Annotated in this window: 35 protein-coding genes and 1 pseudogene; 14 read left to right on the forward strand and 22 right to left on the reverse strand. The window is 69.9% G+C overall.

Translation table 11 applies throughout. The features are described 5' to 3' along the window. On the reverse strand, positions 1-271 hold a 271-nt coding region (locus tag D7V97_RS05920; protein WP_255424752.1), incomplete at its 3' end, for a MaoC/PaaZ C-terminal domain-containing protein. Positions 272-327: 56 nt separating this feature from the next. On the opposite strand from D7V97_RS05920, the gene D7V97_RS05925 reads away from it, so the two are divergent. Both D7V97_RS05925 and D7V97_RS05930 read left to right on the forward strand, forming a co-directional pair. Then, positions 328-1,095, forward strand: coding sequence for a 1-acyl-sn-glycerol-3-phosphate acyltransferase (locus D7V97_RS05925; RefSeq protein ID WP_233582537.1), 768 nt, complete (start codon positions 328-330; stop codon positions 1,093-1,095). Between the two features lie 73 nt (positions 1,096-1,168). Continuing rightward, positions 1,169-2,566, forward strand: coding sequence for a BamA/TamA family outer membrane protein (locus tag D7V97_RS05930; protein ID WP_120609613.1), 1,398 nt, complete (start codon positions 1,169-1,171; stop codon positions 2,564-2,566). A 16-nt stretch (positions 2,567-2,582) separates the two neighbouring features. On the opposite strand, the gene D7V97_RS05935 is transcribed toward D7V97_RS05930, so the two are convergent. Beyond that, positions 2,583-2,897 carry a hypothetical protein gene (locus D7V97_RS05935; RefSeq protein WP_120609614.1) on the reverse strand — a complete coding sequence of 105 codons (315 nt, stop codon included), beginning with the start codon at positions 2,895-2,897 and terminating at the stop codon, positions 2,583-2,585. A 130-nt stretch (positions 2,898-3,027) separates the two neighbouring features. Between D7V97_RS05935 and D7V97_RS05940 the strand changes: the two genes are divergently transcribed. Further along, positions 3,028-7,386 carry a carbohydrate binding domain-containing protein gene (locus tag D7V97_RS05940; RefSeq protein WP_120609615.1) on the forward strand — a complete coding sequence of 1,453 codons (4,359 nt, stop codon included), beginning with the start codon at positions 3,028-3,030 and terminating at the stop codon, positions 7,384-7,386. A 62-nt stretch (positions 7,387-7,448) separates the two neighbouring features. Here D7V97_RS05940 and D7V97_RS05945 read toward each other — a convergent pair whose 3' ends face one another. Further along, entirely contained in the window at positions 7,449-8,084 is a 636-nt protein-coding gene (locus D7V97_RS05945) for a DUF4476 domain-containing protein (RefSeq protein WP_120609616.1), read from the reverse strand. Between the two features lie 140 nt (positions 8,085-8,224). Here D7V97_RS05945 and D7V97_RS05950 point away from each other — a divergent pair, with 140 nt between their 5' ends. Further along, entirely contained in the window at positions 8,225-8,908 is a 684-nt protein-coding gene (locus D7V97_RS05950; protein WP_120609617.1) for a DNA-binding protein, read from the forward strand. A 210-nt stretch (positions 8,909-9,118) separates the two neighbouring features. Then, the gene (locus tag D7V97_RS05955) at positions 9,119-11,599 is read left to right on the forward strand and encodes a transglycosylase SLT domain-containing protein (protein WP_120609618.1); all 2,481 of its coding nucleotides are present in this window, start codon (positions 9,119-9,121) and stop codon (positions 11,597-11,599) included. A gap of 82 nt (positions 11,600-11,681) precedes the next feature. On the opposite strand, the gene D7V97_RS05960 is transcribed toward D7V97_RS05955, so the two are convergent. Continuing rightward, positions 11,682-12,494: a hypothetical protein gene (locus D7V97_RS05960; protein ID WP_233582538.1), complete on the reverse strand. Its 813-nt coding sequence runs from the start codon at positions 12,492-12,494 to the stop codon at positions 11,682-11,684. A 296-nt stretch (positions 12,495-12,790) separates the two neighbouring features. On the opposite strand from D7V97_RS05960, the gene D7V97_RS05965 reads away from it, so the two are divergent. Both D7V97_RS05965 and D7V97_RS05970 read left to right on the forward strand, forming a co-directional pair. After that, the gene (locus tag D7V97_RS05965) at positions 12,791-14,167 is read left to right on the forward strand and encodes a M28 family metallopeptidase (RefSeq protein WP_120609619.1); all 1,377 of its coding nucleotides are present in this window, start codon (positions 12,791-12,793) and stop codon (positions 14,165-14,167) included. 13 nt (positions 14,168-14,180) lie between these two features. Beyond that, entirely contained in the window at positions 14,181-14,831 is a 651-nt protein-coding gene (locus tag D7V97_RS05970) for a macro domain-containing protein (RefSeq protein WP_120609620.1), read from the forward strand. A gap of 17 nt (positions 14,832-14,848) precedes the next feature. Here the strand turns inward: D7V97_RS05970 and D7V97_RS05975 are convergent, their stop codons facing one another. Further along, positions 14,849-15,727: a fatty acid desaturase gene (locus D7V97_RS05975; protein WP_120609621.1), complete on the reverse strand. Its 879-nt coding sequence runs from the start codon at positions 15,725-15,727 to the stop codon at positions 14,849-14,851. Between the two features lie 340 nt (positions 15,728-16,067). On the opposite strand from D7V97_RS05975, the gene D7V97_RS05980 reads away from it, so the two are divergent. The 3 genes from D7V97_RS05980 (at position 16,068) to D7V97_RS05990 (ending at position 18,556) form a co-directional block, all read left to right on the forward strand. Then, a complete protein-coding gene (locus D7V97_RS05980) occupies positions 16,068-16,730 on the forward strand; it encodes a TenA family transcriptional regulator (RefSeq protein ID WP_120609622.1) in 663 nt (220 codons plus the stop codon). Between the two features lie 172 nt (positions 16,731-16,902). Next, on the forward strand, positions 16,903-17,529 hold the full coding sequence (locus tag D7V97_RS05985) for a DUF47 domain-containing protein (protein ID WP_120609623.1): 627 nt from the start codon (positions 16,903-16,905) through the stop codon (positions 17,527-17,529). A 1-nt stretch (position 17,530) separates the two neighbouring features. Continuing rightward, on the forward strand, positions 17,531-18,556 hold the full coding sequence (locus D7V97_RS05990) for an inorganic phosphate transporter (protein ID WP_120609624.1): 1,026 nt from the start codon (positions 17,531-17,533) through the stop codon (positions 18,554-18,556). Between the two features lie 87 nt (positions 18,557-18,643). Here D7V97_RS05990 and D7V97_RS05995 read toward each other — a convergent pair whose 3' ends face one another. Next, positions 18,644-20,428: a hypothetical protein gene (locus D7V97_RS05995; RefSeq protein WP_147444706.1), complete on the reverse strand. Its 1,785-nt coding sequence runs from the start codon at positions 20,426-20,428 to the stop codon at positions 18,644-18,646. A gap of 218 nt (positions 20,429-20,646) precedes the next feature. On the opposite strand from D7V97_RS05995, the gene D7V97_RS06000 reads away from it, so the two are divergent. Beyond that, positions 20,647-22,062: a radical SAM protein gene (locus tag D7V97_RS06000; protein ID WP_120609626.1), complete on the forward strand. Its 1,416-nt coding sequence runs from the start codon at positions 20,647-20,649 to the stop codon at positions 22,060-22,062. A 27-nt stretch (positions 22,063-22,089) separates the two neighbouring features. Here the strand turns inward: D7V97_RS06000 and D7V97_RS06005 are convergent, their stop codons facing one another. The 4 genes from D7V97_RS06005 to D7V97_RS06020 all read right to left on the reverse strand — a co-directional run bounded on the left by D7V97_RS06005 (position 22,090) and on the right by D7V97_RS06020 (position 28,353). Continuing rightward, positions 22,090-22,905 carry an acyl-CoA desaturase gene (locus tag D7V97_RS06005; protein ID WP_120609627.1) on the reverse strand — a complete coding sequence of 272 codons (816 nt, stop codon included), beginning with the start codon at positions 22,903-22,905 and terminating at the stop codon, positions 22,090-22,092. A 90-nt stretch (positions 22,906-22,995) separates the two neighbouring features. Further along, positions 22,996-27,303, reverse strand: a complete 4,308-nt coding sequence (locus D7V97_RS06010) for an AAA family ATPase (protein ID WP_120609628.1) — start codon at positions 27,301-27,303, stop codon at positions 22,996-22,998. Positions 27,304-27,318: 15 nt separating this feature from the next. After that, positions 27,319-27,783 (reverse strand): hypothetical protein, encoded by a 465-nt coding sequence (locus D7V97_RS06015; RefSeq protein WP_368668882.1) that lies wholly within the window; start codon positions 27,781-27,783, stop codon positions 27,319-27,321. A gap of 39 nt (positions 27,784-27,822) precedes the next feature. Continuing rightward, complete coding sequence (locus D7V97_RS06020) at positions 27,823-28,353, reverse strand: molybdenum cofactor carrier protein (RefSeq protein ID WP_120609629.1); 531 nt, start codon at positions 28,351-28,353, stop codon at positions 27,823-27,825. A 241-nt stretch (positions 28,354-28,594) separates the two neighbouring features. On the opposite strand from D7V97_RS06020, the gene D7V97_RS06025 reads away from it, so the two are divergent. Further along, positions 28,595-28,900 carry a hypothetical protein gene (locus tag D7V97_RS06025; RefSeq protein WP_120609630.1) on the forward strand — a complete coding sequence of 102 codons (306 nt, stop codon included), beginning with the start codon at positions 28,595-28,597 and terminating at the stop codon, positions 28,898-28,900. Positions 28,901-28,984: 84 nt separating this feature from the next. Here D7V97_RS06025 and D7V97_RS06030 read toward each other — a convergent pair whose 3' ends face one another. Then, positions 28,985-30,070, reverse strand: a complete 1,086-nt coding sequence (locus tag D7V97_RS06030; protein ID WP_120609631.1) for a hypothetical protein — start codon at positions 30,068-30,070, stop codon at positions 28,985-28,987. Between the two features lie 3 nt (positions 30,071-30,073). Next, a complete protein-coding gene (locus tag D7V97_RS06035) occupies positions 30,074-31,999 on the reverse strand; it encodes a cytochrome c3 family protein (RefSeq protein WP_120609646.1) in 1,926 nt (641 codons plus the stop codon). Positions 32,000-32,130: 131 nt separating this feature from the next. Here D7V97_RS06035 and D7V97_RS06040 point away from each other — a divergent pair, with 131 nt between their 5' ends. Beyond that, positions 32,131-32,583, forward strand: coding sequence for a hypothetical protein (locus D7V97_RS06040; protein WP_120609632.1), 453 nt, complete (start codon positions 32,131-32,133; stop codon positions 32,581-32,583). 54 nt (positions 32,584-32,637) lie between these two features. After that, entirely contained in the window at positions 32,638-34,380 is a 1,743-nt protein-coding gene (locus tag D7V97_RS06045) for a fatty acyl-AMP ligase (protein ID WP_120609633.1), read from the forward strand. 44 nt (positions 34,381-34,424) lie between these two features. On the opposite strand, the gene D7V97_RS44555 is transcribed toward D7V97_RS06045, so the two are convergent. The 10 genes and pseudogenes from D7V97_RS44555 to D7V97_RS06090 all read right to left on the reverse strand — a co-directional run. After that, positions 34,425-36,416, reverse strand: coding sequence for a DUF1302 family protein (locus tag D7V97_RS44555; RefSeq protein ID WP_158623290.1), 1,992 nt, complete (start codon positions 36,414-36,416; stop codon positions 34,425-34,427). Then, positions 36,413-37,231 carry an outer membrane lipoprotein-sorting protein gene (locus tag D7V97_RS06050; protein ID WP_120609634.1) on the reverse strand — a complete coding sequence of 273 codons (819 nt, stop codon included), beginning with the start codon at positions 37,229-37,231 and terminating at the stop codon, positions 36,413-36,415. Before D7V97_RS06050 ends, D7V97_RS44555 begins: the two co-directional genes overlap by 4 nt. 91 nt (positions 37,232-37,322) lie before the next feature. Beyond that, on the reverse strand, positions 37,323-39,722 hold the full coding sequence (locus D7V97_RS06055; RefSeq protein WP_120609635.1) for an RND family transporter: 2,400 nt from the start codon (positions 39,720-39,722) through the stop codon (positions 37,323-37,325). Between the two features lie 48 nt (positions 39,723-39,770). Then, positions 39,771-40,973: a cytochrome c gene (locus D7V97_RS06060; protein WP_233582539.1), complete on the reverse strand. Its 1,203-nt coding sequence runs from the start codon at positions 40,971-40,973 to the stop codon at positions 39,771-39,773. Positions 40,974-41,030: 57 nt separating this feature from the next. Further along, entirely contained in the window at positions 41,031-41,435 is a 405-nt protein-coding gene (locus tag D7V97_RS06065) for a nuclear transport factor 2 family protein (RefSeq protein WP_120609637.1), read from the reverse strand. Then, positions 41,432-43,483, reverse strand: coding sequence for an aminotransferase class I/II-fold pyridoxal phosphate-dependent enzyme (locus D7V97_RS06070; RefSeq protein WP_147444707.1), 2,052 nt, complete (start codon positions 43,481-43,483; stop codon positions 41,432-41,434). Before D7V97_RS06070 ends, D7V97_RS06065 begins: the two co-directional genes overlap by 4 nt. Before the next feature lie 61 nt (positions 43,484-43,544). Further along, the gene (locus tag D7V97_RS06075) at positions 43,545-45,290 is read right to left on the reverse strand and encodes an acyl-CoA dehydrogenase family protein (protein WP_120609639.1); all 1,746 of its coding nucleotides are present in this window, start codon (positions 45,288-45,290) and stop codon (positions 43,545-43,547) included. 50 nt (positions 45,291-45,340) lie between these two features. Next, entirely contained in the window at positions 45,341-46,870 is a 1,530-nt protein-coding gene (locus tag D7V97_RS06080) for an AMP-binding protein (RefSeq protein ID WP_120609640.1), read from the reverse strand. 40 nt (positions 46,871-46,910) lie between these two features. Beyond that, the gene (locus tag D7V97_RS06085) at positions 46,911-47,486 is read right to left on the reverse strand and encodes a cupin domain-containing protein (RefSeq protein WP_120609641.1); all 576 of its coding nucleotides are present in this window, start codon (positions 47,484-47,486) and stop codon (positions 46,911-46,913) included. Between the two features lie 127 nt (positions 47,487-47,613). After that, positions 47,614-48,262: pseudogene (locus D7V97_RS06090) on the reverse strand (serine/threonine protein kinase); the annotation flags it as partial.

Here is a 48,262-nt window from a genome sequence, read left to right on the forward strand (position 1 = left end):
CCCCGACGATGCCGCCCTTGAAGGGCAGCCCGCCCTGCACGTTGAGCTTCATCGTGACGGCCGCCGTGTGCCAGCCGCTGGCCGCGAGCCCCTCGAACAGCGTGCCCTTCGCGACCGCGTCGTCCAGGTGGAACCCCTGCGGATCGAACTCGCGGGCGAACGCGAGGATCTGCGCTTCATCCACGGCGTGCGTGCCGCTGACGAACCGCTGCCCCACCTGGAGGTCGTCCAGGAACAACGCCCCGCGCTCACCCGGCTGTGACATGGCCATGACAATGCTCCCTCACGCTGCGTGCGTCGCGCGATGATAGTGCTCACTCTCCGTGGGTGGATCCGCCAATCCATGACAGACTGGGGCCTATCCGAATCCTCTTCTCGATTGCCTTCTGGGCCTTCTTCGCGCTGTCCAGCACGGCGCTCTTCATTGGAGCCGTCCTGCTGTGGGCCGTCACGCGTCCGTTCGACGCGGATGGGCGCGTGCTCCACCTCTACTCATGCTTCTGGGCACAGCTGTACTTCTACGTGAACCCGCTGTGGCACCTGCGGGTGGAGGGCCGCGAACGGCTGCCGTGGAGGGGCGCGGCGGTGCTCGTCGCCAACCACGAGTCGCTGGGGGACATCCTCGTCCTCTTCGGCCTCTACCGGCCCTTCAAGTGGGTCTCCAAGGCGGAGAACTTCAAGCTGCCGCTCATCGGTTGGAACATGCACCTCAACCGCTACGTGCCGCTGGTGCGTGGAGACCGCGCGAGCATCATCCAGATGATGGCCGGGTGTGAGCGCTGGCTGTCGCGCGGCATCCCCATCCTGATGTTCCCCGAAGGCACCCGCTCCAAGGACGGCGAGGTGAAGCCCTTCAAGGACGGCGCCTTCACGCTGTCCATCCAGCAGCGCTGCCCCATCATCCCCGTCGTCCTCACCGGCACCGCACGGACCATGCCCAAGCACGGGCTGGTGTTCCGGCAGTCGGTCCATGCCCGGGTGCGCGTGCTGGAGCCCATCGACCCGGCGGGCTTCGGCGGGGACGTGCAGGCCCTGCGTGACCACGTGCGCGACGTCATTGTTCGCGAAAAGGCGCGCATGGAAGCCGAACGTTGAACATCACGCGCCCGCGCCGGCCGTCATGAGATGAAACCGTCGGCCCGCGAGCGCCTCGGGGTATGAGCACCGCGTGCTTGTCGCCCTGCCTCCCCACCGCGTCGTCCCCCTCCTCGCCGTCCTCCTCCTGGCGCTCGCGGCCCCCCGTGCCCGCGCCGAGGACACCCCACCGTCCATTTCCGGACGCTCGGAGGTGGCGGAGGTCGTGGTGGACAGCCCGGGCAAGACGAAGCCGGGGACGGTCAGCTCCTACGCGCAGCTGGGCGTGGGAGACCCCGTCGACGACGAGGAGCTGAAGAAGGTGGAGCGGCGCCTGCTGTCCACGGGCCTGTTCCAGGACGTGCATGTCCGCACGGAGCCCCTGCCCGACGGCCGCGTGCGGCTGATGCTGGAGGTGAAGGACAAGGCGTCGTGGGTGGTGGCCCCCACGGTGACGCTGTCCTCCGGCAACACCGGTGGCGGCGTGCTCTACGCGGAGAACAACCTGGCGGGCCGCGCGAAGAAGTTCGCCACCGGCGTCCAGGTGAGCACCGGCGAGAGCGGCCTCTTCGTGGGCTACCTGGATCCGCTCGTCTTCGGGTTCCCGCAGCTCAAGTTCAGCCTGGAGGGACTGCTGCGCAGCGACCGCGTGGACGAGTACCTCCCGGACGCCAGCCAGGACGACCCCGCCGTCGTCCGGCGGACGCGCCTCAACTCGGCGTCCGGCGCCGGCGAGCTGGGCTTCATCCTCTTCGAGCGGGTGCGCGCGGCGGCGAAGTACCGCCTGTCCAGCATCGACGCGCAGGCCCCCGACCCCGAGAAGCCGGTGACGGAACAGGCCTTCTCCACCGGCCCGTCCCTGCTCGACACGTCCGTGCGCTTCATGGTGGGCCTGGACTCGCGGCAGACGCTGCACGCGGTGACGGAGGGCATCAACGTGGAGGGCTCCTACGAGGTGTCCGCGCCGGGCGTGGGGAGCGAGTTCCACTACCGCAAGTTCGGCGTCCTCTACCGCCACGGCGTGCGCTTCTTCAAGGAGCACAACCTCATGCTGCGAGGCGAGCTGTCCGTGGGAAAGGACCTGCCCTTCCACCAGGAGCTGGTGATGGGAGGCAACACCCTGCGCGGCTTCCAGTACCGCCAGTTCCGGGGCGACACGCGGCTCACCTTCACGGCCGAGTACCACTTCCCGCTCTTCACCATCAAATCCCTCGCCTTCCGGGGCGTGGGCTTCTCCGACACGGGCGTCATCGCCTTCCGCGAGCTGCCCGAAGACGGGCAACTGCGCGATGCCAACGGCCGCGTCATCCGCGGCTACCTGCCCGAGTCGAAGTCCGGCCTCGAGAACGCCACCGTGGCCCAGGGTGTGGGCGCGGGCCTGCGCCTGTACCTGAGCAACGTCGTGCTGCCCCTGCTCGGAGTGGACGTGGCCTACGGCGTCAACTCCGGGCAGGTGCGCGTCTACCTCGTCGCGGGCGTCACGCCTTCGTGACGGCAGACGCCCGGACCTACTGCGGCGCCACCGCGCAGACGAACTTCCAGGTGGTCGAGTAGCTGGACACCACACCCCAGTTGGTCAGGGGCGTCGCGCTCGAACAACCCGACTCGCGGATGCCCACCAGCGTCGTCCTGGTCGCGTCGCTGTAGTAGTTCACGTGCGTCCCGTAGGTGTTTCCACCGCCGCCAACGGGGGTCAGCTGGGTCTTGTCATCCGCGACCGGCGTGGAGGGTGACTGGGATTCGTCCGCCTCCACTCCACCGCCACACCCCGCCAGCTGGAGCGCGAGGACCGCCAGGGAAGAAATCAGCAGACGCTTCATCATGTATCTCTCCTGTTTTGCGTGGAGGGCAATCCTATCGAGGAAGCGCCTGGGAAATCCATGGCTCGCGAGATCGACTAGGGTAACCCGAGAATTCGGTGTTTTTCCTACCGAATCCAGACAGGGCTCCCCCATGCGTGGATTGAAGACCGTCGCGTTGCTCGCGGCGGTGACGTCCGTGTTGTCCCCCGGGTTGTCGCGCGCGCAGTCGATTGCGGCGGCGCACGTGTATCACAACCACATGCCCAACTTCTGGCCGTACTACGACGTCTCGCAGTACGCGACGACGCCCGTGGGCGGCCCCATCCGCTACGCCTACGACGCGCAGGTCATCCAGCTCAAGCAGTCCCCGCCGGCGAACTACACGTACTTCCTGCCGTCGGGCGCGCCCATGCCGCACGACGACCTGGTGACGTACTACTCGCACAACGCGAAGACGGGCGCGTACCTGTACTGGCCGCCGGACGTCGCGCAGGACATGCGCACCAACGCGGCCACCGGCCAGGTGCACGTGACGATGTCCGGCGCGGTGGTGAACAACGTCAACGACCTGTCCACGCGCAAGAACGTCGCGGGCTACGACAACGCTGCGTGGGGTTCGCCGTGGAAGGCGAAGTACGACGCGCTGCGCACCCCCGCCGGCAAGCGCTCGTTGGACCTCATCCACTTCACCGGGCACCACAGCATGGGGCCGCTGGTGGGGCCGGACTACTTCCTCAAGGACCTCGTCTACCAGAGCGCCACGCTCGCGCAGCCGTACTTCCTGGGCGGCAGCTTCCAGTCGTCGCCGGGCTTCTTCCCGACGGAGCTGGGGTTCTCCGAGCGGCTGGTGCCCACGCTGGCGAAGCTGGGCATCCAGTGGTCCGTCATCGGGGACAACCACTTCTCGCGCACGCTGAAGGACTACCCGTTCCTCAACGACCCGGGCGCGGACACGCTGGTGTCCCCGCCCAACCGCGCGGACCTGCAGAACACGAGCGGCGTGGGCAGCTGGGTGAGCGCGCAGATGGCGCACGAGCAGCAGACCATCCGCAACAAGTACCCCTTCGCCTCCACGCCGCACTGGGTGCGCTACGTGGACCCCGCCACGGGCGCCGAGTCCCGCGTCGTGGGCATCCCGGTGAACCAGAACGGCTCCTGGCTGGAGGGCTGGGAGGGCTCCGCGACGGTGGACGTCGTGAACCTCCAGAGCTTCGAGGGGCTGGTGCCGCAGCGGCAGTTCTTCGTGCTCGCCCATGACGGCGACAACAGCGGCGGCCGGGCCGGCTCCGCGGACACCTGGTACAACGGCCGCACGGCCACCTGCGCCGCGGGCGTGCAGTGCGTGGGCATCAGCGAGTACCTCACGGCCCACACGCCCGTCGCGAGCGACGTCGTGCACGTGCAGGACGGCTCGTGGGTGGACACCCGCGACTCGTCGTCGGATCCGCAGTGGCACCACTGGCGCCTGCCCATGGGCATCTGGAAGGGCCAGTTCCCCGCCTTCAACACGGCCACCGGCCTCAACCTGGCGCCGAAGACGAACCTGAGCGGCCTCCAGGAAGGGATGACGGTCTCCTTCGAGCACGGCTGGCACTACCTGGAGCGCAACTTCGCCCAGCTCCAGGCCGCGCTCGACTACGCGAGGACGGCCGAGCAGATCTGGCTGGATGCGCACCCCAACCACTGGAAGCCCACCACGGCGCTCGACAGCCAGGTGACGCACGCGGGCAACCAGCTCAACCCGTGGATGTACGCGTTCCCCGTGAAGGGAGACGCGGCCAATGACTGGGCCGGCGGCGCGAACCCGGCGGAGCTGGCCTGGTACTTCCTGCTGCCCGCGATGGACTCCGGCTTCGGCTACTACGACGAGAACGTGGACGACATCGTCAAGCCGACGCTGTCCTTCAACCAGTCGCTCTACTTCTCCAAGCCCTACGTGCAGGACCGGCTCACGCAGGACCGCACGGGCCCTGCCGTGTGGTGGGCCCAGCGCTGGCCGTACAACCCCGGCAGCGCCAACACGGACAAGTCCGAGGGCTGGACGCTGCACCACTTCAACAACGTGTTCGGCCTCTACACGTATGCCCATGACGTGAGCGGCATCGCCAGCATCAAGGCGCGCGTGCGCGTGCACACGGCGAAGGTCATCGACCCCACGGACAACACGCACAAGGTCTATGACCCGGCGGCGCTGAAGGCGGCGGGCGTCCCGAACATCGACCCCGCGCGCGTGGGCGCCTGGGTGGACCTCCCGCTCAAGCGCAGGGACCTGCGCCCGTCGATGAACGGCGTGTCCTGGCAGCCCGCGCACCTGGCGGTGATGGCGAAGGTGCCGGCACAGGAGACCGGAGACCTCTACTACGTGACGACGGGCAGCTACCGCGACCAGCTGCTCGACTACTACATCGAGGCCACCGACACGCGCGGCAACGTCACCCGCGGTGAGATCCAATCCGTCTACGTGGGCGCGGGCCGCTACACGCTGACGGGCGGCAAGTACGTGGAGGATGTGAATGGCGCCGTGACGGGCACGTCGCCCTTCCTGGTGGTGGACACCACCGCGCCCTCCGCGCCCACGGGCCTCGCGGCGGCCACGCGCACGGACCGCTCGGTGAAGCTCGCGTGGACAGCCTCCACGGACGACGTGGGCGTGGCGGACTACCTCGTCTTCCGCGCGGGCACGCAGGTGGGCACCAGCGCCACGCCGTCCTTCACGGACACGGGCCTGACGCCGAACACGACCTACAGCTACACGGTGAAGGCGCGCGACGCGGCGGGCAACCTCTCCGGCGCGAGCAGCGCGCTCTCCGTCACCACGCAGGCCCCGGACACGGTGGCACCGTCGGTGCCCACGGGGCTTTCGTCATCCACGGTGACGAGCTCGTCGGTGGCGCTGTCCTGGACGGCCTCCACGGATGATCAGGGCGTCGCCGGCTACCTCGTGCTGCGCGAGGGCGTGCAGGTGGCGGCCGTCGCCGGGACGACCTACACGGACACGGGCCTCTCCTCCTCCACCACGTACCGCTACACCGTGAAGGCCCAGGACGCGGCGGGCAACACGTCCGCGGCGAGCACCGCGCTCCCGGTGACGACGGGCACGGGCTACACCACCACGGTCTATTACAAGAAGGGCTTCGCCACGCCCTACCTCCACTTCCGCCCGGCGGGCGGGACGTGGACGACGGCCCCGGGCCAGGCCATGCCCGACGCGGAGGTCGCGGGCTACGCGAAGCTCACCGTCAACCTGGGCGCGGTAGACAAGCTGGAGGCCGTCTTCAACAACGGCAGCGGCACGTGGGACAACAACAACGGGCTGAACTACCTGTTCCCCGCGGGCACCTCCACGTTCAACGCCGGCACCATCACGCCGGGAGGGCCGGTGGTGGACACCACTGCGCCGTCCACGCCGACGGGCCTCGCGGCGCCGTCAAGGACAGACACCTCCGTGTCCCTGTCCTGGACGGCCTCCACGGACAACGTGGGCGTCACGGGCTACCTCGTGTTCCGCAATGGCACGCAGGTGGGCACGCCCACGGGCACCAGCTTCACCGACACCGGGCTCTCCAGCGGCGTCGCGTATGGCTACACGGTGAAGGCGAAGGACGCGGCGGGAAACCTCTCCGCGACGAGCACCACCCTGTCCGTCACCACCAGCACGGGTAGCACCGCGACCGTGTATTACAAGAAGGGCTTCGCCACGCCCTACATGCACTACCGCCCGGCGGGTGGAACGTGGACGACGGCCCCGGGCCAGGCCATGCCCGACGCGGAGGTGGCCGGCTACGCGAAGCTCACCGTCAGCCTGGGCAGCGCGACGCAGCTCGAGGCGGTGTTCAACAACGGCAGCGGCACGTGGGACAACAACGGCGGGCTCAACTACTTCCTGCCGGAGGGCACCTCCACGTTCACCGCGGGCGTCATCACGGCCGGCGCGCCCTCCACCGACACCACGGCGCCGAGCGTCCCCACGGGCCTCGCATCTCCGTCCAAGACCGCCACGACGGTGAGCCTGACGTGGACGGCCTCCACGGACGCCAGCGGCATCGCGGGCTACGACGTGTACCGGGCGGGGACGCTCGTGGGTTCGCCCACGGCCACGGCCTACACGGACACCGGGCTCACGCTGGGCACGGCCTACAGCTACACGGTGCGCGCCCGGGACAACGCCGGGAACGCGTCCGCGCGCAGCGGTGCCCTGAGCGTCACCACCGCGACGTCCGGCGCCTCCGTCACCTTCCGCGAGACGGCGAGCACCGTGCAGGGGCAGAACATCTTCGTCGTGGGCAGCCTGCCCGCGCTGGGGAGCTGGAGCCCGGCGGCGGCCATCGCGCTCTCGCCGGCCAACTACCCGACGTGGGACGCGACGGTGGGCCTGCCCGGCTCCACGGCGTTTGAATACAAGTACATCAAGAAGGACGGCGGCGGGAACGTCGTCTGGGAGGGCGGCACCAACCGCGCCTCGACCACACCGGCCAGTGGAACCGTGACGCTCAACGACACCTGGAAGTAACGCGTCGTCGCAGCCGGAGCCCCCGCGTGCTCACCCTGGGCGCGGGGGCTCTTCACCAGCGACTACTGCTCCGTGATGAGGTCGGTGTACTCGCTGCCGCTGATGGAGTTGTTCCACTTGGTGGAGAAGCCCAGCGCGTGCTGCGGATCCACCACGTGGGGCGCGGCCACCTTCGCCACGTCCAGGCGGGTGATCTCATTGTTGAAGAGGTCCAGCACCATGCCGAACTGCACCGCGGTGAGGTAGACGCGCTTGAGCATCTTGCCCGCCTTCTCCTCGCGGACGATCTCGTTGCTCTCGCTCTTGAGCGACTGGTAGAAGCCGCGCCAGGTGCTGGCGTCCATGGGGAACTGCCCGTCGCGCCGCGTGGTGCAGCCCTCGTCCGAACGCGTGCCACAGTCGCGGAACGAGGGCTCGCTCTGGACCTCGCGGACCTGCACCGTCTCCCCGTGGCCACGGCCCGAGTGCGTCGTCGTCCGCGTCTCCGTCCGGGTCTCCGTCGTCGTCGTGGTGCCACCCCGCACGCGCACCGAGGCGCTGCCCTCCCCATCCGTCCCCGACGTCCGGATCTGGATGCGGGCCGCGGGCATGTCCTGGGTGTCGGCGTCCACCTGCATGTCCATCTCCACCTCCTGGGCGAAGGAGACGGAGGACACGAACAGGGACGAAGCAAGCACTGCGCGAACGAACGGGGTCATGGGGTCTTCCTGGAGGGTCGAGAGGCGCGGGGAGGCCCGCGCCGTGGGCGGTGCACCGCCGCGACCTCCGTACGAAGGATGGGTGGATTTATTCACCCGGAGTCAGTCCTTCCTGGCAGGTGGCTGATATGGACCGACCCATGAACCGAGCCCCACTCCCTTCCCTGCTCCCCCGGTCCTTCCTGGCGCTCGTTGGCGTCCTCGCGCTCGTGGTCAGCGCGTGCGGCGAATCCGTCACACCCATCGCCGAGGCGCGAGCGCTCGAGACGGGTGCAACGGTGACGGTGGAGGGCTACGTCTCCGTGCAGCCGGGCGCGTTTGTCTCCGCCCTGGGTGACGAAGGCTTCGCCGTGCAGGACGGGACCGGCGGCGTCTACGTCAAGATGGACGCGAAGCAGACCTTCGGGCGGGGGGCGCACGTGCGCGTCACCGGCACGCTGGACGAGCAGAACCAGCTGCGCATCCTCAAGGCCGCTCCCGAGGACGTCGAGCTGCGCTCCGGAACGCAGGAGGTGTCCCCGAAGGCGGTGAGCACCGGTGACGTGAACGAGTCCGTGGAGGGCCAGCTCATCACCGTCGCGGGCGCCGTCACCCAGCCGTTCCAGGACGACTCGCCCTACGGCTACAAGCTCTACATCAACGACGGCTCCGGTGAGGTACAGGTGTTCGTGCACGTCTCCGCCGGCTTCGACAAGGCGACGCTGCAGGCGCTCTCCGTCGGTGATTCCATCAGCGTGACGGGACTCGCCGCGCAGTACGAAGCCACCTACGAGGTGGCCCCGCGCCAGCCGGACGATCTGCGGCGCGTGGCCCCGAGGCCGTAAAGACCCCCCTCATCATGCCGGGGCCGCTGGCATACCGCGTGCCAGTTTCGGGCTGGCTGGAGCGTCGGATTCCATGCACTCCACCGGCCCGTTCCCCAGTTGGCGTATCCACTCGACAACGCGTGCCTGGAGACCGGACGAGCGGGCAGGTTCCATCCGTACCAGCAGTGCCAATCCATCGGGGTCCCAGGCGGACGAACGAGGGCTGGCATGGACGGACTTCGAGGAACAGCGGTGGTCTTGTTCGCATGTGCGAGCGTGCTCGGGCCGGGCGTTGCGTGGGCGCAGGCGCCTGGCGAGGACGACTCCGGCGACGTGATGTCGGAAGAGAAGCTGGAGGCGCTGCTGGACACGCCGACGGCGCAGCCTTCCCAGGACGAGCTGACGGCGGAGGCGTTCGGACCGGAGAAGCTCACCTCCTACTTCGCGGAGGGACTGCTGGCCAAGGCGCGGGCGGAATTCAACCGGGGCCGGTACAAGTCGGCGCGGGCCCTGCTCGCCACCGAAACGCCCCCTTCCCTTCCGGGCCGCTACCTCCAGGCGCAGAGCGCGTTCCTCGCGCGGGACTTCACCACCGCGGCCGCGGAGTTCACGGCGCTCGCGGAGGACTACACCTCGCTGCGCGACCACTGCCTGATGAAGGCCGCGGAGTCCCATGAGCGCCTGCACAAGCCCCTCCGCGCGGCCGAGCAGTACGGCGCCGTGAGCCCGGGCTCCCCGCGCTACCCGGACGCGCGCTTCGCGATGGCGCGCGTGCTCAAGCGTCAGCTGCGCATCACGGAGGCGATGACGGCGCTGCAGGAGTTCATCGACAGCCGGCAGGCGCGCGGACCGGATCCGCTCCGGATGAAGGCGCTGCTGGCGTACTGCGACCTGGCCCGTGCGGCGGGCCAGTACAACGCCGAGCACCGCGCGCTCCTGGAGGTCTGGGCCACCGCGCCGATGTCGCGTGAGGCGGACCGCGCGCGGGCGATGCTGCGCGACCTGCCCCTGCCCATGAAGTGGCGGGTGCGCCGCGCCGAAGCGCTGGTGGAGCTGCACCAGAACAACGCGGCCATGACGATGCTGACCCGTTCGGGTCCTCGCACGGAGCTGCCGGATGAGCTCGCGTGCCGCGCGCAGCTCACGATGGGCCGCGCGCTGCGCAAGGAGCGGCTGCACCGCCGCGCCATCCAGGTGCTGGAGCCGGTGGCGCGCGAGTGCATGTCCCCCGAGCAGCGCCCGCAGGCGCTCTACCTCCTGGGCTATTCGCAGTCGGTGGTCCAGCCGGAGGCGGCCATCGAGACGTACGCCACGCTGGCCAAGGACTACCCGGAGCACGGCTACGCCGACGACGCGCTCTTCTTCGAGGCGTGGACCCTCCAGCGCGTGGGCCGCACGGACGAAGCGCTGTCGCGCTACATGGAGCTGGCGACGCGCTACGCCTCCGGCAACTTCGCCGCCGAGGGCCTCTTCCGCGCCTTCTGGCTGCACTCGCGCAAGGGCGACACCACCGCCGCGCTGGCGTCGCTCACGGCGGTGGAGCAGCTTCCGGAGGCCGCTCGCACGGACGAAGCGCTGTGGCGCGCGAAGTACTGGCAGGCGCGCATCCAGGAGTCCGGCGGCGCGCTGGACTCCGCGCTCGCGCGCTATGAGCTCATCGCCACGGAGCGCCCCGCGGCCTGGTACGGCCTGCTCTCAAGGGCGCGGCTGGCCCAGCACGCTCCGGAGCGGCTGACGCGACTGATGCAGATGTCCGCCGCGACCGCGGTGACGACCGTGAGCACCACCGCGCCCGCCGCCGTGCCGGCTTCCGCGCCGGGCGCCGCTCCGGGGTCCGACGAGGTCTGGCCCCTGCCTCCCGGCCCGCTCCAGAAGGATCCGCGCTTCGCCGCGGGCGTGGAGCTGCTACGCCTGGGACAGCCGGGCGTGGTGGAGGAGCTGCTCGCGGTGGACACGCGTGGACTGGCGGAGGCGCCCTCGCGGCTGCTCTACCAGACCATCCGCCGCACGGGCCGAGGTCGCGCCACGCGGCAGGTGGCCCGCATGTCGCTGCGCCAGGAGGCCTCCGGGCCGCTGAGCGCCGCGTCGCGGCCGGTGTGGGAGGCCACGTGGCCGCTCGCGTTCCGTCCGCTCATCCAGAGCTACTCCCGCTCGGCGCGCGTGGATCCGGACCTGTTGCAGGGACTCATCCGCGAGGAGAGCCGGTTCAACCCGCGCGCGCGCTCCTCCACGGGGGCGCTGGGGCTCGCGCAGCTGATGCCCGCGACGGCGCGGCAGGTGGCGGACTCGCTGAAGATGGCGGTGGATGAGGCATCGCTGCTGCAACCCGCGCCGAACATCCGGCTGGGCGCGGCGTACCTGGGCCAGCTCCTCAAGCACTTCGACGGCAATCCCGCCTACGCGGTGGCCGCCTACAACGCCGGCCCGGCCGCGGTGGAGCGCTGGCGCAAGGCCCTGCCCCAGGCGGAGCTGGACGAGTGGGTGGAGCACATCGCCTTCGAGGAGACCCGCGACTACGTCAAGCGCGTGCTCAGCAGCTACAGCGCCTACAAGCTGCTCTACGCGAACCAGGTCCCCACGACCTTCCAGCCCGCCCGCAAGGCGCCGCTGGAGGCCGCGCGCACACCGTCCGTGAGCCCCGCGACGGGCACGGGTGGCAGCGGCAGGAACGTGGCGACGCCGACGTCCTCCGTGTCCGCAGGGCGTTAGGCCGCATCCCAAGGCCCGACGCACAACGCCGGACGGACCCCAGGGGAGACCCGGGGCCCGGCCGGCGCCAGAAGGACGCGTGCTACTTCGCGCCTTCGGGCAGCGTGATGGACTCGGAACGGATGGTGAACTGGCTGGCCACCGCGTTCACGTCGATGCCCGTGAAGTGACGGTACGGATAGGCGCCGTCCGCGATGGTCTCGACGAACGCCACCTCGTCACCGACGATGGACTTGCCGTCCACCGTCGCCGTGAAGGTGGTGTTCTCCGCGCGCACGCGCCACACGCAGGCGCCCACGTCCGCCGCCGCCGTCCGCGAGTGCATGTCGATGTCGAAGTCGTTCAGGAACCAGGCGTGCATCTCCGCCCAGCGGAGGAAGTCCCGCCAGTTGGTGAAGGTGATCATCATCCCGGCCGGCTGGGGGCTGGACGTGACGAGCACGCCCCCGCGATAGATGTTCATCGTGTAGCGCGAACCGCCCGGCGTGCCCGTGAAGGTGGGCGCCATGTTGACCGTGTTCGCCTCGCGACCCGGGGTGATCCTCAGCGTGCTGACGACCTGATCCGCGTCACGCGCGGCGAGCTGGAGCCCGCCCGTCTGGCCCAGGCTCACCGCGGTGCGCTGCTCCCACTTCACGGCCTTCGGGAACGTGCTGGCGACGCCGTCCGTCTTGGCGAGCAGCCCGGAGACCGCCAGGCCTTCCTTCACCGTCGCGAGCTTCGCCTGGCCCAGCGCACAGCTCGTGATGCCGTCGAACTGGTTGAGACACTGCTGCGCCGCGGACTCCTGCGTGTGGAGCGAATCAGAGGTCTGGGTGTCGTCGGCGCCGCCGGCACAGCCCGTCATGCTCAGGAGCATGGAAGCCAGCAGGGTGCCCGTCATCTTCAGGTGCATGCACTACCTCGTCGTGGGGTGGACTGCGCAGCCCACCCCTGCACCCCTTGCGCCAACACCTCCCGTCTGTCTGTTTTCACTCACGTTTGTCATGGATTGAGAAAACAGATGTAACGGCAAACGTCACATGAAACAGCGTATTTGTAGCAAGGCAGGTCACAGGGGGCCGGAGGCCACCCCGTGGCGATGACGCAGGCTTGAAACCTGGATTCATGGAATGTGCCGCGGCGCACAACTTGTGACCGGCCCGGTCGGATAATCTGGGGAGCGCGGTTCCTCCCCCGGACTCCCCCACCATGGCCACGAAGATCAACGACAGCTCGCGCCCCCTTGCCTCCGTCTCGCGGACGTCCGCGCAGGACGCGCGGGCTTCGGAGGCGAAGTCCCGGAACCGCCCGCTCGCGTGGAAGGACGGCTTCGAGTCGTCCGGTGCGCGCCCGCCGCTGCCCCGCCTGCCGGCGCCGCCCCCGGTGCTGTCGCTGCCGCCGCCCGTGACGACGACGCCCGTGCCGCCGGAGGAGCCCACCGAGCCGCCCGTCGCGGACGACTCGGATCCGATGAAGCACATCGAGTACCTCGCCTCCGACGCGTTGAAGGGGCGCAACAGCCCCTCGGAGGGCCTGGACGCGGCATCCGCCTACGTGCAGGAGCACGTGCAGAAGTACGGCCTCGTGGGCCCGAACTCCAACAACCCGGAGAACCCCTTCCAGCAGAAGTTCAACGTCTTCTCCTTCGCCGGCTCGGCCGCGGCGGAGCAGGGCGCGACCCACGCGCCGCACAAGGACTTCGGGCACAAGACGTTCGAAGAGGGCTTCTACCTGGACGACAAGATGCCCAGGGAGACGCTGGCCCTGCTCAACCGCCAGTACGAGAGCACGATGAAGGCGGCCGGCAAGCCGCTGGTGCCGGCGCGGGCGGGGACGCAGCGCAGCGTGGAGGAGCTGCGGCAGGTGGCCACGGCGACGGGCCAGGCCGTGAACACGATGGCGATGCTGCCCGGCACCGGGCCGCACAAGGACGAGGTCATCGTCGTGATGGCCCACCTGGACCACGTGGGCGTGGACCGCAAGGGCAACGTCTTCAACGGCGCGGACGACAACGCGTCCGGCAGCGCGGTGCTGATGGCGGCGGTGCCGGAGCTCGCGGAGGCGCAGAAGCGCGGCGAGTTGGATCGCTCCGTGCTCTTCATCTGGACGGGCGCGGAGGAGAAGGGGCTCGTGGGCTCCCAGTACTTCGTGGACCACCCCATCCCCGGCGTGGAGCTGAAGAACATCGCCGGCGTCATCAACACGGACATGGTGGGCCGCTGGGATGATCAGCGCCTGTCCGTCGTCGACACCAACACCAAGGGCCAGCCCAACTACTTCCGGGACGTGGTGGACCAGGCGAACCAGAAGCTGGCGGATCCGTTCGACCGCATCAACCGGGACATCAACGTCTACCGTGACCGGCAGGACGGCGCGTCGTTCGGCCGCAAGGGCGAGGACGTGCTCTTCCTCTTCGAGGGCCTGTCCAACCCCGAGGGCGGCGGCGACCTCATCCCCGAGTACCACCAGCAGGACGACGACATCGGGAAGATCATCGAGGACAACGGCGGGCAGAAGCCGCGCCGCGTGAAGGACCTGATGGTGAACGTCATCCACCTCGCGGCGAACCGCACCACCGCGCCGTGACTAGACTGGGGGGATGAGCGCCCCCTTCCCTCGCATCGAGGTCGCGCAAGGCAGCCTGACGGACGGCTCCGAGCGCGTGCTGGTCAACGCCTCCAACACGAACGTGCAGCTGGGCTCGGGCGTGTCCCGGGCCATCCGGCTCGCGTGTGGCCCCACCTACCAGCAGCACATCACCGAGGCCCTGCAGGCCCGCTTCCGCGGCCCCATGGAGCCGGGACAGGTGCTGGTGACGGACGCGGGCACGCATCCCCGGGCGAAGTGGGTCGCGCACGTGGCGGTGATGGACTACCGCCACGGGTACTCCGGGAACTCGGCGCCGAACCGCGCGCGCATCCAGGTCTGCTGCGTGAACCTGTGGAACGCGCTGGAGTCCCTTGAGGCAGCAGAAGACGACGGCACGCCCCTCTCCGTGGCCATGGTGGCGCTGGGCGCGGGCACCGGCGGCCTGGGCGTGAACGACCCGGTGTCCCTGGCGTGCACGACCCTGAAGACGCACCTCGCGGCGCGCGAGCACTCCCGCATCGCGCGCGTGGTGTTCTACGGCTACGAGCTGCCGGAGTACCTCAACACGCTGGAGGTGGTGACCCGGCACTTCCCCCTGCCGGAAGACGCGCTCCCGGCGGAGGTGCGCGACTACCTGGCGCGCAAGCGGACCGAGCCGTAACGGCCCGGCGGACGGCTTCAGGCGGCCAGCTTCTCGTCGGACACGGGCTGGCCGGCGAGCGCCTGCAGCTCGTGCTCGCTCAGCACCAGCTTCTCCTCGGAGCCCCGCCAGACGAACGGGATGCCCGGCTGCCGGTAGAGGTGGGCCGGGATGTCGCGGGCGAGCTGCGCGTGGAACTCCGGCAGCTTCGACCAGTGCAGCCCGTGCCGCGTGTGATGCGCGGTGTGGTAGCCCAGGTTGCCCGTCATGAGGTTATAGCCGCGGTGGAGGATGTTGTACGACGCCTCCGCGTGCTGCTCGGTGTTGAGGTCCACGTGGTGGAAGAAGGTGGCCCACACGGTGACGAAGAGCGACGCCACCATCGGCAGCAGGAAGACGAACAGCGCGTTGTAGGGGTTCACCCAGAACAGCCCCGCCAGCAGCACCGCCTGGAGCGCCGCCATCGCGATGAACAGGCGCAGCGCCTTCGGGTGCTGCTTGCGGCCCACCTCCAAGGCGCGCGGATACGCGGTCAGCATGGTGCGCAGCGAGTACTCCAGCTCGCCCATCGTCGTGCCGTCATCGCGCTTCCAGCGGGACTCGTCCTTCGTCTGATCCAGGTAGTTGCGGTGGTGGCCCACGACGTGGTGGAGGAACCACGCCTGCGACGTCACGCCCGTCTGGAACGCGAAGATGATCTCCAGGAGCCGGTTGGGCAGCGCGTGCCGGAACATCGTCAGGTGCTGGTGGTGGTGGTTCCACGCGCTGATCCACCCCTTGGGGATGATGCCCAGCGCGAACCACAGCACGGGCACCCACCAGCTCCGCGCCGTCAGGAACACCGTCACATCGAGCGCGAACACGCCCGCGAACATCAGGACCGGGATGCGATCTTCAGGGTGCCGGAACAGGGTCATTCGCCTTCCACGACAAGAGGGACCAGGGAGGATTTGCTGACTTTCCGACTGTAAGTCGTGAAGCCCCACCTGGAACAGGCCCCCACTGCGTCCCCTTCCTGCGTTCTTCCGCCGCAGGCCCGCTTTTCACGAACACCCGTGGGGACACGGGCCACGCCGCCTGCCCGTCCCTTGCAGCCCGGGGACTTCGTGCAGGTCGCCCGCTTCTTCGCGATGGTTTCACCAAGGCGGTAAACCATGTAGACACACTGAACTTGTCTTTCTATTCTTTCAAGAATCGCTGTCCTGGTTTGTGATAAACGGTCGCCCCAGACCTTTCGGTAAAGGCCCTGGAGGCGTCATGCGGAACCAGACCATCGAGGCGGCGCTCGCGAAGAATCCCCACCGGGAGCAGCTCATCAAGCACCGGTTCTTTGAAGTGGTGGACGAGAAGGCCTTCAGCCACGAACAGGCGGAGATGGTCCTCGGCCAGTGGTGGCACCCGCTGCACTACTTCCCCAGCTTCCTGGGCAAGCTCATCGCCATCTGCCCGCAGATGGAGATGAAGACGGCGGTGACGCACATCCTCAACCAGGAGGTCGGTGAGGGAGACCCCGCGCGCGCGCACGAGCGCTTCTTCATCCAGACGATGACGGACGCGGGCTTCACCCGGGCCGGCGTGTCGGAGGCGCAGATGACGCCCGCCACCCGCCGCTTGATTGACGGCTACCAGCGCTCCACGGACAGCCACCTCACCGGCCTGGGCTTCCTCTACGGCACGGAGGTGGCGGACCTCACCATGGTGGCCAAGCTGGGCAAGCTGGTGCGCCGCACCACCGGCCTCAAGTCGCTGCCGTGGGTGGACATCCACGTGAAGCAGGAGCCGGACCACGTGGAGACGGCCGGCCACACCGTGGGGCTGGCGTACACCGACGCGGAGCTGGCCACCATCACCCGGGGTGCGGAGGAGATGTGGCAGCTGTGGGTGGGCTTCTTCGAGGAGCTGCGCAACCGCGTCGTTTGACCCGCCCCCCGCACCGCGGCCAACCCCCTGGAATCCGTGCACGTGTGCACGGAACACTGGCGAATCTCTCCAGGTAGGGTAGGTCACGGCGCGTCACGGGAGTGTTACACCCTCGCGCAACCAGCTCCCGCGGCGGACAGCGCCTGTTGCCCCAGGCGCCGAGGGAGACGCCATGCTCGAAAAGCTGATGCCGAAGTCGGACGAGTTCTTCGACGACTTCGACGCGCAGTGCTCCAGGACCGTCGAAGGAGCCCGGCTCCTGCACGAGCTCCTGAGTGACTACCGGGACGTGCCCACGCGCGTCCAGGCGCTCAAGGACGTGGAGCACCGCGGAGACGAAGTCACCCACGCGGCCTTCAACCGCCTGCACCAGCAGTTCATCACCCCGTTTGATCGCACGCAGATCCACTCGCTGCTGTCGCGCATCGACGACGTGTTGGATTTGACGAACGCGGCGGCCGCGCGGCTCCTGTACTACGAGATTGAGTCCACCCGGCCGGATGCCGCGGAGCTGGCGCGCCTCCTGGTGCTCTCCACGCTGAAGGTGCAGGAGGTCGTCGCCGCCCTGCGCCTCATCAAGAAGCCGGAGCAGATCCTCGCCGGCTGCAAGGAGATCAAGAGCCTGGAGTCCCAGGCGGATGAAGTGCTGCGCTCCGGCATGGGCCGCCTGTTCAAGAGCGGCGTGGACACCCTGACCATCATCAAGTGGAAGGAGATCTACGACCTCATCGAGACGGCGACCGACAAGTGCCAGGGTGTCGCGAACGTCATTGAAGGCGTCGTGCTGGAGCACTCCTGAAATGCTGCTCGCCGCGGTCGTCCTCATCGTCATCGTCGCGCTCATCTTCGACTTCATCAACGGCTTCCACGACGCCGCGAACTCCATCGCCACCGTCGTGTCCACGCGCGTGCTGTCGCCGAACCTCGCGGTGGCCTGGGCCGCGTTCTTCAACTTCGTGGCGGCGTTCGCGGGCGGCGTCCACGTGGCCAACACGATGGGCAAGGGCATCATCAACTTCGAGATGCTCCGCGCCGCCGGCCCCACCGCAGTGCTGATGGTCATCTTCTCCGCCCTCATGGGGGCCATCACCTGGAACCTGCTCACCTGGTGGTGGGGCCTGCCCTCGTCGTCGTCGCACGCGCTGGCGGGCGGGATGATTGGCGCCACGCTGCCGGTGCTGGGCTTTCAAGGGCTCGTGGGCTCGGGCATCGCGCGCATCGCGGCCTTCATCGTCCTGTCGCCCCTCATCGGCATGCTGCTGGGCATCACGATGATGCTGGCCAGCACCTGGACGGTGCACAAGCAGACGCCGCTGCGCGTGGACACCTGGTTCCGCAGGCTCCAGCTGGTGTCGTCCGCCATCTTCTCCTTCAGCCACGGCAGCAACGACGCGCAGAAGGTGATGGGCATCATCGCAGTGGTGCTCTTCGGCACCATCTGGAGGGATCGGCCGTTCCACATCGACTGGTGGATGATCATCTCCTGCCACGCCGCCATCGCCACGGGCACCTTCTTCGGCGGCTGGCGCATCATCCGCACCATGGGCCACAGCCTCACGAAGCTGGCGCCCATTGGCGGCTTCAGCGCGGAGACCGGCGGCGGCGTCACCATCATCGCCCTGGCGGAGCTGGGCATCCCCGTCTCCACCACCCACACCATCACCGGCGCCATCGTCGGCGTGGGGTCCACGCGCGGCTGGCGCGCCGTGAAGTGGGGCACCGCCGGACGCATCATCTGGGCGTGGGTGTTCACCATCCCCGCCGCCGCGCTGGTGTCCGTGCTCGTCTACGGCCTCACGCTCGCGGTGGTCCGGCTGGTGGGCTGAGCGGCAGCCCCCCTACTCCACCGAGCCACCCGAGGGCGGGCCCTTTCCGGAAGCAATCCCGGAAGCGGCCCGCCTCGTTGCTTCGACCTACTGGACGACGCGGGCGTTCACCACCGCGGGCGGTCCGCCCAGCGCGGGCGGCGTCCAGGGCACCACCTTCTTGTTCTTCCACTCGACGAGCTTCAGCGACGGGTCCTCCAGCGGCACGTCGAAGGTGAAGGACACGCGCTTGGGGCCCCCGGCGTCGGTCTCCTCAATGCGCACCTTCAGGCCCTCGAAGACCACCTCGTCCCCCTGCTTGAGCGGGTAGCGCGCGGCGCGGTGGATGCGCTCCTCCACCGACGTGAGGAAGTTCCCCTTGGGCAGCGACAGCTCCAGCGTGTTGGGGCCCGTGCGCGTCACCAGCTGCTCATGCAGCGAATAGGACAGCGTCCACCAGGCCTTCGGCAGCGGCTTGCCCAGGGACCACCACTGCACGGAACCGTAGATGCCCACGACGCCGTTGGGGGCGTTGAGCACCACCAGTCGCTGGTTCGGCAGCGCCTTGAGATCCAACGCCTCCCCGTAGCGCAGCTGCACGCGGTCCAGGCTCGCCTGCATCTGCGAGTACACGTCCAGGGTCTGCCACCACACGTAGGGGGCGGCGACGATGTGCACCAGGCCCAGCACCGCCGCGCCCGCCAGCACCGCGCCGGAGCGGAACGTGCGCGCGCGGCCCCGCCACGCGTGGCGCAGCACCATGGCGATGGCCACCGCGGAGCCCAGGCTGGGGACGATGAGGGTGCGGGACCCGGCGAACGCGGAGCTGGCCAGCCACGTGGACACGAACGAGCCCGTCAGCATCCACCCCAGCGTGCGCCGCTCCGAGGACTCCATCGAGGGCCACACGCCCCACAGCAGCAGCGCGAAGACGACGACGCCCACCGCGCCCAGCACCGTGAACAGGGGCACGTAGGACAGGTCCATGATGAAGTCCGTGGGCGCGCTGAGCGTCAGCCCCGCGATGGCCGCCGGCACGCGGATCAACATCGCCTGGAACCACGCCACCGGCGTCTCCATCGCATCCAGGTACATATCCGAACCGGACGCGCCGTAGCCCATCGCCCGGTACAGCACGAAGTAGCAGGCCATCAGCGCGCCGAACGGCAGCAGCGCCTTCACCCGGTCCACCGCGCGGCCCGGCCCGGAGAAGGCCTCGTAGGCGAGCAGGTACGGGCTGAGGATCATCATCGTCTCGCCGCCCGCGAGGCTCAGCACGAAGGCGATGAGCGCGAAGGCCAGGGCGCCCTTGCGCTGACGCTCCCGCCACTCGACGTGGAAGAAGATGCCCACGATCCCGAAGAGCATGGACACGAGCACGCTGCGGTAGGACAGCCAGCCCAGCAGCGCCGCGTGCGAGCTGTTGATGGCGAAGAGGAACATCGCCAGCGCGCCCACCGCCGTCGGCAGCACGCGCCGGAGCAGCACGCCCGCGAGCATCACGAGCCCCACGTACCAGAGCAGCGAGTGCAGCTGGTAGCCGAAGGCGTTGCGGTTGTAGAGCAGGTGATCCAGGCCGTACAGCGCGCTGCCCAGCGGCCGGAAGAAGGCCACCTTCACCGTGGGCACCGCCCACCACGGGAAGACGCCGGCCTGCTTGAGCGCATGCGTGTGCTCCGGGATGCCCGTCGCCGTGCGGTACACGTCGAAGGGCGTGTTGCCCAGGGGTGCGGGCGGCGACACGTGGTCCCAGACGCCCAGCCAGATGTAGTCATCCGGCATGAAGCCGACCCGCAGGGTCAACGCGCCCAGGAGCGCGGCGCAGGCAACGGAGATCCAGAAATAACGCTGAAACGACCATCCACCGGAGGTCGGGTTGGGGGAGGCATCCATGTTTCAAATATCTATCAGCGTGGCACCCCCGCGAGATAGGTCCTCCTGGGTCGTCCGCTGCCACCGGAAGCACGCGGAGTGTGGCGCCCAAGCGTGAATCCTTTGCCAGGGCCCGGACTCCGGGTGATTCTCCGCTCACGGAGGGGGACGCAGTCCGGCGGTGTTGTCGCGCGCGGGTGCGTGCCGTTCCTTCCGTGCCTTTCGCCCGGAAAGCACGCATGCGCATCGCGATCATCGCCACGTACACCCACCCGACCCGGCTGCGAATCAAGGAGCCCTCCATCATGCAGTCCTCCGTGCCGGAGCTGATCGCCGGCCTGTGCCCGGAGCACGCGGAGGTGGAGATCTTCAACGAGAAGGAGGCGGACATCCCGTTGGACAGGCACTGGGACCTGGTCTTCTTCTCGTACCTGCACTCGTACTACGAGCACACCAAGGTGCTCTCCACCCTCTTCCGCCAGCGCGGCATGACGACGGTGGCGGGCGGGCGGCACGCGGGCTACTTCCCCGACGACGCGGCGCTGTACTTCGACGCGGTCATCACCGGCGAGCCGGAGTCCAACGTGCCCGCGCTCGTCCAGGACTTCGAGAAGGGCGAGCTCAAGCCGCGCTACAGCAACCCGTCCCTGGGCGCCGCCGCCATCCGGCCGTACCGGTACGAGCTCATCAACTTCACGCACAACAAGGTGCGGCTGCCGGGCATCGAGGCGTCGCGCGGCTGCCCCTTCGCGTGCAACTTCTGCGTCCTCACCGGCAACGAGCGCTACCGCTTCCGCCCCATCCCCGACGTCATCGACGAGATCCAGACGCGCATGCGCTGGAACCCGAACTACCTGGGGCTGATGGACGACGCGTTCGTCTTCCTCGACAACAACCTGGGCGGGTCACCCAAGTACCTGCGCGCGCTGTGCGAGGCGCTCATCCCCCTGAAGAAGACCTGGGGCTGCGCCCTCACCTTCAACGTGCTCAAGGACGAATCGCTGGTGAAGCTGATGGCGAAGGCGGGCTGCCGCTACGTCTACACCGGCCTGGAGTCGCTCAACCCGGACTCCCTCAAGGCGATGAACAAGGGCCAGAACAAGCTGTCGGAGGTGGACGCCGTCATCCGCCGCGTCTTCTCCTCCGGCATCCTCTTGTCCTTCGGGCTCATCGTCGGCTCGGACGGCGACACCAACGAGTACCTGCACCGGCTGCCGGAGTACCTGGCGGACCTGAAGTACTTCTCCGTCACGTTCCTGGGCATCGTCTGCCCCTACCCGGAGACGCCCTTCTTCCGCGAGCTGCAGGCCGAGAACCGGCTGCTGCCCGGCACCACCAGCCGCGACTACGACGGCTACACGCTGTGCCACCGGCCCAAGCAGCTCCATGCCTCGGAGGTGGTGGAGCACTTCCTGCGGCTGTGCCGCACGCTGGGCAGCCTGCCCAACATCGCGCGGCACTACGCGTCCAAGCTGATGATGAGCGACATGCCGCGCTACAAGCAGACCATCCTCTTCTCCGGGCCGGAGATCGTCAGCATCCGCAACCCGGTGAAGAACACGGCGCGCCGCTACATCGCGGGCCTGGACGCGCTGGAGGACTGGGACGTGCAGCAGATGGCGGCGCTGGGCCTGAAGCCCCAGCTCGTGACCTGAGCGGCGCCCGAGCCGGCTCCGGAGCTTTCAGCGGACCCGCGTGGGCAGCCGCACGTCCCACGCGAGCCCCAGGGCCTGGAGCGCGCGGATGAAGAGCCAGCCCGGGTCCCACTGCCACCACACCCAGCCGTGTCGCGCGGACGCGGGGAAGGCGTGGTGGTTGTTGTGCCAGCCCTCGCCCAGCGCCAGCACGCCCACCCACCACACGTTGCGGCTGCGGTCGCGCGTGTCGTGGACGCGGACGCCGAACCCCGCGTGGCACACGGAGTTCACCGCGTAGGTGCTCTGCATCCAGCACACCACGGGCAGGAAGAAGTACGCGGGCACCGTGCGCCAGCCGAACGTCAGCCCCACCGCGAGCACGGCCAGCACCTGCGGCACGATGCGGAAGCGCAGCAGCCAGTGGTAGTAGCGGTCCTCCGCCATGTCGCGGCACCAGGTGCGCCAGCCGTCGTCGTCCGTGGAGGCCTCGTTGAGGATCCACCCCATGTGCGCGTACCAGAAGCCGCGCACGGGCGAGTGCACGTCCCCTTCCGCGTCCGCCTTCGCATGGTGCAGCCGGTGCGTGGCGGCCCACAGGAGCGGGCTGCCCTGCGCGGTCAGCATGGCCACCGTCACCAGCGCGTACTCCACCCAGCGGGGACAGGCGAAGGCGCGGTGACACAGCAGGCGGTGCAGCCCCACCGTCGTGCCCAGCCCGATGGTCACGTACACCGCCAGCGCCACGGCCAGCGCGTGCGGAGGCCAGGGCAGCACGAAGGCCAGCGCGGCCAGGGCGTGCACCACGAGCATGTAGCCGACGATGACGGGACTGGCCTGGAAGCGGAGGGGAGCGGAGATCATGGCCCGGTGCGGGAGCGAAAGGTGGAACCCGCAGTGTAGGGGCCGGGCCCGACGGGACAAGCCTTGCGTCCGGATTCGCGGGCGCCCCGCTCACATCACGCGCGCGTCCTGGCCGCCCCGGGCCTGGGCCGACACGAGCGGAGGCGCGGCGGGCAGCAGGGCCTGCGCGGAGGCCTGGAGCCGGTCAATGCGGCGCAGCTCCGCGCGGGCCCCCACCTCCGTGAAGATCTCCCTCGCGCGAGCGAGGAAGGCCTCCCGCCGGTGCGGCAGCGCCACCGCCGCGTCGAAGTAGGCGACGCCCGTCTCCCACCGGTTGGGGCTCGCCTCCAACACGGCGATGGCCTCCAGGAACACCGGCTCCGCGGCCTTGGGCCCCTTGCGCAGCCGCAGGGAGCGCGCCGTCACGCGCAGCGCCGGGCCCTTGAGGTAGGGGTACAGCCGTGAGAGCACGCGCGCCTTGAGGGACGCCAGCCGCACGATCTTCAGCAGCTTCCTGCGCGGCACCACCGTGGCGCCCTCCTCCAGCGCGAAGAGGGCCGCCTCCGCCGCGTCCACCAGCCCCACCTGGAGGAAGGGCACCAGGACCTGGTAGCTCCAGATGCTCTTGAAGCAGCGCACCGCGACGAACGCCGCCTCCTCCACCTGGTGCTCGCGCACCGTCACGTTGGCCAGGTGGTTCAAGCTGGCGCACTGGTTGGCCAGGTCCGCCACCTCCTCGCTGATGCGCAGGCCCTGCTCCAACTCCGCGCACAGCTCGCCCACGTCGCCTTCGCCCAGCAGGTAGCGGCACATGGGCGCCCACGAGTGCGCCCAGCCCTGGTGCATCAGCGCGTTGAGCTCCACGCCAATGGTCTTCATCTGCTCGTAGAGCTCCTCCGCCGTCTTGAAGCGCGAGCAGAGGAACTCGCCCGTCGCCTGCATCATCAGGGATGTCTGGCGCTCCCAGCGCTCGCCCACCACGCGCAGCGTGGACACGGCCTGCTCCTGGAAGTCGCGCGAGCGCTTCAGCTCGTTGGCGAAGAACGCCTGGATGCCCAGCCGGCTGAGCGCGAGCCCCTCCGCCACGGGGTCCTTCGAGCGCCGCGCGTACTCCAGCGCCCGCTCGCCGTGGTAGCGCGAGCGCTTGAGCAACCCCGCGCCGAACAGCAGCGTGGCGTAGTAGCCGCTGGCCAGACTCATGGCGTAGTCGCTGCGCGAGCGCTCCGCCATGTTGGTGGACACGAGCGTCGCCCAGGTGAGCTTGGTGATGTCCGCGAAGTAGTAGATGCGGATGAGCGAGTTGAGCGTGCTCAACTGCTGCAGGTACTGCGGCAGGCGCGCCGCGGGCAGCGGCCGCAGGATGAAGGGCAAGAGCGTGGCGAGCCCCCGCAGGAGCAGGTTCGCCAGCGTGCGCAGCGCCAGCGCGGGCAGGCTCTGCGGCAGGGTGCGGCCCCGGAGGATGAGCGATTGCTCCAGGTGGTGGGTGGCGAGCTTGGACTCGCCCTTCTCCTGGTGCGCGCGGCCCAGGCCCAGGTGCAGGTCCGCCTGGCGGGGGACCTCCTCCTCGTCCACCAGGCACTGCTCGAACATGATGAGGGCGCCGGCGTAGTTGCCCGCCTGGAGCAGCGTCTCCGCCAGCTCCTGCATCACCCGGCGCGTCTTCAGGAGCAGCGCCTCCGGATCCAGCGGGGCCACGGTGCCCAAGAGCTCCAGCCCCCGGTTGTAGTGGTAGAGCGCGTCGTCGTTGGCGTACTGCGCCCGCGCGCTGCGGGCCGCCATCAGCGTGTACTCCAGGCCCTTGTCCTCCACGTTGCCGGCGAGGAAGTGGAAGGCCAGCAGACCCGCGGAGCCCGCGAGGTTGTCGTTCGCGCGGGCTTCCAGGTAGCGCGCGAGCCGCCGGTGCAGGTCCTCGCGCGCCGACACCAGCAGCGTGTTGTAGGCCACGTCGCGGATGACGATGTGCTTGAAGAGGCAGGTGTACGGCTCCTCCGACTCCAGGAGGATGAGGCCCAGGCGCGTCAGCGTGTCCATGGCCTCGCGCAGGCGGGGGCCCACGATGGAGCCCGGCACCAGCGCCGACACCGCGTCCAGCGTGAAGACGCGCCCGATGACGGACGCCACCTTCACCACCAGCTTCTCCGTCTCGCTCAAGAGGTCGATGCGCGACAGCACCACGTCCTGGATGGAGTCCGGCAGCAGCAGGTCCTGCAGGCCGCGCTTCAGCTCCATCCGCTCCGAGCCGGGCTCCGCGATCCCCAGGTAGCCCTGCTCCGTCAGGCCATCCACGATGGATTCGATGAAGAACGGGTTGCCCTGCACCTTCGCGAGCAGCCGCTCCTCCAACGCGAGGTCCGGCGGCGACATGCGCAGGTGCACGCGCAACAGCGCGCGCGTGTCCTCATCGTCCAGGCTGGACAGCTCCACCGGGCAGTATTCCGGCAGCTCGCGCAGGCCGCGCAGCTGGTCGCCCGGGCGCATCGTCGCCAGCACCATCATCCGGTGCGAGCCCAGGCGCACCGCGAGGTACTGGAGCAGGTCCAGGGAGATGTTGTCCGCCCAGTGCAGGTCCTCGAAGAAGAGCAGGAGCGGCCGCGCGCGGCTGAGCTTCTCCAGGAGCTGGAAGACGATTTGAAACACCTTCTGCTGCTTGCGGCGCGCGTCCACGGCCAGCGTGTCCGGCGACTCCTCCATCGCCACGCCGAGGATGTTCGCGATGACGGGGATCCACTCCGGCCCCACGTCCTCCAGGCCGTCCAGCCCGTGCCCCAGCTTCCCCAGCTGCGTCTGCGGATCATCCGCGTCACCCAGCCCGAAGGCCTGGAGCAGCACCTCCTTCCAGGGGAAGAAGGGGGTGAACATCTCGTAGGAGTAGCAGATGCCGTACAGCGCCCACGCGCCGCCGGCCTCCGCGTCGTCCAGCACACGCGCGCCCAGCCGCGACTTGCCGATGCCCGCCTCGCCGGACACCACGCACACCCGGCCCCGGCCGTTGAGCGACGCGTCCAGCGCCTCGCGCAGCACGGCCAGCTCCTGGCGCCGGCCGATGATGTCGCCCTGGCCCTTGATGAACAGGCTGCGGCGCGTCTCCCCCAAGAGCCGGTACACCGGCACCGTGCGCGAGACGCCCTTGAGCTTCGCGTCCTCCACGAACTCGGTGGCGAAGCCGCCCTGGTGGAGCCGGCCCTGCGTGTTGGCGCACAGGTGCACGCCGCTGGTGCGCCCGTGCGTCATCAGGCGCGCGGCCATGTTCACGACCTCGCCCAGCGCCGAGTACCCCTTGCGCCACGGCGAGCCCATGTCCCCGCAGTAGGCGTGGCCGGTGGCGATGCCGATCTGCAGCTCCTCCAGGAACGGGAAGCTGTCCCGGGCCTTGAGCAGCTTGCAGGCCAGCCGGCACGCCAGCACCTCCTTGTTCTGCTGGGCGGTGGGCGCGCCGAACAGGACGTAGAGCACGTTGCCCTTGTCCGTGAAGTCCGTCATCAGCAGCACGCCGCCGTGGTGCGCGCTCTCTCGCTGGACGAACTCGTAGTAGGCGTTCAGGTCGCGGGTGAACGACGTGGGGTCCCCGTCCGACGGCGCGTGCGTGAAGCGCACGAAGAAGCAGGTGACGTCGCGGAAGTCGCCGGAGAACTCCTGGTGCGCGGTGGTGATCTTCGTGAAGAGCACCGGGTGCAGCAGCAGCGCGCACCGCCCCACCAGCTCCGAGCCGCCCGTGGGCGCGGGCAGCGGCCGCTTGACGGCCTCCACCGGCGCGTCCAGGGCCAGCCGGTGGTTGCCCCCCGCGCGCTCCTCGCCCCGGCGCACGGACTCCGGCAGCGCGCTCCAGGCCCGGGGGCTGAGGACGACCTCCGACACGGTGGACTGCTTCTCCGCGCCCACCGCCTGCGCCAGCGGCTCGCCCACGAGCGCCGGGTGCATCCACAGGCCGGTGGCGCCCATCACGATGCGGTTCGATTCACCGAAGCCGATGCCGATGCGCGACGACACGCCGAAGCGCTGGCCCAACAGCTCCAGCCGGGCGAAGCGCGCCAGCCTGCGCTGCACGCTCAGCGCGCACACCGCGGCGCGCTGCACGACGTCGCCGTCCGCCTCGTCGGGCGCGGCCTCGAAGCACGCGAGGATGGAGTCGCCGGCGAACTGGTAGATGTCACCGCCGTGGTCGCGCACCACGTCGATCATCTCGGTGTAGTAGTTCGTGAGCAGCCGCTGGAGCGCGTCGATGCCGCGAGGCCCCGCGCCGCTCAGCCCCACCACGATGGGCGTGAAGCCCGCGATGTCCAGCAGCAGGATGGCGCCCCGCACGGGCTCCACCCGGGGCAGGGCATCCGCCTCGTGGTGCGCCAGTCGCGCGAGGATGGCCGCCGGCATGTAGGGCGCCAGCGCCGCGACGACCGGATCGATGTGCTGCTGAGAGTGCATCCCGGGGGCCTGGGCTCAGGACAGCGTGGCGTAGCGCAGCCACAGGGCCGCCACGCACACCGCTCCGTAGAGGGGGATCTCCGCCGTCTCGCTCCAGGGCTGCTGCTTCATCACCGCGCCCCAGACGTGGATCGCCGTCATCACCCCGCCAATGAGGCCGATGAGCTCGAAGATGACCAGGTGGCTCTTGGGGTCCGGGATGAACTGCACCACCGCGATGATGACGGCCAGCGCCAGTCCGCCCAGGCAGCGCGCGAAGTAGACCGTCAGGTGGTTGTTGCCCGTGGGCAGCTCCCACCCGAACCAGCGTGCCCAGCGCAGCGGAACGAACAGCAACGGCAGTGCGTAGACGACGAGGAAGAGTGACGTGGAGAGCGCGAGGAACCAGCTGGCCAGCGGATAGTTGGGGTTGATCATGGTGGCGAACGTGGCGACGGCGAGGCGTCCCCGTGCTGGGCGCGCCCGACCCCACGTGTCCATCCTAGAATCTTTTCCAACCCCGTGGGGTGTCTCCCCCCCTTAACGCGTGGCGGCCAGGAGGAACTCGGTGACCCGCTCCAGGGACGTGGTCCGCTCGGCCTCCGCCGGGAAGCGGCGGAAGGCCTCCAGGGGGCCATGCAGGATGAGGGGCTTGCCATAGCGCAGCGCCAGGGCGGCCTCCGCGGCGGTGCCCGCCCCTCCCGGCAGCGCCACCAGCGCGTGGGGCGTCAGCACGTTGATGTGGTTGCGGCTCATCGGGTCCGTGCCCTGCTCTCCGCTGAGGGGCAGGTGGGTGTAGATGGGCAATTCGATGTCCGTGTTCGGATAGCCCGGGCGGGGCTGGTAGCGGCCGTCCGCCCCCACGGTGCCGGGGATGATGCCAATGGCCGCGCCCCGCCGGCCCTCCACCGCGACGAAGGCGCCCGCCGCCGCGCTCATCACCCCGCCGCCCGCGCCGGTGAGCAGGTCGAAGCCAGCCTCCGCGATCCACCGCGCCAGCGGTATCACCCACTCCTCGTGGGACTCCGTGCCGGAGCCGAACACTCCGATGATACGGCGCTGTCTGCGCATGGCGACGGCCTCCCGGGGGTCCTGAACCGCATGCCCACCCCTGTTCCATGCGAATCCGCGGCCAGGGCCGCAAGGGATCACGGACCGCCGTGCGGTACCGTTGCCGTCCACCCGTGGAAGCTCCGGGAGGCGAGCGTCCGACACCCATCGCTTCCCTGCCCCGGAGCGGCAGGCTGCCCGCACCACGCGTGATGTCGGACCCCTGCTCTACCTTCGTGCGCAGTGAGCCAGGAGGCCACCCATGTTCGACGCCTGTGGAGGTTGTGAGCGCCGTGGCACCGCCGGAGAGGTGTTCGACTGGTGCGCGCACTGCGAGCTGTCGCTGTGCCCCACCTGCCTCACCCGCGGCTGCTGCGGCAGCGTGCCCGCGGACTCCGGCCGGGGCGCGCCGCGCGAGCTGCCCGAACCGCCCCGGGCCGCGCCAGAGCCCCTGCCGGAGCACTTCGGCGGCCGCTGCTGCACGCACGCGCGCGCGGTGGCGTGCTCCTGCGCCTTCCACTGGGTCTGCGTGCGCCACGGCGACCTGCACGTGGGAACGCACGACTGAGCCACCCGGAGCCCCTCCCCCGGTGACGGCGACGACAAGGCCTCCCCGTGGAGAGGCCCTGCCGGCGAGCCGCGGAGTTTCAGCCTACGGCAGGCAGAGGTGGGCGCCGTTCACGGGGCCGTAGGGGTTGGGCGGCTCGAACGTCGACGGGCGGATCTGCAGGCCCGCGAACGTGATGACGCCCGGGACGATGGGGGCGTTGATGGGGTCGAACTTCCACGGCCGGCGGTTGGCCGCGTCCGTGGTGTTGTCGACCACGGTGAAGCGCACGCCCGGGGCCCTGGGGCCGGAAGCGGGCTGCGTGACGACGATGATGCCCAGGCCGCTGGTGGGCGAGCCCGCCTGCACGACGAAACCGCGCGGCGACTGGAGGCCCGGGGGGATGCTGGTCGAACCGGGCGGCTGCCACGCGACGTTGAACACCTGGCCGGAGGTGGCCTCGATGGTGGTGCCCGGCGCCGGCGCGCGCAGCATGGGGAAGCCCGGCTGGAAGAGCCAGAAGACGTTGACGCCGTGGAACTTCGTGGGGTCCACGAAGTCCAGCGCCGTGGTGGGCGTGCCCGTGGCCGTCAGGTAGCGCGCGACGGCGTCCAGGATGCCGTTGTCACCGATGGCCAGCGACTCCTGGAGCACGCACATGCTGTGGGCCGTCGCGATGGGCCGCAGGGTCACCGTGGGCAGGTAGCGGCCGACGGGCGGGATGGGCGGCAGGGTCGCCGGCGTGCCCGGAGGCTGCGTGGTGGGCAGCGAGCCGCCGCCCGCGTTCAGCGAGAAGAACGGCGGCGAGGCGCGGCTGGGCACGGTGGGCGACACCCAGAAGCCGTTGGCCGCCGCGGCGACGGGCGGGACCGCCGGCTTGCCCAGCACCGGGTCCAGCATGGTGACCTGGGCGTTCTGGGTGACCGAGCGCAGGAAGAGCGGGTTGATCTCCGAGATGATGGGGGTGATGGGGCTCGCGGGTCCCCCGTTGGTGATCCAGCTGAAGAAGAACGCCTCCGGATCCCACGCGAAGCCGGACACGCGCGTGGTGAGCGTGCCCAGGTCCGTGTCCTGGAACTCCGGCGTGTTCACGATGGGCGTGCCCACCGAGCCGGTGGACGGGTTGGATTCACAGCCGGCTCCGACAGCCAGCGCACTCAGGACGGACACCAGACGCAGTGAGCGGTTCATCGGTCAGTTCTCGGGGAGGATGTGGCCGCGGGGCGTGGACTGCGCGTGGCACGTCTGCGCGCAGTTGCCAAAGCGGTTGGGGTCGCCCTTGGCGCTGAACTGCTCGGAGAAGTACTCGTCGCCGTGCACCGACGGGTGGCAGGAGGCGCAGACGTTGATGCTGGGGCGCAGCGCGCTCTCCCGCGTGAGGTGGCACACGGTGCAGTCCGTCTTGTTCTGCGTGTAGCGCGGCGACGTGTTGTGCACCGAGTGGATCACCTGCTGGATGCGCGCCACGAAGTCGCTGTCGCGCTGGTGGCACGTCTTGCAGGCCTCCACGTGGTCCACGCCCATGCCGTGGCGCAGGTTGTCCAGCGACAGCACGCCGCGGTGGCACAGCTGGCAGTTGCCGACGGAGCTCGGGTACGTGGTGGGCTCGGCCTGGCCCACCTGGAAGAAGTACGCGTTCATCTTCGCGACGCGCTCGCCCAGGAAGTAGCGGTGGCTCTTGACCATGGCCACGTACGTGCCGGCTTCCGCGTCCTTGGGCAGATCCACCGTGTAGCGCGTCGTCCAGGTGGAGGCGTAGACGCCCGGGAAGGCGCTGAGCGTGGCCAGGTCATCCACGAGGCCAATGGACTCCGCGTCCGCGGACCAGTACGGCGCCTTGAGCTGGGGATCGCTGCGCACCCGGAGGTTCTGCAGGGGCCCGGCGACCATGTAGGCCGGCTGGGCGTCGCGCTCCAGCAGCGCGAAGTAGTTGGTCTGCGTGGGGTACAGCAGGCCGTTGGCGTTGTCCGCCAGCATGTCCTTGCCGCTGGGCAGCAGGCCGGAGGGCAGCATCTGGTTGCCGTCGCCGTCGCGCAGGTCGAGGAACAGGCGGAACGACTCCGCCGGCTCGTAGTAGCCCTTGCCGTTGGCGGGCGTGCTGAACTTGAAGCGCGGGTCGACGCCGAAGCCGCACACCACCGGCTGGCCGTCCGCGTTCGCGCACGTGGGGGCCAGGTTGTCCTGGGTCACCAGCTCGATGGGGAAGACGAACGGCTCGTTGGGCAGCTGGCTCCACGTCACCTTCAGGATGGCGGGGCCGGGGATGAAGGGCGCTTCGAAGGTCTTGAAGGGGTTGGTGCTGCCCACCATGTCCATCTTCACCAGGGTGCGGTAGGCGGGCGGCGACGGGGGCTGGCCGAAGAGCACCGGCAGCGGGTGCGGGGCGGTGTCCCCCGGGAACTGGGGCGCCTGCACCGTCTCCATGCGCCAGCCCAGGCGCGTGTGGCCTCCGGCGGCGGAGTCCGCGAGGAAGTCCCCGCGCGAGTACACCACCGGCGTCATGCGCGGCGTCACGCCATCCGCGTCGAGGATCTCCACCGTGAAGGTGTCGTCCGTCACGCGGCGCCAGCGGGCGTTGTCGAAGAGGACCTCGCGCGTCCAGGCGTCCTGGGAGAAGCCCTCGATGCCGGTGTTGAACGTCCACGTGTCCGACACCTTGCCCAGGTCTCCCCAGTCCAGGTTGCGGAAGCGCGACTCGTACTTCATCCAGCGCACGGCCTGGGTGAGGTCCGACGTGTTGGTGTGCTTGTTGAGCACGATGTCGCTCAGCGTGAGCTGATTGAGGAAGTACTTCGTGCCGGCCATCAGGCGCAGCGTGCCGGTGGGCTTGATGCGGGCGCTGGTGGGGTCGGTGGCCGACAGGTCCGGGCAGGTGTCCGGGTAATCCGGCAGGTTGAGCGTGCCCTTGGAGACCGCGACGCCGCTGGGCAGGATGGCGCAGCCGTTGAATTGCTGAAGGCTCAGGCGGATGGCACCCGAGGCGGACGACTGGTACGGGTCGAAGACGCGCGCGCCACGACCGCTCACGTCCTCGTCGTCATTCACGTCCAGCAGATTGCAGGACAGTGTGGGCACCAGGAGCGCACACAGGGCGCTGCGCACGAAGGTCGAACGAATCATGTCGGGCACGGGTAGCAAACGCGGGGGACCAGGAGTCGACTTCTAGCATCCGTGTCCAGCCGTGACAATTACCGGCCCCACATGCTTGACATTGCCCCCCCCCGGGGCCTCGCGTACCGTCCCGCTCCGCCATGATCTACTACCTGCTGAAGGGCCTCCACCTGCTCGCGATGGGTGTTTGGCTCGGTGCGTCCATCACCTCCCCCCTCGACATCCTGCGCACGCTGGCCCGCGGCCGGCCGTACGTGGACCTCATCCCGGAGCAGGTGGCCCGGGCGGACAAGATCATGATCCCCGCCGCCGCCCTGACCATCCTGACGGGCCTGGGGCTGATGCAGACGACCCAGGGCTTCGTCACGGCGCCGTGGCGCTTCTGGGCCGGCTTCGGGCTCACCGTGGTGCTGGCCCTCATCGGGAAGCTGGGCCTGGACCCCACCAAGAAGCAGCTGGCCGTCGCGGTCCAGGGCACGGGCGCTGGCGAGGCCGCCCTCGTGGGCGACCTGCGCGGCCGGTTCGTCACCCTCATCACCGCCTGGCATGTGGGCTTCCTGCTCATCTTCGTCCTGATGCTCTACCCGTTTTAAGTTCACCGGGGGGCTGGGGCGCGTTCACGGCGCAACTTGGTAAGCTGGCGGGCCATGGCCCTTCTGCTGGAGTCCCCCAACCTTGTCGCCCTGCTGCGAGATCGCCGGGCACTGACGCCGGACCACCCCCTCTTCACCTTCCTGGTGGATGGGGAGGAGGCAGGCAGCTACACCAGCGCCGACCTGGACACGCAGTGTCGCCGGGTGGGCGCCGCCCTGCGGCCGACGCACCCTCGAGGGGGCCGGGCGCTGCTGCTGTTCCCGCCCGGGCTGGACTTCCTGGCGGGCTTCCTGGGCGCCATGTACGGCGGCCTGGTGGCGGTGCCGACGTACCCGCCCAACCCCATGCGCCTGCAGCAGACGCTGCCGCGCTTCCGGGCCATCGTCCAGGACGCGAGCCCCAGCGTCATCCTCACCACCAGCTTCCTGCGGGAGATGATGGAGTCCATCATCGACCAGGAGGCGCCGGAGCTGCGGCGCATCCCGTGGGTGTGCATCGACGCGCTGCCGGAGGGGAGCGAGGACGGGTGGACGGATCCGAAGATCGATCCGTCGGAGACGGCGTTCATCCAGTACACGTCGGGCTCCACGGGCATCCCCAAGGGCGTGGTCATCACGCACCGCAACGTCATCGCGAACGGGCGGCTGGAGGTGGTGGCCTTCACGCCCTTCAGCGGCCGGCCGGTGAACGTCAGCTGGCTGCCGATGTTCCACGACATGGGCCTGATGTTCGCGCTGCACAGCATGGTGGTGGACGCGCACTTCGTCTTCATGTCCCCGCTGGACTTCCTGCAGCGGCCCATGCGCTGGCTCCAGGCGCTGACGAAGTACCGGGCGGAGATGACGGTGGCGCCCAACTTCGCCTTCGAGCTGTGCCTGCGCCGCGTGGATGAGAAGAAGCGCGCGGAGCTGGACCTGTCGAACCTGCGGATGCTGCTCAACGGCGCGGAGCCCATCCGTCCCCACACGCTGGATCGCTTCAACGCCTTCTTCGCGCCCGTGGGCCTGCGGCCCACCGCCTTCCTCACCTGCTACGGGCTGGCGGAGACGACCCTGATGGTGAGCACGCAGCTGCGCAACACGCCCTTCCATGAGGTCAGCGTGGACGCGGAGTCCATGCGCTTGCGCAAGCTGGTGGAGGTCCCCGTCGGGACGCCCCAGGCGCAGCGCGTGGTGGGCTACGGGCGCTCGTGGGTGGACCGGCTGCTCATCGTGGATCCGGAGACGCGGGAGCCTCTGCCGCCCCGGGCCGTGGGTGAGCTCTGGGTCCAGGGCGCGCAGGTGGCGAACGGCTACTGGCAGCGCCCCGAGGAGACGCAGGCGGCCTTCGGCGCGCGGCTCGCCAACGGTGAGGGGCCCTTCCTGCGCACCGGCGACATGGGGTGCCTGGATGGCGAACAGCTGTACCTGCTGGGACGCCTGAAGGAGCTCATCATCATCCGCGGGCGCAACCTCTACCCCACGGACCTGGAGCAGGTGGTGGAAGCCGCGCACCCGCTGGTGCGTCGGGGCTGCTGCGCCGCGTTCGCCATGGAGGAGAACGGCGAGGAGCGGCTGGGCATCGCGTTCGAGCTGGAGCGCACCCAGGCGGAGGAGCTGCCGCCGGAGGCCCTGCGTCAGCAGCTCGCGGGGCTGGTGGACACCGTGCGCCAGGCGCTCGCCGAGCACTTCGACGTGCAGGCCCACACCGTGGCCGTGCTGCCCACGGGCGGCATGCCCAAGACGTCCAGCGGCAAGCTGCGGCGGCGCGCCTGCAACGAAGGGCTGCGCGACGGCACCCTGCCCGTCCTGGGCTGAGCGGCCCTCACGCCGGGCGCGGAGGACAGGCGCCCGGCGGTGGCCTAGAAGGACGCTTCGAGCAGGCCTTCGACGCGGGAGTTGTCGCGGTAGCTTCCGAAGAAGCTGCCGCGGTCGCCCCGGAGGATGGCGCCGCCCACGCGGGCGCGCAGCACGTCCGAGAAGGTGAACTCCACCTCCGGCAGCACCAGCACGTCATACCGGTTGAGCGCGGTGGCGGCCGTCAGCATCGCGGTCCACCGCCTTCCTGCCTGCCACTCCACCCGGCCCCACAGCGCGCGCTCCAACGGGTAGCGCAGGCGGCGCACGAAGTCGTCGCGCAGCGGCGCGCCCACGCCTCGCGTCTGCGCGAACTCCAGGAAGAAGCGCAGCTGGTGGTCGCCCAAGAACTCGGGCGTCTGGTAGTCGCCGCCCAGCACGTAGGACAGGAAGCGATCCTCCGGTTCCTCCGGGCGGGTGCGCAGCGTGTGGATGAGGGCGGCCTCGGCCGCGACGCGCAGGCCTCCGAAGGTCCGCTCCACGTCCAGCGTGGTGACGCGCTGACGGCGGTACGACAGCGTCAGCGTGACGTCCGCGGACGTGGGCGGATCCGCGACCTGCACGGAGCTGGTCAGCGTGGGCAGGTGGTCGATGAGGTACGCCTGGCCCAGCGACACGTCCGTGCCCGCGACCGAGAAGGCCAGCCGCCCGGCGAGCTGCGCGTTCTTCGGGGTGGGAGAACCCATGGACTCGTTGCGCACCTGGAAGCGCAGCGGGATGGGCGACGGCTCGCCTCCCACGGAGCCCACCACCCACGGTGAGCTGCTCTGGAGCGTGCCGTCCTCCGCCACGCCGGTGAAGGCCGGCAGCAGGTGCGCCTCCGGCACGGGCAGGTAGTAGACCTCCGCGAGGAACGACTCCAGCACCAGCCCCGCGCGCGCCATCCAGGCCCCGCGCTTCTCCGTGCGCAGCACGTCGCGGTAGTCCACCGGGTTGAGCACGTCCGTAGGGTTCGTCAGCGTCGCGGAGCCCCACGTCACCAACTGGCGGCCCGCGGTCAAACGCAGGTGGTCGCTCTTGAGGGTGACGTAGAGCTCGTCCACGTCGAAGCGGTCGCGGCTGCTGTCCGCGAAGTCGCGGCGCGCCACCAGCGTGCCCGCCGCATGGCCCGCGCCGAACGTCACTTCGCTCTTGAGCGACAGGTCCACGCTCTGCCGCCCCACCGTCTTGCCCTCCGCGGGCGACACCGGGACGAAGAAGCTCTGCACGCGCAGCTTGCCGCTCAGCCCCAGCCCCTTCACCCCCAGCGTCTCGGTGGGGGCGGAGGTCGGCGTGGGCGTCGAGGTGTCTTCCGTCACCGGCGTGAAGCCCGACACCTCACCCCAGGCCGGATCCTCGGCCAGCGCGGCCGACTCCTGCGCCGGAGGCGTCTCGGAGGACGGGGCGGGCTCCTCGGCCGAGGCCACGGTCTCCCCCGAGGACGGCGTCGCGGTATCGGGCCGCGCGGGGTCGACGGCGGCCTCCACCGTGGGTTTCTGCTCGGGAGCCGGGGCCGGATCCGACGGCGGTGGCGCCGCGCTCGTCACGGTCGGCGCGGACACGGCGGGCGGTGCGATGAAGACGAGCGACTGGACGGCCCGCCCCTTGAGCCGGACCGTGAGGCCCCGCTTCGCGTACTCCAGGCCGCCCCGGGCGCGCACCCAGCAGGGCGCGGACTCCGATGGCGTGGCGCAGGCGTGCCCGTACTCGCGCTCCAGCCGCTCCTGCGTCCAGCCCACGGGCTGCACCTGGATGCGCCGCACCTGCTGCGCCTCCAGGGTGATCTCCAACGTGCGCGCACCTTCCGGGGCACGCTTGCCCACGAAGCGCTGCACCTCGCCGTGGCGGGTCTTCCACCGCGACGACGGGGGCCCCAGCTTCGCGCGCAGCGCTTCCGCGTCCAGGCCGGGCGTCACCTCCGCCCAGCCCGCCGCGAGCGCGGTCGGCGTCCACAGGCCGAGGAGCAGCGCTCCCACGGCCCCCCATGCGCCCGCGAGCAGGCCGCGTCCCAAGCTCACGGCCCCGCGAGCGCGTGACGGCTGAAGGTGTCCGCGGGCAGCGTGGGGTTCACCTGCCGCGAGTCCACCGTGACGACCGTGCGGTGCTTGCGCTTCAAGTCCACGATGGTCATCACGTCCGTGCGCCACGCCGTGTCGCTGACCTTCGTGAGCTTCGAGCCCTCCAGCGACTTCACCGGCTGCAGCTGCTTGTCGAAGTAGCGCATGCGGACCTGCATCAGGTTGTCCTTGCGCAGCCACACCTGCACCTTGCCGTAGGGGGAGTCCTTGGCCACCGACTCGCGCGCGGGCTTGCCCTCCACCACGTGGCAGTCCACGCCGCCCAGCTTCTCCGAGCCGGTGAGCGTGTACGCGAAGTCATCCACGTCGCGCTGCTTCAGGTCCTCGTACCAGAGGTCGGAGTTGACGAAGCGGTCCTTGAGGTCCGACGCACCCAGCTGGCGCGTCTTGCGGAACGCGGGCAGGTACAGCCACTGCTCGGCCTCCGGCTCGCCCACGGGGTCCACCGACAGCAGCGTGGTGCCCTTCACGTCCGCGGGCGAGTCGAAGCGCATCCGCAGCTTCTCCGCCCCGTCCGCGTCCGTCTCGTAGAGCGACTCCAGCGACAGCTTGCGCGGCGTGCCGCCCTGCTCTTCCAGCGACAGCGTGATGTGCAGCTGTTCGGACTTGAGCCGGTGCAGCTTGTCGCTCTTGCGCATCAGGTCCTGGGCGTTGTCCGCCGCGGCCCCGATACCCGGGGTCCCCAGCACGAGCGCCAGCGCGCTTCCAAGGAGCAGGCGGCGCGTGGCCGTGCCCCGGTGTTGCGACCGTTCCATGATGAGTCCTCCGGATTGCGGAATGGGACCGCGGGTTGCTTTCGTCAGACGCGAGGGAAGGCCGCGAATTCCAAGGTCCGCGGCCAATCGCTCAGGCCCCGGAGCCGGGCAGCGACGGCACCGTGTCACCGGCCGGGTGGCTCTCCGGCGTGCGGACCGGGACGCCCAGGCGCGTGCGGGTGAAGGCCAGCAGCGGCGGCAGCACCAGCATCTCCGACACCATGCCCAGCAGGATGGCCAGCGCCGTGAGCAGGCCGAACCAGGACACCAGCGGGAACTGAGAGAGCATCAGCACGCCGAAGCCCATGGTGAAGACGAGCGTGGAGATGGACACGCCCGCGCCCTTCACGAGCATCGTCTCGCGCAGCGCGCGCTCCCGGTCGTCGTGCTCCGACAGCCGCGAGCGGAAGTACTCCAGGAAGTGGATGGTGTCGTCCACCACGATGCCCAGCGCGATGGAGGCGATCATCGACGTGGCCTCGTTGAGCGGCACGCCGATCCACCCCATCACGCCCAGGATGACGATGACGGGCCAGATGTTGGACGGGATGCTGAAGAGGCCCGCGCGCACCGAGCGCAGCACGATGAAGATGGGCCCGAAGATGAGGATGAACGCCAGCCCCAGGCTGCCCATCTGGCTCTGCACCAGCCGGTCGATGGTGTTCACGAGCATCCGGTTGTCGCCCGTGGCCACCGCCGCGTAGCCGTCCGACGCCGGGAAGTGCTTCACGAGGTACGCGTCCACCTGGTCGAAGATGACGTTCTGCTTCGCCACGCTGTGCTCGTTGTAGCGCACCACCACGCGCGCCCAGCCGCGCGACGGGTCCAGGTACTCCGCGAAGCTGTCGTCGCCGTTGAGCAGCAGCAGCTGCGCGGTCTGCTCGCGCGTCTCCGGCAGCCGGTACTCCTTCGGATCATCCCCGAAGAAGCCACGGTGCATCAGCTTGACGTAGTCCGCGGGCGACGTGACGACCTTCGCGTTGAGGTCCTTGCGCAGGAACTCCTCCAGCGCCTCCACGCGCTGGAGCGCCTCCGGCTCCAGGAAGTGCCCCTCCTTCTCGTGCTTGAGGGAGATGACCAGCGCGCTGGCGCCGCCCAGGCGGTTGTCCACCAGCTCCGTGGCCGCGCGCACCGGCGTCGCGTGCCCCAGGTTCTCCTGGAGGTTGGAGTCCGTGTAGATGCGCGGGATGCCCGCCGCGCCCAGCACCAGCAGGACGATGCTCAGCAGGAGGATGGGCAGCGGACGGCGCTGCACCGCGGCCGTGTAGCGGCCCACCCACTTCGTGAAGAAGGGCGACACGCCCAGGCTGCCGGGCGCCACCCAGAAGGACGGCGGCTTCCACAGCGCCGCCAGCGTCACCGTGGTCATCGTGGTCAGGAAGACGGCCACGATGGCGAGCGCGGACGTGATGCCGAAGTCGCGCAGCGCCGGCATGTTGCTCACCGCGATGGAGCCGAAGCCGATGATGGTGGTGAACTCACACATCGTCGCGGGGATGAGCAGCTCCGCCAGCGTCGCTTCCACGACCTCCCGGCCGCCGTGCTCCTTCGCGTGGTGCGCCAATTCCGACAAGAAGTGGATGAGCAGCGCCGTGGACAGCACCAGCACCACCGGCGCGACGATGACGGACCAGTTCGTCATCGAGCGGCCCAGGAGCGGGAACATGGCCAGGCCCGCCACCAGCGCCACCATCATGTTGACGAACGCCAGCACCGCGCCCGCGAGCCTGCGGAGGCACACGAGCAGCAGCACGAACATGGAGATCATCAGCGCCGGGATGAAGACGTTCAGGTCGCGCTGCATGAACGCGCCCAGCTCCGCGAGGATGGTGGGCGTCCCCGTGACGTAGAAGGCCTTCACGCCGCCGGTCGCCTTCGCCTTCTCCACCAGCGCCTGCACCTTCGCCACGGTGGCGGTGTTGTCGTCGTCGGACAGGTCCGGAATCAGCCGCACCACGACCATGGCCAGCTTGGGGTCCTGCGGGGACAGCAGCCCTTCGGAGATGAGCGGGTTGAAGAGGGCCCGCTCACGGATGTGCGCGAGCGCCGCCGCGTCCTGCGGCACCGGCTGCGGCACGAGCGGCTCCGCGCGGAAGCTCAGGTCCGCGCCCACCACGTCCTTCACGTGCGTGAGGCTGTCCACGCGCGCGACGGGGCGAACCTCCGCGCCGTCCGGGTGCTTGATGGTGAGCCCCTGCAAGTCCTCCGACAGCCCGTACACCGTCTCCAGCGCGGGCCGCGAGAAGATGTCGTCCGCCTCGTAGGCGAGCACGATGAGGTTGTCGCCGACGAAGCGCTCGACGACTGTGTCCAGCACCCGCTGCTCCGGCAGCGTGCGGTCCGTCAACGCCTCGAAGCCGGCCTGCATCTTCAGGCGCGGCAGGGCGCTGGCGCTCACCGCGATGATGGCCAACAAGACGAAGAGCAGCGTCTTGGGGTGTGTCACCATCCACGCGGCGACGCGTTCGACTCGACTGCGGGGGGTCATCATGGGGGAGTCCAGAGCAGGGGTGCCGCGTTATACCAGAACGTCCTGGATCTAGGGGATCAGGGCAGCCTGCTCCTGCACCCAGCCGGCGAGCGAGAGGGCCTGCGTTTCGTCCAGCAGCTCGCTGTAGGTGGGCATCTGCGTGCCGGGGGCGATGGACTCCGGGTTGCGGATCCACTTCGCGACTTCCACCGTGGGCTTCGCGCGCGACTGCTTGAGCATCGTGCGGAACTTGGCGCCCTCCTGGTGACACGTCGCGCAGCCCAGGCTGGTGAAGAGCTGCTCCGGGGTGCCCTGCGCGGCCTTCACACGGGGGACGCTGCCCTGGGGAATCTCATGGTCGATGGGGGTCAGGCTCTCGAAGAAGCGGAAGAGGGCCTCCGCCTCCACGTCGTCCATGCCGCGGAAGCGGCGCATGGGCGGGCGCATCACGTACCCGTTGGGCGTGACACCTTCACGCATGGCGCGGGCGAACTGCGGCTGCGTCCAGCCCTTGAGCCCGGTGGCGTGGGGGGTGAGGTTGCTGGAGTAGACGACGCTGGTGGAGGTCTCCGCGTACTTGAAGCCGCCGGAGAAGGCCTTGTCGCCGTCCACCTTCGACGGGTTGAGCCCCGGCGTGTGGCAGCCCGCGCACTCGTAGACGTTGTGCGCCAGGTAGCGGCCGTACTCCACCGTCGCGCCCTTGGGGGGCGCCTTCATGCCGGACGCGGGCCGCTCGAGCGGCACCTTGCCCAGCATCACCGCCATCACGACCTTGCCCAGCGGGCCCGTCTCCGACTTCGGCTGCGCCTGCGGATCCGCCGCGAAGAGCGCGTCGTCGGAGCGCATGAAGCCCAACACCGCGGACAGGTCCGCGTCATCCAGGCCGTAGTGTCCCATGATGAGGACGCGCCGGCCGTCGCGCTTGATGCCGTAGCGGATGGCGCGCGCCAGCTCCCCGTCGCTCATCGCGCCGATGCCCGCCTCGCGGTGCGAGGTGATGTTCGCCGAGTAGAACTTGCCGAGGAACGACGGCACGCCCTTCATGGCGCCGCCCGTCACCCGGCCGCTGCTGTCCTGCCGGTGGCAGTCCTCGCAGACGGCGCGGAAGATGGCGCGTCCGTGCTCGACCTGGGTCGGGTCGGTGGCTGCGACCAACGGCGGCAGCGGCGCGTCCACGACCTCGGACACCTTCGAACCGCCCCAGAAGCCCATGCCCAGCACCGCCAGCAACAGCAGCGCCACGAGCGCGCCCAGCGTCTTCAGAATCTTCATCGCCAAGGGAGACCTTCCTCTTTCATCGGGCCGCGAAGCCCACGCGGGGATGTCGTCTTATCCCAGGTCGCGCTGGAACGCGTAGGCGTCATCCAGCAGCAACGAGGACTCCAGGATGTGGCCTTCACGGACGCGGGTCATCAGGCAGCCACCCAGCTCCACGGGAGCACGGCCGGGCGACGCAGGGGCCGTCACCCGGAAGCGGGCGTAGACGTGCTCGGGGCCCGGGACGACGTGGGCCACCTCCAGGCGAGCGCCCCGGGAGGAGAGCAGCGCCGCGAAGTCGCGCACGAACCTCCCCACGTGCTCCGGGCCCTTGTGCTCGCCTGCCAGGGGCACGTCCCCCCGGAAGCGGAACACGGACGCATCGTCCAGGTAGCCGGAGAGCGTCGCGGCATCCGCGCCCGCCAGCGCCTCCAGGCTGCGGCGGGCCACCTCCACCTGAGACTGGAGCGCGTTCATCGCGTCCCCCCGATGGCCGCTTCGTGCGCTTCGATGAAGCGCGCGCCCTGGGTGACGAACTCGTCGAAGGCGCGCTGGTTGTCCACGAACCAGTGGGCCTCCACCACCTTGCCGTCCTTGAGGGTGAGCACCTCGCAGATGTCCGCCGACAGGCGCAGGTCCGTGCCCGGCAGGTGCGCGGTGTTGCTCCAGTAGAGGACCGCGTGGTTCGCGTCCGCGAGCAGCTCCTTGAGCCGCACGTTGAGCGTGCCCACCGTGTAGCGGAACGCGTTGACGAAGAAGTCCAGCACCGCGTCCTTGCCCTTGTGCGCGCCCGCGAGCGGGCTGCGGCCCGGGAAGTGGTAGACGACGTCCGGGGCGAGCTGCCGCGACAGCGCGGGCAGGTCCAGCGTCACGAAGCCGTCGAAGCCTTCGCGCGCGAGCGTCATGTTGGGGTGCTCGTCGGGCGAGGCCTTCAGCGTCATCACCTCGAAGCTGCCGGAGAAGTCGCGCTTGAGCCGCCCAAGCTCCCGGGCCACCGTCTCCAACGTGTGGCGGATCTGCTCCTCGGTGTGCAGCGAGGAGATGAAGAAGCGCAGCCGCGCGCCGTCGTTGGCCACCGCCGGGTAGATCATCGGCGCCACGTTGATGCCCTGATCCATCAGGATGCCCGACAGGCGGATGGCCTGGAGCGTGTCACCCACGATGACGGGCACCACGCCGGAGCCGCTCGACGTGCCGGTGTCGAGTCCGTGCTCGCGCGCGAGCGACAGGAAGAGCTTCACGCGCTCGTGCAGCCGCGTCACCCGCTCCGGCTCGCGCTGCATCACCTGGATGGCCGCGAGCGCCGCCGCCGCGTTCGACGGGGGCATGCCCACGCTGTAGATGAAGCCCGGCGACGTGTAGCGCAGGTACTCCACCAGCTTGCGCGAGCCCGCGATGTAGCCGCCGCAGCTCGCCAGCGACTTGCTGAGCGTGCCCATCCACAGGTCCACGTCCCGGCCGTCCACGCCGAAGTGCTCCCCCACCCCGCGCCCCGTCTTGCCGAGCACGCCCAGCGAGTGCGCCTCGTCCACCATCAGGAACGCCCGGTGGCGCTTCTTCAGGGCCACGAGCGCGGCGAGGTCCGGCACGTCGCCGTCCGCGCTGTACACGCCCTCCACGACGATGAGCACGTTGGCGTGGTCCCCGCGACGGCGCGTCAAGAGCGCGTCCAGCCCCGCCAGGTCCTGGTGCCGGAACGGCAGCCGCGTGGCGCCGGACAGCTCCGCGCCTCCCAGCACGCTGTCGTGGATGAGCTCGTCGTAGACGATGAGGTCCTGCGGGCCGAACATATGCCCCAGCGTCGTCACGTTGGTGGCGTGGCCGCCCACGTAGACGAGCGCGTCCTCCGCGCCCACCAGCTTCGCGAGCGCCGCCTCCAGCTCCACGTGCACCGGCCGCTCGCCGGAGATGAGGCGGCTGGCCGACACGGACGTGCCGTAGCGGTCGATGGCGTCCTTCGCCGCCGCCGACACGTCCGGGTGACCGGACAGGCCCAGGTAGTTGTAGCTGGCGAAGTTGACGACCTCGCGCTGACCGATGACGGCGCGGTCGCCGTTGATGCCCTCGCAGCGGCGGAAGTACGGGTTGCCCACGCCCGGCACGTCCAGGAGCCGCAGGCGCCGGCTGTTGTTCTTCACGTCGTCGTCGTCCGCGAAGCTGGGCGCCGCGCTCGTCGTCCGCGGCTCCACGCGCACGCGGTTCGTGATGACGTTGGGGTTGCCCTGCGCCGCCGCCTGGCCCAGGTGCTGGGCGAGCTGCGAGATGGTGGGGTAGTCCCACACGAGCGTGCTCGCGAGCCGGCGCTCCAGCAGGTCCTCCAGGTCGCCCGACAGCGTCACCGCCTCCACGGAGTCGAGGCCATAGCGCGTGAGCGGCACCTTGACGTCGATCTCCTGCGCCGAGCGCTGCATCAGCGTCGCGATGCGCTGGACGAGCCAGCTCTCGATCTGCTGCGCGCTTCCCCCGGGCCGTAGCTCGGGGGTACCGCCATCCTGTGGCGAAACGGAAGTGTCTTGGGCGTTCACGGTGCGTCCCTCGGGGAAAGGAACTGCGGGGGTGCTGCAGGGGGAGAAGCAGGCTGCCCGGTCAGGCCACCTGGAGAGGCTGAAGCGAGAAGAGCTGGCGCTCGTCGTGGCGGCGGACGAGCTCGGAAGTCAGCGAGTCATAGAGACCCGGCGGCGGCTCGGGAGCGTCGTGCACCCCGGCCTCGCGGAGCAGGCGCGACAGGGCGAGGATGAGCCACGTCCCCGCTTCGAAGAAGCCGCCCTGGGCCCGCGCGTTGCGCACCCACAGGTGCAGGCAGGACGCGGCGCTGAAGAGCACCGCGTAGCGCCGCGCCAGGTCGAAGAGCTCCGGCGACGTGGCGAAGGCCCGCCCGGCGCGCGTGGCCAGTTGGAGCACCGCCTGCGCATGCGCGCCCTGCTCCTTGAGGAGACACCGCGCCAGCGCCAGCAGCACGCCCCGGTGGGCTTCGTCCAGGTGCCCCACCTGGCCCTCCAAGCGCTGCACGGTGTCCGGCAGGCCCAGGAACACCTCGTCGGGGCCGCGCGCCACCAGGTCCAGGCGCTGCGGATCCAGGGGCGGCACGCGGTGGGACAGCGTGAAGAGGTTCTCCAGCCGCGCGTCCAGGTCCGGCACGCCGGTGCCCTTCAGGGTGCCCTGGCAGAGCGCGCGGAGCTGGAGCCCCAGCGAGTGCAGGTTCACCGGCGCGCTGCCGTCGAAGATGCCGATGAGGAGGTTGTCCCGGTAGAAGCGCTGGAAGGCGCCCCAGTCGTGCCGGTCCCGCATGTAGAAGCGCGCGCCCTGCACGGCGGTGAGCCGCTGGAAGGCCCGCTCCGACAGCGACGGCACGAAGTACTTCGCGATGGCGGACCAGGCCGCGAAGCGCTCGGGGGCCACGTGCACGCCGCGCAGCACGGTCTGCGCCACCGCGTCCGCGACGAGCCCATCCAGGAACGACTCCGCGCACGCGCGCGACACGCTGGGGATGGCGAACACCGTGTCGCCGTAGAGCCTGCGGCCGCGCGCCAGGTTCAGCGTGGTGCGAAGCCCCGTGTCCGCCGCGCCCAGCGCCAGGCCGGAGCACAGCGCGCGCGTGATGTGCAGGGCCTTGAGCGCCAGCTCCAGGCCGCCGCCCTCCGGCCCCAGTCGGTCGTCGTCCCGCGCGAGGCAGTCCGTGAAGCGCACGCCGCTGATGTCACAGCCGCGCACACCCAACGTGGGCACGCGCGGGAGCGGCGCGTGGGTGCCGGGCTCCAGCTGCGCCTTGTCCAGCATGAACAGCGACAGGCCCCGGGGGCCGCCCAGGGGGTCGGTGCGCGCGAGCACCATGTAGCCCTCGCCCCGGGTGGCGCGGTTGATGGGCCACTTCTCGCCGGTGATGCGGTAGCCCCCCGCCACGCGCCGGGCCGTCGTCGCGCCCGACAACAAATCAGCGCCGTGCGCCTCCTCCGAGTACGCGAGGCACGGGCTGTGGCCCGCGCGCAGGAACGCCGCCTGCCGCCGCTTCTGCGCGTCGGTGCCGCCCAGCCACGTGAGCGTGGACCAGGCCAGCGTGCTGGAGGACACCGTCACCGACAGGTCCCGCCGCGCGAGCAGGCGCGCGAGCAGCAGGAGCGACTCGTAGGACTCGAAGCGCCCCCCGTACTCGGTGGGGATGTAGAACTCCGGGAGCCCCAACGCGTGCAGCGACTGGATGGCCTCCTGGGGGAAGCGCTCCTCCTCGTCCAGCCGCGCGCCGCGCGCCAGGGACAGGGGGCTCTCTTCGTCCCACGGGCTGCCCAGCCTGCGCTCCAGCTCTTCCGCCCATTGCTGCGTCGAGGGGGCTGGCATGGGATGGCTCGGCACGGGGTGGTTCCTCCGGGCTGCGTCGGGGCTGAGGGTCAGCCGCCGGTCGCGGTGTCGTCCGCGTACAGCGCCGAGATGCGTTCGGCGTACGCGGCATGGATGGAATTGCGCAGGGGTTTGCCGGTGGCCGTGAGCTGGCCATTGGCCGGGGTGAAGGGCGCGTCCGCGCGAACCCAGCGCGACACCCGGGCATAGTCCGGCAGCGTCGGGTTCACCGCCGCCAGCACCCGGTCCACGTCCGCGTCCGCCGCGCCGGGCACCGGGAAGATGACCGCGGTGTTGAAGGGCTTCGCCTCACCGAAGACGACCACCTGACCGATGACCCGGTCCGTGGACACCTCGCGCTCCACCCACTCCGGCGACACGTTCCGGCCGAAGGCGGTGATGAAGATGTTCTTCTTGCGCCCGGTGATGTGCAGGTAGCCGTCCGCGTCCAGCTGGGCCAGGTCCCCGGTGGCGTACATCCCGCCCTCGATGCCGGAGGCGACGTCGCCGGTGTAGCCAGAGAACAGGCTGGGGCCGCCCAGGAGCAGCTCACCGTCCGGCGCGAACGCCACCCGCACGTGCGGCAGCACCTTGCCCGCGCTCCCGGGCCGGTTGCCCGACGGCGAGTTGAGCGTCACCACGGACGACATCTCCGTCAGCCCGTAGCCTTCGAAGGCCGGCAGCCCCACGCGGTGCGCGCGCTCCACGAGCCCCGCGGACACCGCCGCGCCGCCCACGCCAATGAAGCGCAGCGCGGGCATGGGCGGGGCCGCGTTCATCTCGCGCGCCAGCGCCAGCATGCGAAGCACGACGGGCGTGGAGATGACGACGTTCGCCTCGGTCTCCAGGAGCGCGGCCACCAGCGCCGGCACGTTCAGGCCCGAAGAGCCGCTCAAGCCCACCTTCGCCAGCGGCCAGACGACGTAGGCCGCACCCGCGCAGAGCGCCGCGTAGAGCCCCGCCACCGTCTCCAAGAGGAGCGACAGGGGCAGCGCCGCCATGTGGCGCTCGCCCGGCCGCGTCTCGATGAGCGGCAGCAGCGAGCGCACCACGGTGTCCACCGCGTCCTGCGTCAGCAGCGCGCCCTTGGGCTGCCCGGTGGTGCCGGACGTGTACGTCACCTTGGCCATGCCCTTGAGCGCGGCCGGGTCCCGACGGCCGGGCACGCCCTCGCACCAGTGCAGCGCCTTGCCGCCCAGGGTGATGGACTTGAACGCCGGGGCCGGGGCGCCGTTCGCGCGGAACACGGCCTCCAGCCGCTGGGGCTGATCCGTCAGCACGCCGTCCGCGCCGCAGTCGCGCAGCGCGTGCCACATCTGGCTGTCGGAGAAGAACGGCGGCAGCGACGCGACACACGCGCCGGCCGCCTGCGTCGCCAGGTCCGCGATGGCCGCGGCCGGGTGGTTGTCCGTCACCAGCCCCAGCACGGCCACGCGCTCCTCGCGGAGCCAGCGCGCCGTGGTGTCGACGTGGGCCGCGAGCGCCGCGTACGTCACGTCCTGGTCCGCGCCCCGGAGGGCCACGGCGTCAGGGCGCGCAGCCGCGTGCTCCTGGAGCCGCTCCATGATCAAGCCCGCCATGCGTCCTCCTGGGTGTGGGGGTGGGGCCCGAGGCCCCGCTTCAGGTGCCCGCGGTGAAGCGCACGCCGATGCCTTCGAGCGCGTTGCGCAGCTGGGGGCTGCCCTTCGACTCGATCTGCTGGCCGATGGCAGGCACGTAGTCGAGCTCGCTCAGGTTGTCCTCGCCGCCCGTCACGATGGCCAGCAGGTGCGCCGTCTGATCCGACACGTTCTGGTAGCGGCGCATCAGGTCCGGCGGAACGACGATGCTGTCGAAGCGCTCGAGGACGACGGCGTGCTCGCCCTTGTCACCGCACTGGATGGAGAACTTCCCGTCCAGCACCACGAAGATCTCCGTCGTGGACTTGTGGGTGTGCAGCCCCGGGCCCTCGCCGGGCTCCACCTTCGAAATCACCATGGAGAACCCGCGCGGCCCCTGCAGCGCCGGCTTCAGGTACGGGGCCGGCTCCGCGGTGTTGCCCACCAGCGTGTAGAGATCCCGTGAGATGAGCAGATCGAACACGAAGTCCGGAAACGGGACGCCCATGCCCTGGGCGCGCTCGCGCACCGTCTTCTGCTGGTTGAACCGGCCTACCAGGCCTTCCAGCTCCTGCGGCTGCAGTTGACGCGTACCCACCAGGTCCTCCCGGAGTCTGAACGTCAGTTCAAGGGACGATACATGTGTCGCTGGAATGCTCCAACAATCACAGAATCGTACTTTCTCATTTTTGAAGCTTCTTGCGAAGTGACGTCGCTGTTTTGGCTCAAGGCACGTCGAGCGCGACGCCCTGGCCGGGAACGGCCATGACCCAGCGCACGACCTCGGGGCGGTCGCCGCAGGAGATGCGCACCTCGAACTCCCGGCCCGCGGGCAGTCTGCTGGCCAGCGGGGTGGTGCCCTCCAGGAGCTGCTTGCCCAAGGCGACGCGGCAGCCGGTGGGGCGGGTGACACTCAGGGTGCCGGTGCTGTCGGGCGGCGGGGCCGCGTCCGCGAGCGTCCGCAGGTCGATGCGCTCCGCCTGCATGACCTTGCCGAAGCGGTGCAGCTGGCCGTCCATGGCGGTGGCCACGAGCAGCGAGCCGGCGGTGGCACCCGGCGGCAGCGTGCGGTCCTCGTCCAGGCGAATGCCGGAGACGTAGACGCGCTCGCCCTCCTGGGCGTTGACGATCTCCACGCCGCTGGACGGCATGAACACCGCGGCGACCACCGCGCCCACCAGCACGACCCCGGCGCCGATGATCAGCGGGGTGCGCAGGCGGGACAGCGCCGACGGCGGCGGTGCATCGGTCGCGGCCGCGGGCACGGGGGCCACGGGCGCCGCGACGGCGGGCGGAGCCACCGGCTTCGGCGCGACTGGCGCGGAGCCGGACGTCGACCCCGCCGGCGACGGGCGGACGGGGGCGGCGCCATGC

The sequence above is a fragment of the Corallococcus sp. CA053C genome (assembly GCF_003611675.1).
Lineage (GTDB): Bacteria > Myxococcota > Myxococcia > Myxococcales > Myxococcaceae > Corallococcus.

Excerpts from the sequence above, each read along its gene's own strand:
- D7V97_RS06015 (WP_368668882.1), bottom strand. The coding sequence starts at position 27,783 with ATGGACACGTGGGGTCGGGCGCGCCCAGCACGGGGACGCCTCGCCGTC.
- D7V97_RS06060 (WP_233582539.1), bottom strand. The coding sequence starts at position 40,973 with ATGAAGATTCTGAAGACGCTGGGCGCGCTCGTGGCGCTGCTGTTGCTG.
- D7V97_RS06005 (WP_120609627.1), bottom strand. The coding sequence starts at position 22,905 with ATGATCTCCGCTCCCCTCCGCTTCCAGGCCAGTCCCGTCATCGTCGGC.
- D7V97_RS05970 (WP_120609620.1), top strand. The coding sequence starts at position 14,181 with ATGAGCGCCCCCTTCCCTCGCATCGAGGTCGCGCAAGGCAGCCTGACG.
- D7V97_RS06055 (WP_120609635.1), bottom strand. The coding sequence starts at position 39,722 with ATGATGACCCCCCGCAGTCGAGTCGAACGCGTCGCCGCGTGGATGGTG.
- D7V97_RS05990 (WP_120609624.1), top strand. The coding sequence starts at position 17,531 with ATGCTGCTCGCCGCGGTCGTCCTCATCGTCATCGTCGCGCTCATCTTC.
- D7V97_RS06040 (WP_120609632.1), top strand. The coding sequence starts at position 32,131 with ATGATCTACTACCTGCTGAAGGGCCTCCACCTGCTCGCGATGGGTGTT.
- D7V97_RS05935 (WP_120609614.1), bottom strand. The coding sequence starts at position 2,897 with ATGATGAAGCGTCTGCTGATTTCTTCCCTGGCGGTCCTCGCGCTCCAG.
- D7V97_RS06050 (WP_120609634.1), bottom strand. The coding sequence starts at position 37,231 with ATGGAACGGTCGCAACACCGGGGCACGGCCACGCGCCGCCTGCTCCTT.
- D7V97_RS06035 (WP_120609646.1), bottom strand. The coding sequence starts at position 31,999 with ATGATTCGTTCGACCTTCGTGCGCAGCGCCCTGTGTGCGCTCCTGGTG.
- D7V97_RS05940 (WP_120609615.1), top strand. The coding sequence starts at position 3,028 with ATGCGTGGATTGAAGACCGTCGCGTTGCTCGCGGCGGTGACGTCCGTG.
- D7V97_RS06020 (WP_120609629.1), bottom strand. The coding sequence starts at position 28,353 with ATGCGCAGACAGCGCCGTATCATCGGAGTGTTCGGCTCCGGCACGGAG.
- D7V97_RS05975 (WP_120609621.1), bottom strand. The coding sequence starts at position 15,727 with ATGACCCTGTTCCGGCACCCTGAAGATCGCATCCCGGTCCTGATGTTC.
- D7V97_RS05995 (WP_147444706.1), bottom strand. The coding sequence starts at position 20,428 with ATGGATGCCTCCCCCAACCCGACCTCCGGTGGATGGTCGTTTCAGCGT.
- D7V97_RS06065 (WP_120609637.1), bottom strand. The coding sequence starts at position 41,435 with ATGAACGCGCTCCAGTCTCAGGTGGAGGTGGCCCGCCGCAGCCTGGAG.
- D7V97_RS06080 (WP_120609640.1), bottom strand. The coding sequence starts at position 46,870 with ATGGCGGGCTTGATCATGGAGCGGCTCCAGGAGCACGCGGCTGCGCGC.
- D7V97_RS06045 (WP_120609633.1), top strand. The coding sequence starts at position 32,638 with ATGGCCCTTCTGCTGGAGTCCCCCAACCTTGTCGCCCTGCTGCGAGAT.
- D7V97_RS05980 (WP_120609622.1), top strand. The coding sequence starts at position 16,068 with ATGCGGAACCAGACCATCGAGGCGGCGCTCGCGAAGAATCCCCACCGG.
- D7V97_RS06010 (WP_120609628.1), bottom strand. The coding sequence starts at position 27,303 with ATGCACTCTCAGCAGCACATCGATCCGGTCGTCGCGGCGCTGGCGCCC.
- D7V97_RS06025 (WP_120609630.1), top strand. The coding sequence starts at position 28,595 with ATGTTCGACGCCTGTGGAGGTTGTGAGCGCCGTGGCACCGCCGGAGAG.
- D7V97_RS06030 (WP_120609631.1), bottom strand. The coding sequence starts at position 30,070 with ATGAACCGCTCACTGCGTCTGGTGTCCGTCCTGAGTGCGCTGGCTGTC.
- D7V97_RS05960 (WP_233582538.1), bottom strand. The coding sequence starts at position 12,494 with ATGCACCTGAAGATGACGGGCACCCTGCTGGCTTCCATGCTCCTGAGC.
- D7V97_RS05945 (WP_120609616.1), bottom strand. The coding sequence starts at position 8,084 with ATGACCCCGTTCGTTCGCGCAGTGCTTGCTTCGTCCCTGTTCGTGTCC.
- D7V97_RS05955 (WP_120609618.1), top strand. The coding sequence starts at position 9,119 with ATGGACGGACTTCGAGGAACAGCGGTGGTCTTGTTCGCATGTGCGAGC.
- D7V97_RS05950 (WP_120609617.1), top strand. The coding sequence starts at position 8,225 with ATGAACCGAGCCCCACTCCCTTCCCTGCTCCCCCGGTCCTTCCTGGCG.
- D7V97_RS06075 (WP_120609639.1), bottom strand. The coding sequence starts at position 45,290 with ATGCCAGCCCCCTCGACGCAGCAATGGGCGGAAGAGCTGGAGCGCAGG.
- D7V97_RS06000 (WP_120609626.1), top strand. The coding sequence starts at position 20,647 with ATGCGCATCGCGATCATCGCCACGTACACCCACCCGACCCGGCTGCGA.
- D7V97_RS05985 (WP_120609623.1), top strand. The coding sequence starts at position 16,903 with ATGCTCGAAAAGCTGATGCCGAAGTCGGACGAGTTCTTCGACGACTTC.
- D7V97_RS05965 (WP_120609619.1), top strand. The coding sequence starts at position 12,791 with ATGGCCACGAAGATCAACGACAGCTCGCGCCCCCTTGCCTCCGTCTCG.